Genomic DNA, 57,671 nt, shown 5'->3' with positions numbered 1-57,671 from the left:
ACGAGGACCCGGTGCGCTGCCTCGACGCCGACGCGAGCAAGCGGATGGTCGCCGAGATCGACCAGGCCCACAAGGACGGCGACACCCTCGGCGGCGTCGTCGAGGTGCTGGCCTACGGGGTGCCCGTCGGCCTCGGCTCGCACGTCCACTGGGACCGCCGGCTCGACGCCCGGCTCGCCGCCGCGCTCATGGGCATCCAGGCCATCAAGGGCGTCGAGGTCGGCGACGGCTTCGACCTCGCCCGTGTCCCCGGCTCGCAGGCGCACGACGAGATCGTGCCCGGCCCCGACGGCATCCGCCGCAGCTCCGGCCGCTCCGGCGGCACCGAGGGCGGCATGAGCACCGGCGAACTGCTCCGCGTACGCGCCGCGATGAAGCCCATCGCGACGGTGCCGCGCGCGCTCGCCACCGTCGACGTCACCACCGGTGAGCCCGCGCAGGCCCACCACCAGCGCTCCGACGTGTGCGCGGTGCCCGCCGCCGGCATCGTCGCCGAGGCCATGGTCGCGCTGGTGCTCGCCGACGCCGTCGCCGAGAAGTTCGGCGGCGACTCCGTCGCGCAGGTGCGCCGCAACGTCCAGGACTACCTCGACCACCTGGTCGTCCGGTGACGGCGCCGGCCGCGGGTGCGGCCGGGCCGCCCGTCGTCGTCCTGGTCGGCCCGCCCGGCGCGGGCAAGTCCACCGCGGGCCGCATCCTCGCCGAGCGGCTCGGCGTCGGCTACCGCGACACCGACGCCGACATCGAGGCGACCGCGGGCAAGCCGATCCCGGACATCTTCATCGACCACGGCGAGCCGCACTTCCGTGAGCTGGAGAGCGCCGCCGTCCGTGACGCGCTGGCCGGCCACGGCGGAGTCCTCGCGCTCGGCGGCGGCGCGATCATGGACGCCGGCACCCGCGCGCTGCTCGACGGCCTGGCGGTGGTCTTCCTCGACGTCGGCCTGCACTCCGCCGTGCACCGCGTCGGCCTCGACGCCCCGCGCCCGCTGCTCGCGGTCAACCCGCGGCAGCGCTGGCGGGAGCTGATGGAGGCGCGCCGCCCGCTCTACACCGAAGTCGCCAGAGCCGTCGTCCCCACCGACGACCGCACCCCCGAGGACGTGGCCGACGCCGTCCTCGACGTACTCCAGCTGAAGGACGCATGAGCGACACGCCCGAGACCCCGGTCCGCATCACCGTCGCCGGGACCGCCGGCACCGACCCGTACGACGTGCTCATCGGCCACCAGCTGCTCGGCGAACTCCCCGGCCTCATCGGCGACAGGGCTCGGCGGGTGGCCGTCCTGCACCCCGAGGCGCTGGCCGGTACCGGTGAGGCCGTCCGCGACGACCTCGCCGAGCAGGGCTACGAGGCCGTCGCCGTCCAGGTGCCCAACGCCGAGGAGGCCAAGACCGCCGAGGTCGCCGCCTACTGCTGGAAGGCCCTCGGCCAGTCCGGGTTCACCCGCACCGACGTCATCGTCGGCGTCGGCGGCGGTGCCACCACCGACCTCGCCGGATTCGTCGCCGCGAGCTGGCTGCGCGGGGTGCGCTGGATCGCCGTGCCCACCACGGTGCTCGGCATGGTCGACGCGGCCGTCGGCGGCAAGACCGGCATCAACACCGCCGAGGGCAAGAACCTCGTCGGCGCCTTCCACCCGCCCGCCGGTGTCCTGTGCGACCTCGCCGCCCTCGACTCGCTGCCCGCCAACGACTACGTCAGCGGCCTCGCCGAGATCATCAAGGCCGGTTTCATCGCCGACCCCGTCATCCTCGACCTGATCGAGGCCGACCCCGAGGGTGCCCGCAGCCCCGGCTACGCCCACACCGCCGAGCTGATCGAACGCGCCATCCGCGTCAAGGCCCACGTCGTCTCCAGCGACCTCAAGGAATCCGGCCTGCGGGAGATCCTCAACTACGGCCACACGCTCGCCCACGCCATCGAGAAGAACGAGCGCTACCGCTGGCGGCACGGCGCCGCCGTCTCCGTCGGCATGGTCTTCGCCGCCGAACTCGGCCGCCTCGCCGGACGCCTCGACGACGCCACCGCCGACCGGCACAGCGCCGTCCTCGGCGCGGTCGGCCTGCCCCTCACCTACCGCGGCGACCAGTGGCCGAAGCTGCTGGAGACCATGAAGGTCGACAAGAAGTCCCGCGGTGACCTGCTGCGCTTCATCGTCCTCGACGGCCTGGCCAAACCGACCGTCCTCGAAGGCCCCGACCCGGCGATCCTGCTCGCCGCCTACGGGGAGGTGTCCGCGTGACCCGCCCCGTCCTCGTCCTCAACGGCCCCAACCTCGGCCGCCTCGGCTCCCGCGAGCCCGACGTCTACGGCTCCACCTCCTACGCCGGCCTCGTCGAGCGCTGCACCGCCTTCGGGACGAAGCTCGGCTTCGCCGTCGAGGTCCGCGAGACCAACGACGAGGGCGAGCTGATCCGCTGGCTGCACGAGGCCGCCGACGGACAGGTGCCCGTCGTCCTCAACCCCGGTGCGTTCACGCACTACTCGTACGGCCTGCGCGACGCCGCGGCCCAGCGCACGGCGCCGCTCGTCGAGGTCCACATCTCCAACCCCTACGCGCGGGAGGCGTTCCGCCACGAGTCGGTGATCGCCCCGGTGGCCACGGGCACGATCGCCGGCTTCGGCCTCACCTCCTACCTCCTGGCCCTCCAGGCCCTCGCCGACCTCCCTACTGCGTAGGGCGTCGCCCCCAGGGGCGCGGGGAACTGCGCGCTCAGCCCCCACCGGGGCGCGGGTAGTCACCGGCCCAAGGGGGCAGTTGCTGTCGTTCCCGGACCACCGGCAGGTGGTGGGTTGCCCGCGCAGTTCTCCCCCAGGCTCCGCCTGGGAGGTGCCCCCACGCGCCCCTGGGCGTACCGCCCTGCGCAGAGGGCAGCCCCCGAAGCCCGCCCGGCAAGGGCAGGGCAACCGGGAAGGTTTCCCGGGCGTTCACCAAACGACGCACGGGAACGGTACCGTTCCATGTCAACCCGCGCGGCAGCGCACACCGCACGAGATGGAGTCGGCCGACATGCAGCACGCTGTGGGGGCGCCGCAGCCCGGCGGAGGCCCGACGCCCCCGGCCGTAAGCGTCACCGGGCACTTCCCGCTGCCCGCGGCCGCCCCGGTGCAGGCGCCCGTGCCGGACGCCAACGGTTCGCTGGGGGGCGCCGCCCACGGCCCGGTGGCCGTCCTGCTGATCGGCGCCGCGGGCGCCGGGAAGACGACCATCGCCCGGCACTGGGCGGACAACCGCGGTGCCCCGACCGCGCACATCAGCCTCGACGACGTGCGCGAGTGGGTACGGGCCGGGTTCGCCGACCCGCAGGCGGGGTGGAACGAGCACTCCGAGGCGCAGTACCGGCTCGCCCGCCGCACGTGCGGTTTCGCCGCGCGGAACTTCCTGGCCAACGGGGTGTCCTGCATCATCGACGACGCCGTCTTCCCCGACCGCCCGGCGGTGGGCCTGGGCGGCTGGAAGCGGCACGTCGGGCCCGGACTCGTCCCCGTGGTGCTCCTGCCGGGCCTGGACATCGTCCTGACCCGCAACGCCGAGCGCTCCGGCAACCGCCGGCTCTCCGACGAGGAGGTCGCCCGTATCCACGGCCGGATGGCCGGCTGGTACGGGTCGGGTCTGCCGATCATCGACAACTCCCACCTCGACGTCGAGGCCGCCGCCGCGGCCCTGGACCGCGTCGTGCTGCGCAGCCTGCAGGGCCCTCCCACCTGGTGAGGCCGTGCCCCGCGGGGGCACACCGGGCCCGCCTCCGCAAGGCGGCGGAAAAGGGGCGAGGGCCGACACGTCGACTTAAGCTCGCCGCATGGCGGAGGTGCATGGGACCCGGCGGGACCGGCTGCGCGAGCGATGCGCCGCGGCAGGCGCGGCCGCCGCGCTGATCACCCGACCGGCGAACGTCCGGTATCTGACCGGCTGCGCGCCGCCCGGCTCCGCACTGCTGGTCGGGCCGGGCGCCGAGGACACCCTCGTCCACCTGCGGCCGCCGCCGGACGACGAGGGCGCGGGCCGCGACCCGCGGGGCGCGGGGGAGCAGCCCCCGGAGGACCTGCGGGCGACCGTGCTGCCCTCGCCGGACGGCGACGCCGCCGTGGCCGCGGCCACGCTCGCACGCGAGCAGCACGCGGGGTCGCTCGCCGTCGAGGAGCACCACCTGACCGTGGCGCGGCACCGCGCCATCCGCTCGGTCGCGAACGGCATGCCGATGTCCGACCTCGGCGGGGCCGTGGAGCAGCTGCGGCTGGTCAAGGACGAGCACGAGATCGCCGCGCTGCGGATCGCCGCGGAGATCGCCGACCAGGCGCTCGGCGAGCTGCTGGAGTCGATCCTGGTGGGCCGCACCGAGCGGCACCTCGCGCTGGAGCTGGAGCGGCGGCTGGTCGACCACGGGGCCGACAGCGCGGCCTTCCCCACCTCCGTGGGCACCGGCCCGAACAGCGGCACGGCCCGGCACGTCCCGACGGACCGGCGGGTCGAGGAGGGCGACTTCCTCACCGTGCGGCTCGGCGCGTGCTACCGCGGGTACCGCTGCGAGGTGGGCCGTACGTTCGTGATCGGCACGGCGCCCGCGGGCTGGCAGATCGACCTGTACGACCTGGTCTTCAACGCCCAGCGGGCCGCGCGGGAGGCGCTGGCACCGGGTGTGGCCTGCCGGGACGTGGACCGGGTGGCCCGGCAGCCGCTGGTCGCGGCGGGGCACGGGGACGGTGTCGCGCAGTGGTCCGGGCACGGCGTGGGCCTGGAAATCGACGAGGACCCTCAGTTGTCACCTGCGGCCATGGGTAAACTGGACGCTTGCGTGCCGGTCACCGTCGAGCCGGGGGTCCACCTTCCGGGCCGCGGCGGGGTCCGCATCGACGACACACTCGTCGTACGCCCCGCGGCGGACGGCGGGCCCGAGCTACTCACCATCACGACCAAGGAACTCCTCGCCCTGTGACGGGCAGGGGGTGTCCGCGGTCCCCGAAGCAGCACATTCAGGAGATCCGCAACCGTGGCCACCACGAACGACCTCAAGAACGGCCTCGTGCTCAAGCTGGACGGCGGTCAGCTCTGGACCGTAGTCGAGTTCCAGCACGTCAAGCCCGGCAAGGGCCCCGCCTTCGTGCGCACCAAGCTGAAGCACGTGCTCTCCGGGAAGGTCGTCGACAAGACCTTCAACGCGGGTGTGAAGGTCGAGACCGCCAACGTCGACAAGCGCGGCATGCAGTTCTCCTACAAGGACGGCACCGACTTCGTCTTCATGGACACCGAGACCTTCGACCAGATCACCATCACCCCCGAGGTCGTCGGCGACGCCGCCAACTACCTGCTGGAGGGTTTCGAGGCCACCGTGGCGATGTACGAGGGCGCGCCCCTGTACGTCGAGCTGCCCGCGGCCGTCGAGCTGGTCATCGAGTACACCGAGCCGGGTGTCCAGGGCGACCGCTCGACGGGCGGCTCCAAGCCGGCGCGGCTGGAGACCGGCTACGAGATCGGTGTCCCGCTCTTCATCACCACGGGTGAGAAGGTCAAGGTCGACACCCGTACGGGCGACTACCTCGGCCGGGTGAACAGCTAACCGTGGCCGCACGGAACAAGGCCCGCAAGCGCGCCTTCCAGATCCTCTTCGAGGCCGACCAGCGGGGCGCCGACCCGGTGACCGTCATGGCGGACTGGATCCGGCTCGCCCGGACCGACGACCGGCAGCCGCAGGTCACCGAGTACACGATGCAGCTGGTCGAGGGGTACGCGGCGCACGCCGGGCCGATCGACGAGCTGCTGTCGCGGCACGCCGTGGGCTGGACGCTGGACCGGATGCCGGTCGTCGATCGCAATGTGCTGCGGCTCGGCGCCTACGAGCTGATCTGGGAGGACGACGTCCCGGACGCGGTGGTGCTGGACGAGGCGGTGGAGCTCGCCAAGGAGTTCTCCACGGACGAGTCGCCGTCCTTCGTCAACGGCCTGCTCGGCAAGCTCATGGAGCTCAAGCCGACCCTGCCGCGCTAGACCGCGGGGCTCGCGCGCCCCTGACGCACACCCTGACCAGGCCCGACAGCAGAAGGTGAACATTATTCTGCTTCGGGCCTGGTGCATGCCGCACACCGTGGCCTAGATTCCCGCGCATGGACGAAGCGGCGGGCCCCGGCGGCGACGACACGATCCTGGCCCACCTGGAGCGGCTGCGCGCGGCCGACCTGCCCGTGCGCGGCGGCCGCACCATGGCCTACGTCTACGACGCCGGGCTCGCCGGACTCGACGAGCTGGCGGCGCGGGCGCACACCGCGTTCGCGGGCGTCAACGGACTGGACATGACCGTCTTCCCCAGCGTCGTCGCGCTGGAGAACGACATCGTCCGGCAGACCGCCGACCTGCTCGGCGGCGGCCCCGCCACCGCCGGCACCTTCACCAGCGGCGGCACCGAGAGCTGCCTGCTCGCCGTGCTGACCGCCCGCGAGCACGCCGCCCGCACCCGCGGGGTCACCGCCCCCGAGATCGTGCTGCCGCAGACCGCGCACGCCGCCTTCCACAAGGCCGCCGCGCTCTTCGGGCTCACCCCCGTCACCGTCCCCGTCGATCCCGCGACCTTCCGGGCCGACCCGCACGCCACGGCCGCCGCGCTGACCGAGCGCACCGCCCTGGTCGTCGTGTCCGCGCCCTCGTACGCGCACGGGGTGATCGACCCGGTGCCCGCCGTCGCGGCCGCCGCCGCCGAGCGCGGCATCCTCTGCCACGTCGACGCCTGCATCGGCGGCTGGTACCTCGGCCACCGGCGGCTCGCCGCCGGTATCGCCCCGCCGCCGCCCTTCGACCTGGCCGTACCCGGTGTCACCTCGCTCTCGGTCGACCTGCACAAGTACGGCTACACCCCCAAGGGCGCCTCCGTCCTGCTCTTCCGCGACGCCGAGCTGCGCCGCCACGGCTGGTTCGCGCACGCCTCCTGGCCCGGCTACCCGGTCGTCAACGCCACCCTCCAGGGCACCAAGTCCGCCGGGCCGCTCGCCGCCGCCTGGGCGGTGCTGCGGAAGGTCGGCACCGCCGGTTACGCGGACCTGGCCCGCCGGGTGCACGAGGCGGCCGCCCGGCTCACCGAGGGCATCGGGCGCATCGAGGGCCTGCGCGTCCTCGGCACCCCCGACGCCTCGCTCGTCGCGGTGGCCGCCGCCGAGGAGGGGCTCGACCCCTTCGTCGTCGCCGACGAGATGCGGCTGCGCGGCTGGTACCTCCAGCCGCAGCCCGCCTTCGGCCCGTCCCCGGCGAACGTGCACCTGACCGTGACGGCGGCGGTCGCCGACCCGGCGCGGATCGACGAACTGCTCGCCGAACTGGCCGCCGCGACCGCGCGGGCCCGCGCCCTGGGCCCCGCGACCGCCGACCCGGCGATCGCCGCGGCCGCGGCCGGACTCGACCCCGCCGCCCTCGGACCGGACGAGGTCGCCTTCGCCCTCGACGTCGCCGGGGTCGGCACGGACGGCGCCCTGCCGGAGCGGATGGCCCCGGTGCTCGCCGTACTCCAGGCACTGCCCGCCCCGCTGACGGAACGTCTGCTGCCCGAGGTCGTCGCACGGTTGTACACCGCCTGAGCCGCGCCCCGCGGAAAACCCGGTGCCCGCGGTGCCTCCCGCGCGTTACGCTCACGCCCGGAATCGCGCGCAGTCCGCCACGAGGAAGCGCGCCCGCCGACGAACGAGGGGAGACGGCCGTGCGTACCGCCGCTGTCGTCCCCGCGCCGCGGCACCGGGTGATCCTGGTGTCTTCGTGTCTCCGGAGCCGGCTGCGCGGCCGGCCCCGGACCCCCTGACGCACCCGCACGCCCTCCGCCGCCAGGCGACCCGTGGGCCCGGTGCGCCCGGGGAATCGCGCCCGCCCGATTCCCGGATCACCCGAAAGGCCCAGGGCCGTGCGCAGCACCCGCACCCGTACCCGTCAGACCGCCAACCCCCTCGCGACCGTCCGCAACATCGGCATCCTCGCCCACGTGGACGCAGGCAAGACCACCGTCACCGAGCGGGTCCTGTACCTCACCGGCGCCACCCACAAACGCGGCGAGGTCCACGACGGCACCACCGTCACCGACTTCGACCCGCAGGAGCGCGACCGCGGCATCACCATCTTCGCGGCCGCCGTCTCCTGCGACTGGGACGGCCACCGGATCAACCTGATCGACACACCCGGCCACGTCGACTTCGCCGACGAGGTCGAACGCTCGCTGCGCGTCCTGGACGGCGCGGTCGCCGTCTTCGACGCGGTCGCCGGCGTCGAGCCGCAGAGCGAGTCGGTGTGGCGGCAGGCCGACCGGCACGGCGTCCCCCGCATCGCCTTCGTCAACAAGCTGGACCGGGCCGGCGCCGACCTCGACGCCGCGGCCGACTCCATCCGGCGGCGGCTGCACACCGTACCGCTCGTCGTACAGCTGCCCATCGGACGCGAGGACGGCTTCACCGGCGTCGTCGACCTGGTGGCGATGCGGGCACTGGTCTGGGCGGACGGCGCCGCCGCGTACACCGAGGGCGAGGTGCCGCAGGAGCTGCGCGACGAGGCCGTACGCCGCCGCAGGCTGCTGGAGGAGACGGTGGCGGAGCTGCACCCGGCCGCGCTGGAGGAGTTCTGCGCCGGGCGGACACTGAGCCCGCAGGCGCTGACCGCGGTCTTGCGCGACCTCACCCGCGGCGGCGAGGCCGTCGTCGTGCTGTGCGGCTCGGCCTACCGCAACCGCGGTGTCGAACCGCTGCTGGACGCCGTCACCGCCTACCTGCCCTCGCCGCTGGACGTCCCGGCGGTACGCGGCCGGGCGGCGGACGGGCCCGCGGAACGGCCCGCCGATCCGGCGGCGCCCTTCGCGGGGCTGGTGTTCAAGGTCAACGCGACCGCCACCGGGCGGCTCACGTTCCTGCGGATCTACTCGGGCACGCTGCGGAAGGGGGACACGGTGCTGGACGCGGGCACCCGGCGCACCGAACGCGTCGGCCGCATCCTGCGGGTGCAGGCCGACCGGCACGCCGAGGCGGAGCAGGCCGTCGCCGGCGACATCGTCGCCGTCGTCGGTCCCAAGGCCGCACGCCCCGGCGCGACGCTGTGCGCGCCCGGCGCGCCGCTGGTCCTGGAACCCCCGGCGGTGGCCGCCCCGGTCGTCTCCGTCGCGGTCGAGGCCGCGCTGTCCGCCGACACCGAACGGCTCGTCGGCGCGCTCGCCCGGCTCGCCGAGGAGGACCCGTCGCTGACGGTCCGCACCGACGCGGAGACCGGCCAGCTCGTGCTGGCCGGCATGGGCGAGCTGCACCTGGAGGTCGCGGTCGAGAAAGTGCGCATCGACCACGGCATCCGGGTCACGGTCGGCCGCCCGCAGGTCTCCTACCGGGAGACCGTGACGCGCGGGGTGACCGGGCACGTCCACCGGCACGTCAAGCAGGACGGCGGCGCCGGGCAGTACGCGCACGTGGTGATCGACGTCCACCCGCACGAAGGTGCTCCGCAGGGCGGGGGAGAGGAGGGGTTCGTGTTCGCGTCCACCGTCACCGGCGGGCGGGTGCCGCGCGAGTACGTACGCGCTGTCGCGGACGGGTGCCGGGACGCGCTCGCCGAGGGCCCCCTCGGCGGGCACCCCGTCACCGGCCTGCGGGTCGTCCTCACGGACGGGGCCACGCACCCCAAGGACTCCTCCGAGCTCGCGTTCCGCACCGCCGGTCGCGACGCCCTGCGCGGGGCGCTGCGGGCGTGCGGGATGGGGGTGCTGGAGCCCGTCGTCGAGGTCACGGTGACCTCGCCGGACGACTGCGTCGGGGCGGTGCTCGGTGATCTTGCCGCGCGGCGGGGGCGGGTGGCGGGCCAGCGGTCCGTCGGCGGGGCGACGGAAGTGACCGCGACGGTGCCGTTGGCGCGGCTCTTCGGCTACGCGGGGTCGCTGCGCGGGCGTACGCAGGGCCGTGCGACCTTCACGAGCCGCTCCGCGGGGTACGTGGCGGTCTGACCCGCGCGTGGGGGTGGTCCGGGGTGCGCCGCCCCGGGCTGCCCCTTGCGGTGCGGTGTGCGACCTTGCGGTGGGTGGGGGGTTGCTCGCGCCGTTCCTCGCGCCCCTTTGCGCGGCGCGCCGGTGGGCGGGTCGGGGGCCGCCACGGGGCACCTCCTCGGAATGCGCCTTCGCCCTCACCGTAGTTGGTGAGCCCCTCCCAGCGCATTCCTGCGGGGGCACCCCGCACCGTCCCCCTCCAGGCCGGTTCAGCGGCTGCCTGCCGGCGGGGGTGAGGGTTCCCTTGCGGGGGCCCGGCCGCGGGCGAGGGCACCCGTTTTCAGGGGCCCGGCTGCGGGGTGGAGGGCACCCGTTTTTAGGGGCGCAGCTGCGGGGCGACGGCACCCGTTTTTTAGGGGCGCGGGGAACTGCGCGACAAGCCCCCACCGGCGGACAGGCGATGTGCCACCGCAAGTGGCTGCCACCCAGGCGCGGGGGGCGGGGCGGAGCCCCGGGGAGGGGGGACCGCCCCGCGGCGGGACGTTTCTGCTCAGGGCAGGGCGTCAGCCCTCTTCGTGTTGGACCGCGCGGCGCGCATCCGCGTCGAGGACGCCCCAGCCGATGAGCTGCTCGGTCAGGACCGAGGGCGACTGGTCGTAGATCACGGCGAGCGTGCGCAGGTCGTCCTGCCGGATCGACAGCACCTTGCCGTTGTAGTCGCCGCGCTGGCTCTGGATCGTCGCGGCGTACCGCTGGAGCGGGCCGGCCTTCTCCGGCGGGACCTGGGACAGCCGCTCCAGGTCGAGGACCAGCTTCGGCGGCGGCTCGGCCGCGCCGCCGGGAGTCGAGCCCGGCAGCAGTTCCTGGACCGGCACGCCGTAGAAGTCGGCGAGTTCGGCGAGGCGCTGGACGGTCACGGCACGGTCGCCGCGCTCGTACGAGCCGACGACCACTGCCTTCCAGCGGCCCTGGGACTTCTCCTCGACACCGTGCAGCGACAGTCCCTGCTGGGTGCGGATGGCGCGGAGCTTCGCGCCGAGCTGTTTGGCGTAATCGCTGGACATATGGCTCCCCGGACGGAATCTCGGTGACTCACTGTGAGGTTACGCAGCGTAATCCGCGCTCGTCAAGCCGAATAGGTCCGACCGGTCTCTGACCTGGGCGGTCCGGGTCACCTGATACGGTGATGGGCGTACCCCCGACGTCCTTTAACGCCCGTCCCGTGAGGCGGGGAAGGAGGTCCCCGACCCATGGTCGAGAACCACACGGCCGCTTCGGCCGACGAAGCTATTACCGCCGGTATCGCCGATCCCCGGCAGGACCGCCCGGTCCTTGAGGCACCCGACATCGCCCGGGTCCTCACCCGTATCGCCCACGAGATCGTCGAACGCGCCAAGGGCGCCGACGATGTGGTGCTCCTCGGCATTCCCACCCGCGGTGTGTTCCTGGCCCGCCGGCTGGCCGCCAAGCTCGCCGAGATCACCGGCCGCGAGACCGCGGTGGGCTCCCTCGACACCACCATGTACCGCGACGACCTGCGGCTGCGCCCGCCGCGCGCGCTGGCCACGACGGAGATCCCGGGTGACGGGATCGACGGCAGGCTCGTCGTCCTGGTGGACGACGTGCTCTTCTCCGGCCGCACCATCCGCGCCGCCCTCGACGCGCTGGGCGACATCGGCCGCCCGCGGGCCGTCCAGCTCGCCGTGCTGGTCGACCGGGGCCACCGCGAGCTGCCGATCCGCGCCGACTACGTCGGCAAGAACCTCCCGACCTCGCAGCGCGAGACCGTCAGGGTGCTGCTCACCGAGCAGGACGGGCGCGACAGCGTCCTGCTCGGCCAGCGCGACCCGGCACCGCGCAGCGGCACGGCAGCGGACGAGTAGCGCCGTACCGACGGGACCCCCACGCCGGGGTCCCGCGCCGCCGCATGCCCGAAGGCCGCACCGCCATGCCCCCGCACACCCGGAGACGAGTCACCATGAAGCGCCACCTGATCTCGGCCGCCGACCTCACCCGTGACGACGCCCTGCTGATCCTCGACACCGCCGAGGAGATGGCCCGCGTCGCCGACCGGCCGATCAAGAAGCTGCCCACCCTGCGCGGCCGCACCGTCGTCAACCTGTTCTTCGAGGACTCGACGCGCACCCGCATCTCCTTCGAGGCGGCGGCCAAGCGGCTGTCCGCCGACGTCATCAACTTCTCCGCCAAGGGCTCCTCGGTCTCCAAGGGCGAGTCCCTCAAGGACACCGCGCTGACGCTGGAGGCGATGGGCGCCGACGCCGTCGTCGTACGGCACCACTCCTCGGGCGCCCCGCACAACCTGGCCACCTCCGGCTGGATCAACGCCTCGGTGGTCAACGCCGGTGACGGCACGCACGAGCACCCCACGCAGGCGCTGCTGGACGCCTTCACGATGCGCCGCCACCTGTCCGGGGTGGGCCGCGACCTGGCCGGCCGCCGGATCACGATCGTCGGCGACATCCTGCACAGCCGTGTCGCCCGCTCCAACGTCCAGCTGCTGGCCACCCTCGGCGCCGGGGTCACCCTGGTCGCGCCGCCCACGCTGCTGCCGATCGGCGTGGAGACCTGGCCGTGCGAGGTCTCCTACGACCTGGACGCGGTCCTCGCGAAGTCCGACGCGGTCATGATGCTGCGGGTGCAGCGCGAGCGGATGAACGCCGCGTACTTCCCGACCGAGCGCGAGTACGCCCGCCGCTACGGCCTGGACGGCCGCCGGATGGCCGCGCTGCCCGAGCACGCCATCGTCATGCACCCCGGCCCGATGAACCGCGGCATGGAGATCACCGCCGAGGTCGCCGACTCGCCGCGCTGCACCGCGGTCGAGCAGGTCGCCAATGGCGTCAGCACCCGGATGGCGGTGCTGTACCTGCTGCTGGGCGGCTCCGAGCCGGCCCTCAGCACCGAACGACCCGCACCCGGCACGGAGCCGGGCACCGCCGCCCGCACCGAGGAGAGCAAGTGACCATGAGCGACACCACCCTGATCCGCGGCGCGAAGGTCCTCGGCGGCGCCGCGCAGGACGTGCTGATCACCGGCGAGACGGTGACCGCCGTCGGCGAGGGCCTGGCCGTCCCCGAGGGCGCGACGGTCGTCGAGGCGGCCGGGCACGTCCTGCTGCCCGGCCTGGTCGATCTGCACACCCACCTGCGCGAGCCCGGCCGGGAGGACTCCGAGACGGTGCTGACCGGCACCCGGGCGGCCGCGGCCGGCGGCTACACCGCCGTGCACGCCATGGCGAACACCTTCCCCGTCGCCGACACCGCGGGCGTCGTCGAGCAGGTCTGGCGGCTCGGCCGGGAGTCCGGCTACTGCGACGTCCAGCCGGTCGGCGCGGTCACCGTGGGCCTGGAGGGCAAGCAGCTCGCCGAGCTGGGCGCGATGGCCGACTCCGCCGCGCAGGTCCGGGTCTTCTCCGACGACGGCAAGTGCGTGGACGACGCGGTGATCATGCGCCGCGCGCTGGAGTACGTGAAGGCCTTCGACGGGGTCGTCGCCCAGCACGCCCAGGAGCCGCGGCTCACCGAGGGCGCCCAGATGAACGAGGGCACCGTCTCCGGCGAGCTGGGCCTGACCGGCTGGCCCGCGGTCGCCGAGGAGTCGATCATCGCCCGCGACGTGCTGCTGGCCGCGCACGTCGGCTCCCGCGTGCACATCTGCCACCTGTCCACGGCCGGGTCGGTGGAGATCGTGCGCTGGGCCAAGTCCAAGGGCTGGAACGTCACCGCCGAGGTCACCCCGCACCACCTGCTGCTGACCGACGAGCTGGTCCGCTCCTACGACCCGGTCTACAAGGTCAACCCGCCGCTGCGCACCGAGGCCGACGTTCTGGCGCTGCGCGAGGCGCTCGCGGACGGCACGATCGACTGCGTCGCCACCGACCACGCCCCGCACCCGCACGAGGACAAGGACTGCGAGTGGGCCGCCGCCGCCATGGGCATGGTCGGCCTGGAGACCGCGCTGTCCGTGGTGCAGCACACCATGGTCGACACCGGCCTGCTCGACTGGACCGGCGTCGCCGACCGGATGTCCGCCCGCCCCGCCGCCATCGGCCGGCTCGCCGGGCACGGCCGCCCGGTCGCCCCCGGCGAGCCCGCCAACCTGGTGCTGGTCGATCCCGCATACCGTGGGACCGTCAACCCCGCGGGCTTCGCCTCGCGCAGCCGCAACACCCCGTACGCGGGCCGTGAGCTGCCGGGCCGGGTCGTCGCCACCTTCCTGCGGGGCCGTGCGACGGTCAGGGACGGGAAGCTCGTATGACACCACTGGATCGGCTCACCCTCGCGGCCGCGCAGGCCGGGGACAAGCACTCGGCGAAGGTCACCCACTGGGGCGACCGGATCGGCTGGGTCGTGGGCCTGGCCCTGGTCGTCGGCCTCGTCTACTGGCTGATGCGGCAGGGCTGGCAGTGGCGCCGCACCCTCCAGGGCGGCCTGCCCGCCCTCCCGCAGCCCCCCGAGACCACCGGCGGGGTACTGCTCCAGGACGAGGGCCGCTACCACGGCAGCACCACCGCCGGGCAGTGGCTGGACCGCATCGTCGCGCACGGCCTGGGCGTCCGCAGCCGCGCCGGGCTCACCCTCACCGACCAGGGCCTGGACGTCGACCGCACCGGCGCACCCGGCTTCTTCGTCCCCACCGCCGCCCTGCGCGGCGCCCGGCTCGACAAGGGCATCGCCGGCAAGGTGCTCACCGAGGGCGGCCTGCTGGTCGTCACCTGGGAGCACGGCGGCACCCTCATCGACTCCGGCTTCCGCCTCGACAGCTCCGCGCGGCACCCCGCGTGGGCCGAGCGGATCACCGACCTCAGCGGCGACAGCGCTGTCGCCTTCACCGGCACCCGGCCGGAATCCGAGCAGCACCAGAAGGAAGGCGCGACATGACGACCTCCACCCGGGCGGCGCGCACGCCCGCCGTACTCGTCCTGGAGGACGGCCGCACCTTCCGCGGCCGCGCCTACGGCGCGGTGGGGGAGACCTTCGGCGAGGCGGTCTTCTCCACCGGCATGACCGGCTACCAGGAGACCCTGACCGACCCCTCCTACCACCGGCAGGTGGTCGTCATGACCGCCCCGCACGTCGGCAACACCGGCGTCAACGACGAGGACCCCGAGTCCCGCCGCATCTGGGTGTCCGGCTACGTCGTCCGCGACCCCGCCCGCCGCCCGTCCAACTGGCGCTCGGTGCGCTCGCTGGACGAGGAACTCGCCGCGCAGGGCGTCGTCGGCATCAGCGGCATCGACACCCGCGCCCTGACCCGGCACCTGCGCGAGCGCGGCGCCATGCGCGTCGGCATCTTCTCCGGCAACGCGGTGGCCGACGACGGCACCCTGCTGGCGAAGGTCCGCCAGGCGCCCGAGATGACCGGCGCCGACCTGGCCGGCGAGGTCGCCACCGAGCAGCCGTACGTCGTGCCCGCGATCGGCGCCAAGCGCTTCACCGTCGCCGCCCTCGACCTCGGCATCAAGGGCATGACCCCGCACCGGATGGCCGAGCGCGGCATCGAGGTGCACGTGCTGCCCGCGAACGCGACCGCCGAGGACGTGTACGCGGTCGCGCCCGACGGCGTCTTCCTGTCCAACGGCCCCGGCGACCCGGCCACCGCCGATCTCACCGTCGTCAAGGCGGTCCTGGAGCGCGGCACCCCGCTGTTCGGCATCTGCTTCGGCAACCAGCTGCTCGGCCGCGCCCTCGGCTTCGGCACGTACAAGCTCAAGTACGGCCACCGCGGCATCAACCAGCCGGTGCAGGACCGCGCCACCGGCAAGGTCGAGGTCACCGCGCACAACCACGGCTTCGCCGTCGACGCCCCCCTCGACGAGGTCAGCCAGACCCCGTACGGGCGCGCCGAGGTCAGCCACGTCTGCCTCAACGACCAGGTGGTGGAAGGCCTGCGGCTGCTCGACCGGCCCGCCTTCTCCGTCCAGTACCACCCCGAGGCCGCGGCCGGCCCGCACGACGCCGCGTACCTGTTCGACCGCTTCGTCAAGCTCATGGAGGCCCAGCGTGCCTAAGCGCACCGACATCCGGTCCGTTCTGGTCATCGGCTCGGGTCCGATCGTCATCGGCCAGGCCGCGGAGTTCGACTACTCCGGCACCCAGGCCTGCCGCGTCCTCAAGGCCGAGGGCCTGCGCGTCATCCTGGTCAACTCCAACCCGGCCACGATCATGACCGACCCGGAGATCGCCGACGCCACCTACGTCGAGCCGATCACCCCGGAGTACGTCGAGAAGATCATCGCCAAGGAGCGCCCCGACGCGCTGCTGCCCACCCTCGGCGGCCAGACCGCGCTCAACACCGCGATCGCGCTGCACGAGAACGGCACCCTCACCGAGTACGGCGTCGAGCTGATCGGCGCCAACGTCGAGGCCATCCACAAGGGCGAGGACCGCGACCAGTTCAAGCGCGTCGTCGAGGCGGTCCGCGGCAAGATCGGCCACGGCGAGTCCGCCCGCTCGGTCATCTGCCACTCCATGGACGACGTCCTCGCCGGCGTCGACACCCTCGGCGGCTACCCCGTCGTCGTCCGCCCCTCCTTCACCATGGGCGGCGCCGGCTCCGGCTTCGCGCACGACGAGGAGGAGCTGCGCCGCATCGCCGGCCAGGGCCTGACCCTGTCGCCGACGACCGAGGTGCTGCTGGAGGAGTCCATCCTCGGCTGGAAGGAGTACGAGCTGGAGCTGATGCGCGACAAGCACGACAACGTCGTGGTCGTCTGCTCCATCGAGAACTTCGACCCGATGGGCGTGCACACCGGCGACTCCATCACCGTCGCGCCCGCCATGACGCTCACCGACCGCGAGTACCAGATCCTGCGCGACGTCGGCATCGCCGTGATCCGCGAGGTCGGCGTCGACACCGGCGGCTGCAACATCCAGTTCGCGGTCAACCCCGAGGACGGCCGGGTCATCGTCATCGAGATGAACCCCCGGGTCTCCCGCTCCTCCGCGCTGGCGTCCAAGGCCACCGGCTTCCCGATCGCCAAGATCGCCGCCCGCCTCGCCGTCGGCTACACCCTCGACGAGATCCCCAACGACATCACCGAGAAGACCCCGGCGTCCTTCGAGCCCACGCTCGACTACGTCGTGGTCAAGGTGCCGCGCTTCGCCTTCGAGAAGTTCCCCGCCGCCGACTCCACCCTCACCACCACCATGAAGTCGGTCGGCGAGGCCATGGCCATCGGCCGCAACTTCACCGAGGCCCTCAACAAGGCGCTGCGCTCGCTGGAGAAGAAGGGCTCGCAGTTCGACTTCGCGACCCCCGCCGACCCGGCCGCCAAGGCCGGGCTGCTGGAGCTCGCCGCCGTCCCCACCGACGGCCGGATCAACACCGTCATGGCCGCGATCCGGGCCGGCGCCACCCCCGAGGAAGTCTTCGCGTCCACGAGGATCGACCCGTGGTTCGTCGACCAGCTCTTCCTCATCCACGAGTACGCCGAGGAGCTGGCCGCCGCCGACCGCCTCGACCCCGACCTGCTCGCCGAGGCCAAGCGGCACGGCTTCTCCGACGCCCAGATCGCCGGCATCCGCGACCTGCGCGAGGAGACCGTCCGCGAGGTGCGGCACGCGCTCGGCATCCGCCCGGTCTACAAGACCGTCGACACCTGCGCCGCCGAGTTCGCCGCCGCCACGCCGTACTTCTACTCCTCCTACGACGAGGAGACCGAGGTCGCGCCGCGGAGCAAGCCCGCGGTCATCATCCTGGGCTCCGGGCCCAACCGCATCGGCCAGGGCATCGAGTTCGACTACTCCTGCGTGCACGCCTCCTTCGCGCTGCACGACGCCGGGTACGAGACGGTCATGGTCAACTGCAACCCGGAGACCGTCTCCACCGACTACGACACCTCCGACCGGCTCTACTTCGAGCCGCTCACCCTGGAGGACGTCCTGGAGATCGTGCACGCCGAGACGCAGGCGGGCCCGGTCGCCGGTGTCATCGTCCAGCTCGGCGGCCAGACCCCGCTGGGCCTCGCCCAGGCCCTCAAGGACAACGGCGTGCCGGTCGTCGGCACCTCGCCCGAGGCCATCCACCTCGCCGAGGACCGCGGCGCCTTCGGCCGCGTCCTCGCCGACGCCGGTCTGCCCGCGCCCAAGCACGGCACCGCCACGTCCTTCCCCGGCGCCAAGGCCATCGCCGACGAGATCGGCTACCCGGTCCTCGTCCGGCCGTCCTACGTGCTCGGCGGGCGCGGCATGGAGATCGTCTACGACGAGACGCGGCTCGCCGCGTACATCGCCGAGTCCACCGAGATCAGCCACGACCGCCCGGTCCTCGTCGACCGCTTCCTCGACGACGCCATCGAGATCGACGTGGACGCGCTCTACGACGGCCACGAGCTCTACCTCGGCGGCGTCATGGAGCACATCGAGGAAGCCGGCATCCACTCCGGCGACTCCGCGTGCGCGCTGCCCCCGATCACGCTCGGCGGCCACGACATCAAGCGGCTGCGCGCCTCCACCGAGGCCATCGCCCGCGGCGTCGGGGTGCGCGGCCTGATCAACATCCAGTTCGCGCTCGCCGGGGACATCCTCTACGTCCTGGAGGCCAACCCGCGCGCCTCCCGCACCGTCCCCTTCACCTCCAAGGCCACCGCGGTGCCGCTCGCCAAGGCCGCCGCCCGTATCTCGCTCGGCGCGACCGTCGCCGAACTGCGCGCCGAGGGCCTGCTGCCCGCCACCGGCGACGGCGGGGAACTGCCGCTGGACGCGCCGATCTCCGTCAAGGAGGCCGTGCTGCCCTGGAGCCGCTTCCGCGACCCGCAGGGCCGCGGCGTCGACACCATCCTCGGCCCGGAGATGCGCTCCACCGGCGAGGTCATGGGCATCGACGCGGTCTTCGGCACCGCCTACGCCAAGTCCCAGGCCGGTGCGTACGGGGCCCTGCCCAGCAAGGGCCGCGCCTTTGTCTCGGTCGCCAACCGCGACAAGCGCGCCCTGATCTTCCCGGCCCGTGCGCTCATCGAGCACGGCTTCGAGCTGCTCGCCACCTCCGGCACCGCGGAGGTGCTGCGCCGCAACGGCATCCACGCGAAGGTCGTGCGCAAGCAGAGCGAGGGCGTCGGGCCCGAGGGCGAGCCCACGATCGTCACCCTCATCCACGAGGGCGAGGTGGACCTCATCGTGAACACCCCGTTCGGCACCGGGGGCCGTCTCGACGGGTACGACATCCGCACGGCCGCGGTGTCGCGGGGCATCCCCTGCCTCACGACGGTCCAGGCGCTCGCCGCGGCGGTCCAGGGCATCGACGCGCTGACCCGCGGGGAGATCGGGGTGGGCTCCCTCCAGGAGCACGCCGCCCGCCTGGCGGCCAGCCGCGCCTAGCCGCGCCTAACCGCGCGGGGCGGGCGGGTGGGGGGCGCCCGGGAGGTGCCCCCCACACGCCCCCTGGCGGGGCGCACCGAACCGTACGACGAGAAAGCGACGCATGTACGAGTTGCTCTTCCGGATGCTCTTCCGGCGGATGGACGCCGAGAAGGCGCATCACCTGGCCTTCGGGTGGATCCGGGCCGCGGCCCGGATCCCCGGGGTCCGCGCGCTGGCCGCCCGTGTGCTGGCCCCGCGGTACCCGGCCCTGCGGACCACCGCGTTCGGGCGGACGATGCCGGGCCCGTTCGGGCTGGCCGCCGGCTTCGACAAGAACGCGGTGGCCGTCGACGGCATGGCGATGCTCGGGTTCGACCACGTCGAGATCGGTACGGTCACCGCGCGCCCGCAGCCCGGCAATCCGCAGCCGCGGCTCTTCCGGCTGGTGCCGGACCGCGCGCTGATCAACCGGATGGGGTTCAACAACGACGGCTCCGCCGCCGTCGCGGCCCGGCTCGCGGCGCGGCGGGCCGTCTTCCCGGTCACCGTGGGCGTCAACATCGGCAAGACCAAGGTCGTCCCCGAGGGTGAGGCCGTACAGGATTACGTGACCTCCGCCGAGCGGCTGGCCCGGCACGCCGACTATCTGGTTGTCAATGTGTCCTCGCCGAACACGCCGGGGCTGCGCAACCTTCAGGCCACCGAGGCGCTGCGGCCGCTGCTGACCGGGGTGCGGGAGGCTGCCGACCGGGCGGTGCCCGAGCGGCGGGTGCCGCTGCTGGTCAAGATCGCGCCGGACCTCGCCGACGAGGACGTGGACGCGGTCGCCGACCTGGCCGTCGAGCTGGGTCTGGACGGCATCATCGCCACCAACACCACGATCGCCCGCGAGAGCCTGGGCCTGACCGGCGACCCCGCGATCGCGGCCGAGACCGGCGGGCTGTCCGGGGCGCCGCTGCGGGACCGCTCGCTGGAGGTGCTGCGGCGGCTGTACGCGCGGGTCGGCGACCGGATCACGCTGATCGGCGTCGGCGGTGTCGCGGACGCCGAGGACGCGTGGCGGCGCATCCTCGCCGGTGCGACGCTCGTGCAGGGCTACAGCGCCTTCATCTACCGCGGGCCGTTCTGGATGCGCTCGGTCCACAAGGGGCTGGCCGCCCGGCTGGCCGCGAGCCCGTACGCCACCCTCGCCGACGCGGTCGGCGCCGACAGCAGGAAGGCCACCTCGTGAGCACCGAGCAGGAACCCTTCGGCGCGCGGCTGCGCCGGGCCATGGACACCCGCGGGCAGCTGTGCGTCGGGATCGACCCGCACGCCGCGCTGCTCGCCGAGTGGGGCGTCGGCGACGACGTCGCGGGGCTGGAGCGCTTCGCGATGACCACGGTCGAGGCGCTGGGGGAGCAGGTCGCGGTGTTCAAGCCGCAGTCGGCGTTCTTCGAGCGCTTCGGCTCGCGCGGGGTCGCGGTGCTGGAGCGGGCCGTCGCGGCGGCCCGGCAGGCGGGCGCCCTGGTGCTGATGGACGCCAAGCGGGGCGACATCGGCTCGACCATGGCCGCGTACGCCGCCACCTACCTGGACCCGGCCTCGCCGCTGTTCAGCGACGCGGTCACGGTCAGCCCCTACCTGGGCTTCGGCTCGCTGCGGCCCGCGCTGGACGCGGCCAGGGCGGCGGGCTCGGGCGTCTTCGTGCTGGCGCTGACCTCGAACCCGGAGGGCGCCGAGGTGCAGCGCGCGACGGCGGCGGACGGGCGGCCGGTCGCCCAGGTGATGCTGGACGCCATCGCCGAGGAGAACGACGGGACGGCGCCGCTCGGCTCGGTCGGCGCGGTGGTCGGCGCGACGCTGGGCCGGGCGGGGGTGAACCTCGCGGTGAACGGGCCGCTGCTGGCGCCGGGCGTCGGCGCGCAGGGGGCGACCCCGGCCGACCTCCCGGAGGTCTTCGGCACGGCGCTGGGCAACGTGCTGCCGAGCGTGAGCCGCGGGGTGCTGCGGCACGGACCGGACGCGGCGGCGCTGCGCGGAGCCGTCCAGTGGTACACCGACGAGGTCCGTACGGCCTTCGCGGCGGCCTGAGGGTCCCCGCGGCGCCCCGGCGCGGCGGCCGGCTCCGCCAGACGGGTCACCAAGCGGGGCAATAGTGCGGTAATACCTGCGGGTAATACGGTCGAATATCGAACAGAAAAAGGGCCGGATTCAACCACCTGTGACTTTGCGCCCGCAAGCTGTTCCGCTTTGTCCCAAATATCCCCTCGGATCAAGGCTGACCAGGACTTTTCGACTGTTCTCGCTGACTTGAGCCGTCCGGACCGCTAGTCTCCGACAGGAGCGCGCAGTTCACTCGCGCAGCTCCTCACCCCCGCACCAGTGCGGGGGGAGCGTGTATCCACACGGTCCATATCCGATTGCTCTACTTCCGAGGTGACGTAGGCGTGGCTCTTCCGCCCCTTACCCCTGAACAGCGCGCTGCCGCGCTCGAAAAGGCCGCCGCGGCTCGCCGGGAGCGCGCCGAGGTCAAGAACCGACTGAAGCACTCCGGCGCGTCCCTGCACGAGGTCATCAAGCAAGGCCAGGAGAACGACGTCATCGGCAAGATGAAGGTCTCCGCCCTGCTCGAGTCCCTTCCCGGTGTCGGGAAAGTGCGCGCCAAGCAGATCATGGAGCGGCTCGGTATCTCCGAGAGCCGCCGGGTGCGCGGTCTTGGCTCGAACCAGATCGCTTCCCTGGAGCGGGAGTTCGGCGGCACCGCCGCCTGATGTCCCGGGTCCTTCGGGAACCAGGGATAATCGCTCCATGAGCTCTGCTGTCTCCCGGGGGGCCGCCGGCCCCCTCGCTCCGCAGGGGGCCACCGCGGCCCCCCCGGTCAGACGTCCGCGACTGACCGTGCTCTCCGGCCCCTCCGGGGTCGGCAAGAGCACGGTCGTCGCCCACCTGCGCACCGTGCACCCCGAGGTGTGGCTCTCGGTGTCGGCGACGACCAGAAAGCCCCGCCCCGGTGAACGGGACGGTGTGCAGTATTTCTTCGTCGACGACGACGAGTTCGACAAACTCGTCGCGAACGGCGAACTGCTGGAGTGGGCCGAATTCGCCGGTCACCGCTACGGCACCCCGAGGCAGGCGGTACTCGACCGGCTCGCCGCCGGTGACCCCGTGCTGCTGGAGATCGACCTCCAGGGCGCCCGACTGGTGCGCGAGTCGATGCCGGAGGCCGATCTGGTCTTCCTCGCCCCGCCCAGCTGGGACGAGCTGGTCCGCCGGCTCACCGGCCGGGGCACCGAGTCGCCCGAGGTGATCGAGCGCCGACTGGCCGCGGCCCGGGTCGAGCTGGCCGCCGAGTCCGAGTTCGACCGCACCCTTGTCAACACCTCCGTCGAGGATGTAGCGCGTGAGCTGCTAGCCTTGATGCACATCGACTGAGTGGCATCTTTGTCCCGCGCGCCGGACCCCGGTCCGGCTTCCGCGCCCGCCACCCGGTCCGCACCGTCCACTCGTTCCCGTCAGTAGGGGTAGGTAGAGCGTGTCCTCTTCCATCACCACGCCCGAGGGCATCATCAACCCGCCGATCGACGAACTGCTCGAGGCGACCGACTCCAAGTACAGCCTGGTGATCTACGCGGCCAAGCGCGCCCGCCAGATCAACGCGTACTACTCCCAGCTCGGCGAGGGCCTGCTGGAGTACGTCGGCCCCCTGGTGGACACGCACGTCCACGAGAAGCCGCTGTCGATCGCGCTGCGCGAGATCAACGCGGGTCTGCTGACCTCCGAGGCCGTCGAGGCCCCGGCCACCTGAGCAGCCGCACCGCGCATCACGCGTACACAACCGCATGACCACAGGCCCGGCGGCGCGACCGCCGGGCCTGTGGTGTGTCATGGGAGCAGCGGCACCGGCACCGGCGGGGGCCGGTGAGGGCGCGACGGCAGACGGGAGAGACGCATGGAGCGGCAGGCGGACGGTACGGCGGGCGGCAGGCCCCGGGTCGTGCTCGGGGTCGGCGGCGGCATCGCGGCGTACAAGTCCTGCGAGCTGCTGCGGCGGCTCACCGAGTCGGGGCACGACGTCACCGTGGTGCCCACCGAGTCGGCGCTGAACTTCGTCGGCGAGGCCACCTGGTCCGCGCTGTCCGGCCACCCGGTCGCCACCGGCGTGTGGACCGGCGTCCACGAGGTGCCGCACGTCAGGATCGGCCAGCACGCCGACCTGGTGGTCGTCGCCCCGGCCACCGCCGACCTGCTCGCACGGGCCGCCCACGGCCTGGCCGACGACCTGCTCACCAACACCCTGCTCACCGCGCGCTGCCCGGTCGTCTTCGTCCCCGCCATGCACACCGAGATGTGGGAGCACCCCGCGACCCAGGAGAACGTCGCGACGCTGCGCCGCCGCGGCGCCGTGGTCGTCGAGCCCGCGGTAGGCCGCCTCACCGGTGTCGACACCGGCAAGGGGCGGCTGCCCGAGCCCGCGGAGATCTTCGAGGTCTGCCGCCGGGTGCTCGCCCGCGGTGGCCTCACCCGGGACCTGGCCGGCCGCCATGTGGTCGTCAGCGCCGGCGGCACCCGCGAGGCGCTGGACCCCGTCCGCTTCCTCGGCAACCGCTCCTCCGGCAAGCAGGGCTACGCGCTCGCCCGGACCGCGGTCGCGCGCGGCGCCCGGGTCACACTGGTCGCCGCCAACACCGCGCTGCCCGATCCGGCGGGCGCCGACGTGGTGCCGGTCGGCAGCGCCGAGCAGCTGCGCGAGGCGGTGCTCGCCGCGTCCCGGGACGCCGACGCGGTCGTGATGGCCGCGGCTGTCGCGGACTTCCGTCCGTCTCATTACGCGGATATGAAGATCAAGAAGCGGGACGGCCAGGGGCCCGAGCCGATCCGGCTCACCGAGAACCCCGACGTCCTCGCGGGCCTGTCCGCGGACCGTCCGCACCCCGGACTCGTCGTCGTCGGCTTCGCCGCGGAGACCGACGACGTCCTCGCCAACGGGCGCAGGAAACTCGCCCGCAAGGGCTGTGACCTGCTGGTCGTCAACGAGGTGGGGGAGGGCACGGCCTTCGGCACCGACCACAACGCCGCCGTCGTGCTGGGTGCCGACGGCAGCGAGACGGAGGTGCCGTACGGCCCGAAGGAGGTGCTCGCCGACACGGTCTGGGATCTTGTGTCCGTCCGGTTCGGCGGCACCACCCGAACGGGCTGACGCCCCCCGACCAGGCCATCGCGCGGAAATCCCCCGAACGGGCGTAACGAAACGGGCGGAAATCCCACGAAATGCCTCCGTGGCGGGACTGATCGTCATACCGCCACGAGAAGTGACGCAGGTCATGCCGCATCCAAGGAACGAGATGTCGTGTCCGCTCGGGCGGCGCGAACGATAAACTTGCCGCCGGAGTGCCGGGCGCAGCCCCGCGCACTCCACCAAGAATCAGCCAGCAGCCGCTGCAACCCCAGGGAGCGATGTGTCCCGCCGCCTCTTCACCTCCGAGTCCGTCACCGAGGGCCACCCGGACAAGATCGCTGATCAGATCAGCGACACCATTCTCGACGCCCTGCTGACCGCCGACCCCACCTCGCGCGTCGCGGTCGAGACGCTGATCACCACCGGCCAGGTGCACATCGCGGGAGAGGTGACGACGACCGCGTACGTGGACATCGCCACCCTCGTCCGCAGCAGGATCCTCGACATCGGCTACGACTCCTCCAAGAAGGGCTTCGACGGCGCATCCTGCGGCGTGTCGGTGTCCATCGGAGCGCAGTCCCCGGACATCGCCCAGGGTGTCGACACCGCCTACGAGGCCCGTGTCGAGGGCGCCGCGAACGAGGACGACCTCGACAAGCAGGGCGCGGGCGACCAGGGCCTGATGTTCGGCTACGCCTCGGACGAGACCCCCGAGCTGATGCCGCTGCCCATCACCCTCGCGCACCGCCTCTCCCGGCGGCTGACCGAGGTCCGCAAGAACGGGACCATCCCCTACCTGCGCCCCGACGGCAAGACCCAGGTCACCATCGAGTACGACGGCGACAAGGCCGTCCGCCTCGACACCGTCGTGGTCTCCTCGCAGCACGCCTCCGACATCGACCTGGAGTCGCTGCTCGCGCCCGACATCCGCGAGTTCGTCGTCGAGGTCGAGCTCAAGGCGCTCATCGAGGACGGCATCAAGCTCGACACCGAGGGCTACAAGCTGCTCGTCAACCCCACCGGGCGGTTCGAGATCGGCGGCCCGATGGGCGACGCGGGCCTGACCGGCCGCAAGATCATCATCGACACGTACGGGGGCATGGCCCGCCACGGCGGCGGCGCCTTCTCCGGCAAGGACCCGTCCAAGGTCGACCGCTCCGCCGCGTACGCGATGCGGTGGGTCGCCAAGAACGTCGTCGCCGCCGGGCTCGCGGCGCGCTGCGAGGTCCAGGTCGCCTACGCGATCGGCAAGGCCGAGCCCGTCGGGCTCTTCGTCGAGACCTTCGGCACGGAGAACGTCGACGTCGAGAAGATCGAGCAGGCGATCTCGCAGGTCTTCGACCTGCGGCCGGCCGCGATCATCCGCGACCTCGACCTGCTGCGGCCGATCTACGCGGCCACCGCCGCGTACGGGCACTTCGGGCGTGAGCTGCCCGACTTCACGTGGGAGCGGACGGATCGCGTGGAGGCGCTGCGCGCCGCCGCGGGCATCTGAGACAGCTCCCGGCCCCTCGCGGAGGACGGCCCCCCGCCGTCCCCTGCGGGGGGCTTTGCCTTGCACTTGTTTCCCGTGGGAGGCGCCCCGGGCTGCCCCTTGCGGTGCTCTGCGCGACCGTCCGCCGGTGGGTGGCTGGTCGCGCAGTTCCCCGCGCCCCTTGCGCCCTGGGGTGCCTGTTGCGGTGCTTTGTGCGATCGTCTGCCGGTGGGTGGCTGGTCGCGCAGTTCTCCCCCAGGCTCCGCCCGGGAGGTGCCCCCACGCGCCCCTGGTGTTTCCCCTGCGCGGCATGGGTCAGCACCCTGCTGTTCGGGGCTTTGCCCGGGAGTGACTGCCTTTGCGGGCGAGGGCATCCGTTTTTCAGGGGCGCGGGGAACTGCGCGGCCAGCCCCCACCGGGCGGGAAGATGGCATGCCACGCCAAGTGGCAGTCACCTGGGGGCGCGGGGAACTGCGCGGCCAGCCCCCACCGGGCGGAAGGTGGCATGCCACGCCAGGTGGCAGTCACCTGTGTGCTCAGCCCCCGACAGGGGAAGATCGCGGCGCCCACCGCAGTGGGCAGGTCGGGGCGTACTGTCGGAGGCGTCTGGCAGGATTGCCGGGTGAGTGACCAGGACAAACCGGCGGAGCAACTCGCCCTCATCCGGGACGCCGCCCGCAGGGCGAAGCCGCGGACGTGGCGCGGTGCGGCCCTCGCCGAAGGGCTGCCGGTCGCCCGCGTGCTGGTCGACAAGGGACTTCTGCACCTGGACCAGTTCTTCGACTACGCCGTGCCCGCCGCGATGGACGCGGACGCGCAGCCCGGCGTACGGGTCCGCGTCCGCTTCGGGGCCCGCGTCGTCAAGGGGCGGCGCGAAGGCGGCACCCTGCACGACGGCTTCATCGTCGAGCGCCGCGCCGAGAGCGACTACGCCGGGCCGCTCGCCCCGCTGGCCCAGGTGCTCTCCACCGAGCGGGTCCTCACCCCGCGGCTGCTCACCTTGTGCCGTCAGGTCGCCGACCGCTACGCCGGTGTGCTCGCCGACGTCGTCCAGCTCGCCGTGCCGCCCCGGATGGCCCGCGCGGAACGGGATCAGTCGCCCGAGCCGCCGCCCCGCCCCCCGGCCCCCGAACCCGGCAGCTGGGCGCGGTACGCCACCGGGCCCGGCTACCTCCAGGCGCTCGCCCGCGGCGACACCCCGCGGGCGGTCTGGCTCGCGCTCCCCGGCCCGCACTGGCCCGCCGAACTCGCCCGCGCCATGGCCGCGACCCTCGCGTCCGGCCGCGGCGCCCTCGCCGTGCTGCCCGACGGCCGTGCCGTCGCCCGCGCCGACGCCGCCCTCACCGAACTGCTCGGCGAGGGCCACCACGTCATGCTCACCGCCGACGCCGGTCCCGAGGAGCGCTACCGGAACTGGCTCGCCGTCAGCCGCGGCGCGGTCCGTGCCGTCGTCGGCACCCGCGCCGCCATGTTCGCCCCGGTCGCCGATCTCGGCCTCGTCGCCGTGTGGGACGACGGCGACTCCAGCCACTCCGAGCCGCGCGCGCCCTACCCGCATGCCCGGGACGTCCTGCTGCTGCGCGCCACCGAGGAGCGCACCGCCTTCCTGCTCGGCGGCCTGACCGGCACCGTCGAGGGCGCCCAGCTCGTCGACAGCGGCTGGGCGCTGCCGCTGGCCGCCGCCCGCGACCAGGTACGGGCCGCGGCCCCGCTCATCCGTACGATCGGCGACGCCGACGAGGCCCGCGACGCCGCCGCCCGCGCCGCCCGGCTGCCCTCGCTCGCCTGGCAGGTCACCCGGGACGCGCTGGCCCGCGGCCCGGTCCTCGTGCAGGTGCCGCGGCGCGGCTACGTCCCCCGGCTGGCCTGCGGCTCCTGCCGTGCCGCTGCCCGCTGCGCCGCCTGCTCCGGGCCGCTGGAGCTGCGCGAGCAGGGCGGCACACCCGCGTGCGGCTGGTGCGGGCGCCCCGCCGCGGACTGGCACTGCCCCGAATGCGGCGGCTTCCGGCTGCGCGCCCAGGTCGTCGGCGCCCGCCGCACCGCGGAGGAGCTGGGCCGCGCCTTCCCCCGGGTGCCGGTGCGGACGTCGGGCCGCGACACCGTGCTGCCCTCCGTCGGCGCCGCGCCCGCGCTCGTCATCGCCACGCCGGGCGCCGAGCCCGTCGCCGAGGGGCCCGGCTACGCGGCCGGTCTGCTGCTCGACGGCTGGGCCCTCCTCGGGCGGCCCGACCTGCGGGCCGGTGAGGAGGCGCTGCGGCGCTGGGCCGCGGCGGCGGCGCTGGTGCGTTCTGCGGGGGAGGGCGGCACGGTCGTCGTCCTCGCCGAGCCGACGCTGCGCCCCGTCCAGGCGCTGGTCCGGTGGGATCCCGCCGGGCACGCCGTGCGGGAGCTGGCGGAACGGGCGGAGCTGCGGTTTCCGCCGGTGGCGCGGATGGCGTCGGTCTCCGGCCCGGCCGGTGCGGTCGCGGAGCTGCTCGCGGTGCTGCGGCTTCCGCCGGGGGCGGACCAGTTGGGGCCGGTGCCGGAGCCGTCGGGCGGGGAGAGGGTGCTGTTGCGGGTGCCGCCGGGGAGCGGGGGCGCGCTGGCGCTGGCGCTGCGGGAGGCGCGGGTTGCGCGGGCCGCGCGGGGTGGGGGGGAGCCGGTCGCTGTCCGCCTCGACCCGGCGGACATCGGGTAGTTCTCGTTCGTCCGCCCGCCCACCGTTGTTCGGCCGTCTGCCGGTGCCACGGGTGGGCGGTCGGGTGTCGCCCCGGGGCAGCTCCTCGGAATGCGCGTCCGACCTCATGACCTGGGCGGCAGCCCCTGAACGCGCATATCTGCGGCGGCACCCCGGACCGTCCCCCTCCGGGAGCGTCGGCGGCGTCCCGCCCGGTGGGGGACGAGGAAAGACGGGGGACTGCCCGCTCGCCCCCTGACGGCGAGCGCGGCCCACACGCGGGCGTGCACGTGCCTCCCGCCGGGGAGACCCCGCGGGGCGCCGCACCCGCCAGCGGGAATGGCGGGCGCCCGACGCCGTATCCGTAGCCTCGCGCAGCTAACCGTTGCGGGGGCTGGGGAGGAGGGGGTCCGGGAGGGGGGCGTCCTCCGGGAGCGGGGGCGGGACGGGCGGGCGGCGCCCTCCGTAGCGGCGGTGGACCGCCTGTTTGGTCACCCCCAGGGCGGAGCCCACCGCGTCCCAGGAGAAGCCGAGGGAGCGGTCGAACTCGACCGCCGCGGTCACGAGGGTCTCGACGCTGTCCCGGAGCTCCTGCGCGAGCCGCACCGTGGGGGCGGGCGCGCGGCCGTAGACGACGAAGCCGGCGGTGGGGCCGCCGCGCCGCGGGCGGTAGACGTTGCCCAGCTGGGCGGTGAGCGTCCGCAGCGCGTCCGCCTGGCGGCGGACCCTTTCGATGTCCCGCACCAGCAGGTGCAGACTGGCCCGCGCCTGGGCGTCAGGGGTTGCGTGGTCGGGCATCAACAGGCCTCTCCAACCGACGGTGACGGGTCGAACTCTCTTGACCAACGCGCCACCGGCCTCGGGAGTCACGCCCTGGGGGCGTGCGGTGGGTCGCGCACCCCCGGGGATCTAGAATTGGCAGCCGTTCCCCGTCCGGCAGGAGAGGCCCCACGTGACCGTCAAGCCCATCCGCCTGTTCGGCGATCCGGTGCTGCGTGAGGTGGCGCGTCCGGTGACGGACTTCGACGCCGAACTGCGCGCCCTGGTGCGGGATCTGACCGAGACGATGCAGGCCGCGCCCGGCGCCGGGCTCGCGGCGCCGCAACTGGGCGTGCCGCTACGGGTGTTCACCTACTTCGTGGACGGCGAGCTGGGGCATCTGGTCAATCCGGAGCTGACGCTGGGCGAGGAGGTGCAGGACGGTCCGGAGGGCTGCCTGTCGATCCCGGGGCTCACGTACGACTGCCGGCGGGCGCTGGAAGTGGTGGCCCGGGGGCTGGACATGTACGGCGAGCCGCTGGAGATCCGCGGGACGCAGCGGCTGGCGCGGTGCATCCAGCACGAGACCGACCACCTGGACGGCATCCTGTTCGTCGACCGGCTGGACGCCGAGCAGCAGGCGGCGGCGATGCGGGCGATCCGTGAGGCCGAGTGGGCGGGGGAGATCCCGCCCGAGGTCAGGGTGTCGCCGCACGACACCTTCGGCCGCGGCCGGTAACCGAGAGAGGCACACCCGCACGATGAAGCTCGTCTTCGCCGGCACCCCCGAGGTCGCCGTCCCCGCGCTCGACGCCCTGATCGCCGCCGGGCGGCACGAGGTCGCCGCCGTCGTGACCCGGCCGGACGCGGTCGCCGGGCGCGGCCGCAAGCTCGTGGCCAGCCCGGTCGCGCAGCGCGCCGAGGAGGCCGGGATCGAGGTGCTCAAGCCCGGCAGGCCGCGCGAGCCCGAGTTCCTGGAGCGGCTGCGGGAGATCGCCCCGGACTGCTGCCCGGTCGTCGCGTACGGGGCGCTGCTGCCCCGGGTCGCGCTGGACGTGCCCCGGCACGGCTGGGTCAACCTGCACTTCTCGCTGCTGCCCGCGTGGCGCGGCGCCGCCCCCGTGCAGCACGCGGTGATGGCCGGGGACGAGATGACCGGGGCCTCCACCTTCCTGATCGAGGAGGGCCTGGACTCCGGGCCGGTCTACGGGGTCGTGACGGAGGCCGTGCGGCCGAAGGACACCAGCGGCGACCTGCTGGGACGGCTCGCGGTCAGCGGCGCCGGGCTGCTGGTCGCCACGATGGACGGCATCGAGGACGGCTCCCTCGTCGCGCGCGAGCAGCCCGACGACGGGGTCACCCTCGCGCCGAAGCTCACCGTCGAGAACGCCGAGGTCGACTGGTCCGCGCCCGCCCTGCGGGTCGATCGCCTGGTACGCGGCTGCACCCCGGCCCCGGGCGCGTGGACGCTGATCGGCGGCGAGCGGCTCAAGCTCGGCCCCGTCACGCCCGCGCCCGACCGCACCGACCTCGCGCCCGGCGAGCTGGCCGTCGCGAAGAACGCCGTGCATGTCGGGACGGGCAGCCACGCGGTCCTGCTGGGCGAGGTGCAGGCGCAGGGCAAGAAGCGGATGCCCGCCGCCGACTGGGCCCGCGGCGTCCAGCCGCCCGCCGGCACGGTCCTCGGCCGCTGACCGTACGGCGTAGGCTTACCGGGTTCGACGACAATCGTGACGAAACAGAGCGCAGTGAACGGCAGACACCAGCAGCGTCGCCCCCAGGGCACCCCCCACCGGCGCCCGCAGCGCGACCCCGTGCGGGTCCTCGCGTTCGAGGCGCTGCGCGCCGTCGACGAACGGGACGCGTACGCCAACCTGGTCCTGCCCGGACTGCTGCGCACCGCCGAGCGCGAGGCCGCCGCCCAGGACCGCTCCTTCGACCGGCGGGACGCGGCGCTGGCCACCGAGCTGGTCTACGGCACGCTGCGCAACCAGGGCACCTACGACGCGGTCATCGCCGCGTGCGTCGACCGGCCGCTGCGCGAGGTCGATCCGCCGGTGCTCGACGTGCTCTCGCTCGGCGCGCACCAGCTGCTCGCGACCCGCATCCCGCCGCACGCCGCGGTCTCCGCGACCGTCGACCTGGCCCGCGTGGTGCTGGGCGAGGGCCGCGCCCGGTTCGTCAACGCGGTGCTGCGCAAGGTCGCCGCGCACGACCTCGACGGCTGGCTGGAGCGTGTCGCGCCGCGTTACGAGGACGACGCCGAGGGGCACCTCGCCGTCGTCCACTCGCACCCGCGGTGGATCGTCTCCGCCCTGTGGGACGCGCTCGGCGGCGGCCGGACCGGCGTCGAGGAACTGCTCGCCGCCGACAACGCCCGGCCCGAGGTCACCCTCGTCGCCCGCCCCGGCCGTACCACCGCCGCGGACGTCGCCGCCTCCATGCCGGACGGCGCCACCGAACCCGGCCGCTGGTCGCCCTACGCCCTGCGGCTCGCCGAGGGCGGCGACCCCGCCGCGGTGCCGGCCGTGGCCGAGGGCCTGGCCGGCGTCCAGGACGAGGGCAGCCAGCTCGTCGCCGCCGCCCTCGCCGCGGTGCCCGTCGAGGGCCGTGACGAGCGCTGGCTCGACGGCTGCGCGGGCCCCGGCGGCAAGGCCGCGCTGCTCGCCGGGCTCGCCGCGGGGCGCGGGGCACGGCTCGTCGCCGTCGAGAAGCAGCCGCACCGCGCCCGGCTCGTCGGCCGCTCGCTGGCCGGCAACCCCGGGCCGTACCAGGTCCTCGTCGCCGACGGCACCCGCCCGGTGTGGGCGCCCGGCTCCTTCGACCGGGTCCTCGTCGATGTCCCCTGCACCGGGCTGGGCGCCCTGCGCCGCCGCCCCGAGGCCCGCTGGCGGCGCCGCGCGGAGGACGTCCGCGGTTTTGGGCCGCTCCAGCGGGGCCTCCTCACGGAGGCGGTCGCCGCGACGCGCGTCGGCGGTGTCGTCGGGTACGCCACGTGCTCGCCGCATCTCGCGGAGACGCGGGAGGTCGTCGAGGACGTCCTCGCCCGCACCCCGGGCCTCGAACTCCTCGACGCCCGTCCCTACCTCCCGGGCGTCCCGGACCTCGGGCCCGGCCCGACCGTCCAGCTCTGGCCGCACCTGCACGGCACGGACGCGATGTTCCTGGCACTCCTGCGCCGCACTTCCTGACCCTGCCCCTGTGGGGTGCGAGCCTTACGCAGCAGGGGTCCGCCCCAGGCGGGAGGGGAGCCACGTACGGTCGCCCAGGTCGAGCGCGATCGCGGACACCAGGACCGAGCGGACCACGAACGTGTCCAGCAGGACGCCGAAGGCCACCGCGAAGCCGATCTCCGCGAAGGCGACGACCGGCAGCGTGCCGAGGACCGCGAACGTACCGGCGAGGACGAGGCCCGCGGAGGTGATGACGCCGCCGGTGGCGGCGAGGCCGGTCAGGACGCCCTGCCGGGTGCCCAGCGCCGCGCTCTCCTCGCGGATGCGGGTCATCAGGAAGATGTTGTAGTCGATGCCGAGCGCGACCAGGAAGACGAAGACGAACAGCGGGAAGGCGGTGTCCTCGCCCGCGTAGTCGAAGACGTGCGCGAAGACCAGCGAGCTGACGCCGAGCGCGGCGGTGAAGGACAGCACGACGGTCGCGATGAGCACCAGGGGTGCGACGAGCGCGCGCAGCAGCACCGCGAGGATGAGCAGCACGACCAGCAGGATCAGCGGGATGAGCAGGACGTTGTCGCGGCTGGAGGCGCGCGCGGTGTCCTGCTGGATCGCGGTGCTGCCGCCGACCTTCGCGTCGGCGCCGGGGATCGCGTGCAGGACGTCGCGGGCGTGGTCGACGGTGCGGCGGGCGGCGTCGGTGTCGGGCTTCTGGGTGAGGGTGGCCTCCAGGTAGACCAGGCCGTTCTTCTGCGGGGTGACGCCCGGTGGGGTGCCGACGCTCGCGGGCAGGACGCCGGGCAGCGAGCGCAGCGCCGAGGTGACCTGGGGGGCGGCGCCCGCGCGGGCGATGACGACCATGGGCTGGCCGCTGCCCGCGGGGAAGTAGCGGTCCTGGAGGTGCTGGCCGACGACCGAGTCCGGGGTGTCGGTGAAGCTGTCGGCCTGGGCCAGCCCGTCCGCGTTGATGGAGAACAGGCCGAAGCCGAGGGCGCCGAGGATCACGACGGTGGTGCTCCACACCAGGCGGGGGCGGCGGCTGATGCGCTGTCCGATGCGTGCCCAGAGTCCGGTCGCGGTCGGCTCGGGGGTGCCGACGTGCGGGATCGCGGGCCAGAAGACCCAGCGGCCGGCGATCACCAGCAGCGCGGGGAAGAGCGTGATCATCGAGGTGAGGGCGACGGCCACGCCGATCGCGGCGACCGGGCCGAGGCCCGAGGTGGAGTTCATGTCGGCGGCGAGCAGGCACAGCATGCTCAGGGCGACGGTCGCGGCGCTGGCGACGACGGCGGGCCCGGCGCGGTGCAGGGCGAGGGCCATCGCCTCGTGGCGGTCCTCGTGGTGGCGCAGCTCCTCGCGGTAGCGGGCCACGAGCAGCAGCGCGTAGTCCGTACCGGCGCCGAAGACCAGCACCGTCAGGATGCCGGCGCTCTGGGCGTTGACGACGAGCCCCGCGTGCCGGGCCAGCAGGTAGACGAGGGCCTCGGTGGTGAAGAGCGCGGCGATGACGGAGATCACCGGGAGCAGCAGCAGGGTCAGGCTGCGGTAGGTGACGAGCAGGATCACCACGACGACGGCGAGGGCCGCGAAGAGCAGGGTGCCGTCGATCCCGGCGAAGGCCTTGTTGGAGTCGGCGGCGAAGCCCCCGGGCCCGGTGATGTGGACCTGGAGCCCGTCGGTGCCGCGGGAGGCGGTGGCCCGCAGGTCGTTCACCGCGTCCTCGACGGACGTCCAGCCCTTCTCCTCCAGCACGATCGGCACGACGACCTGGGCGGCCCGCGGGTCCTGGCGGCGGTCGAGCTGCGGGCCGACGGTGCGCGAGCCGATGATGCCGTGCGCGGTCATGGCGCGGACGGCGTCGGTGTCGCGGCCGATGACGGCGACGTCGGCCGGGGTGAGACCGCCGGGGCGGGTGTAGACGATGACGGCGGGGGCGGACTCGGGCACGAACTGCTTCTGCAGCTGGAGCACCTTCGTGGACTCCGCGTTGCCGGGCAGCCAGCTCGCCGCGTCGTTCTTCTCCGCGCCCATGAGCTTGGTGGCCAGCGGGGCGAGGGCGACGAGGACGACCACCCACAGGGCCAGCACGACCCATTTGCTGCGCCGTCCGGTGACCAGGTGCGCCAGCCGTCCTGCCGTGCCCGCCATCCGCGTGACCCCCACGATCCGCTCGGAGGTGGCCCCGTGACACCCCGGCAGGTACGCGGGGCGGGCCGGTCCCAGCATGGCACCGGTGTTCGGGCCGCGCCCGTCGGCCGCGGCGGACGCGGGTCCCGCGCGGCCCGGCCCGTACCGGGTTTCCGCAGGCCGCGGCGATCTGGTTTGCTGGGGGCCATGAGCGTGCAGATCAGCCCCAGCATCCTGTCCGCGGACTTCGCCCGGCTGGCCGACGAGGCCAGGGCGGTCGAGGGTGCCGACTGGCTCCATGTGGACGTCATGGACAACCATTTCGTGCCGAACCTGACGCTGGGTCTGCCGGTGGTGGAGTCGCTGCACAAGGCGACCGGGACGCCGCTGGACTGCCATCTGATGATCGAGGACCCGGACCGCTGGGCGCCCGCGTACGTCGAGGCCGGCGCCTCGTCGGTGACCTTCCACGTCGAGGCCGCGGCCGCGCCCGTCCGCATCGCCCGGGAGATCCGCGCCAAGGGCGCCCGCGCGTCGATGGCACTGCGTCCGGCGACCCCGATCGAGCCGTACGAGGACCTGCTGCCGGAACTCGACATGCTGCTGGTCATGACCGTGGAGCCGGGCTTCGGCGGGCAGAGGTTCCTGGACATCATGCTGCCGAAGATCCGCCGCACCCGGCAGCTGATCGACCGGCACGGTCTGGAGATGTGGCTCCAGGTGGACGGCGGGGTGTCCGCCGAGACCATCGAGCGCTGCGCGGAGGCGGGCGCCGACAACTTCGTGGCGGGCAACGCGGTGTACGGCGCCGCCGACCCGGCGGCGGCGGTCCGGGCCCTGCGGGAGCAGGCCGCCTCGGCGCACCGGCACTGATCCTCCGTCCGCCGGGTGCTACGCGCCCGTAACCCCCGGCGTCTGCGAGGATGGCGGAGAAGCCGGACCGGCCGGGCGACTGGGGAGAGACGGACGTGAGCACAGGCCGCGCGCACGCGCGCATGGGCCCAGGGGAGATGGTCCAGGCGGCGGCGATGGCACGTCGCTTCTACCTGGAGGGCAAGTCCAAGATCCAGATCGCCGAGGAGTTCGGCGTGAGCCGCTTCAAGGTGGCCAGGGTCCTGGAGACCGCGCTGGAGCGTGAGCTGGTGCGGATCGAGATCCGGGTCCCGGCCGAACTGGACGCCGAACGCTCCGACGCGCTGCGCGCGCACTACGGGCTGCGGCACGCGGTCGTCGTGCAGACCCCGCCGGACCAGGCCGACGCCCCCGACCCGGAGAACCTGGGCGCGGTCGCCGCCGGGCTGCTCGGCGAGCTGGTCACCGACGGCGACGTGCTGGGCCTGGCCTGGGGCCGCTCCATCATCACCATGGCCAACGCCATCGACCGGCTCGCCCCCTGCACCGTCGTCCAGCTCACCGGTGTCTACGACGTCGGCACCGCCGAGCGCGGCTCGGTCGAGGCGGTGCGCACCGCGGCCGCCGTCTCCGGCGGCGAGGCGCACCCGCTGTACGCGCCGATGGTGCTCGGCGACCCGGCCACCGCCGCCGCGCTGCGCGGCCAGAGCGGTATCGCCGCCGTCATGGGCCACTACGACAAGGTGACCGTCGCGGTGGTGTCCGTCGGCTCGTGGGAGGCGGGGGTCTCCACGGTCCACGACGCGCTCACCGACGAGGAGCGCGAGCACTACGCCGGGCTCGGGGTGGCCGCCGAGATGTCCTCGCACCTCTTCGACGCGGCCGGCCGCCGGGTGGGCCGCGACCTGGGGGAGCGCTGCATCACGATCGACGCCGACCGGCTGCGCCGCATCCCCGAGGTGGTGGCCATCGCGGGCGGTACGCGCAAGGCCGCCGCGATCGACGCGGTGCTGCGCTCCGGCCTGGTCACCAGCCTGGTCACGGACATCGCCGCCGCCGACCGGCTGCTGGCCGACACCCGCGCCCCGGAGCGCCCGGCGCTGGAGCGGGCAGACCCCGACGACCACTGACGGCCGCTGACGCGCACAGACGGCCCGGCGCGCCGCTGCCGCGCGCCCCGGCGTCCGCTGTGGCAGCATCGGCGCATGCTCGTGCTCGACCTGACCGGCGTCGCCGACCGGCAGGCGTTCATGGACCGGTGCACCGCCGACCTGGCCCTGCCGGAGTGGTTCGGCCGTACCTGGGACTCGCTCGCCGACTGCCTCACCGACCTGTCGTGGTGGCCCGCCGGACCGGACGGGCGGCGGCTGGACGTCCGCGGCTGGTCCGGTTTCGCGGCGGCGCTGCCGCGCGAGTGGCGGATCGTCCGGGACATCCTGCGGGACGCCGAGCTGTTCTGGCGGGGCACCGACACCGAGCTGCGGGTGGTCCTGGAGGAAGACACGAAGGGCCCCGGTCAAGAGCCGGATGTTCCTCCGTAGGCACCGCCGACCTCCGCATGCAAATATGAAGTACGTGCGTTTCCTCAATGATGTTCAGCCTCCGTACGACCTTACGTACGACGACGTTTTCATGGTGCCGAGCCGCAGCGCGGTGGGCTCCCGGCAGGGTGTGGACCTTCGGGCCCCCGACGGGACCGGCACCACGATTCCGCTGGTGGTCGCCAACATGACCGCCGTCGCCGGCCGCCGGATGGCCGAGACGATGGCCCGCCGCGGCGGGCTCGCCGTCATCCCGCAGGACATTCCGATCGATGTCGTCGCCGACGTGGTCGGCTACGTCAAGCGGCGCCACCTGGTGCTGGACACCCCGATCACCCTGGCCCCCGGCCAGACCGTCGCCGACGCGCTGTCGCTGCTGCCCAAGCGGGCGCACGGCGCAGGCGTGGTCGTCGAGGACGGCCGCCCGGTCGGTGTCGTCACCGAGTCCGACCTGACGGGCGTGGACCGCTTCACCCAGCTGTCCGAGGTGATGTCCGCCGACCTGCTGGTGCTCGACGCCGGCATAGACCCGCGGGACGCCTTCAACCGGCTGGAGGACGCCCACCGCAAGCTCGCCCCCGCCGTCGACGCCGACGGCCGGCTCGCCGGCATCCTCACCCGTACGGCCGCGCTGCGCGCCACGCTCTACCAGCCCGCCGTCGACGCCGAGGGGCGGCTGCGGATCGCCGCGGCGGTCGGCATCAACGGGGACGTGGCGGGCAAGGCGGCGCAGCTGCTCGAGGCAGGGGTGGACACCCTCGTGGTGGACACCGCGCACGGCCACCAGGAGTCGATGCTCGCCGCGGTCCGCGCGGTCCGGGCGCTCGACCCGGGGGTGCCGGTCGTCGCGGGCAACGTGGTGTCCGCCGAGGGCACCCGCGACCTCATCGAGGCGGGCGCCGACATCGTCAAGGTCGGCGTCGGACCCGGCGCGATGTGCACCACCCGGATGATGACCGGGGTGGGCCGCCCGCAGTTCTCCGCCGTCCTGGAGTGCGTCGCCGAGGCGCGCCGGCACGGCAGGCACGTCTGGGCGGACGGCGGCGTACGGCACCCGCGGGACGTCGCGATGGCGCTCGCGGCCGGTGCTTCCAACGTCATGATCGGCTCGTGGTTCGCGGGGACGTACGAGTCGCCCGGCGACCTCCAGCAGGCCGCGGACGGGCGGCTCTACAAGGAGTCCTTCGGCATGGCCTCGGCCCGCGCGGTCCGCAACCGCACCGCCGAGGAGTCGGCGTACGACCGGGCGCGCAAGGGGCTCTTCGAGGAGGGTATCTCCACCTCGCGGATGTACCTGGACCCGGTGCGGCCCGGCGTGGAGGACCTGGTCGACTCGATCATCGCCGGGGTCCGCAGCGCGTGCACGTACGCGGGCGCGGGCTCGCTCGCGGAGTTCGAGCGCAACGCGATCGTCGGCATCCAGAGCGCCGCGGGATACGCCGAGGGCAAGCCCTTGCACGCCAGCTGGCAGTAGCCGGCGGTAGCGTCGGGCCTCGTGCCGCTCAACGAACTCGACGAACGCATCGTCCACGCGCTGGCCGCCGACGCCCGCCGCACCTACGCCGACATCGGCGCCGAGGTGGGCCTGTCGGCCCCCGCCGTCAAGCGCCGGGTGGACCGGCTGCGGGCGGCGGGGGCCATCACCGGCTTCACCGTGCGGGTCGATCCGGCCGCGCTCGGCTGGCAGACCGAGGCCCTCGTGGAGCTGTACTGCCGCCACAACACCTCGCCGGACGACATCCGGCGCGGGCTGTCCCGCTACCCGGAGGTGGCGTCCGCCTCGACCGTGACCGGCGAGGCGGACGCGGTGGTGCAGGTCTTCGCCGCCGACGTGCGGCACTTCGAGCAGGTGCTGGAGCGCATCGCCGGTGAGCCCTTCGTGACCAGGACCAAGTCGGTGCTGGTGCTCTCGCCGCTGCTGCGCCGCTACGGGGCGGGCAGTCCCGGCTGATCGCGCCCGGTGTCGCGGGCCGCCGCACGACACATCGGGCAAAATGTCTGGTTCGTTAGGTTTTGCCGGATCCTCCCGGGTAATCCGTTCAGTGACCGTTCCCAGGTCACGGCAGCCCGTAGGAGGCGACATGATCACGCGCGAACAGATACCCCAGGTGGTGGGCCATCCGGTCCATGACGCCGAGGGCAAGAAGGTCGGCGACGCCAAGCACATGTACCTGGACGACAACACCGGAGCCCCCGAGTGGGTGACGGTCAAGACCGGGTTCTTCGGCAGCAACGAGACCTTCGTGCCGACCCGTTCCGCGCGGCTTGTCCAGGACCACCTGGAGGTGCCGTACGCGCGGGAGAAGATCAAGGGCGCGCCGAACGTCGACGTCGACTCCGGCGGCCACCTGTCGGTGGAGGAGGAGCAGCACCTCTACCGCTACTACGGCATCGAGCGCAGCGGCGACAAGAGCGAGTCCGCCGACACCTCGGGCAAGAAGGCCGCCGCCGCGGGCGGGGCCGCCGGGGCGGCAGGCGCCGCGGCGGGCACGAAGCGCTCCGCGCGGGACACCGGGGCCGACACCCCGGGCGGGACGGACGAGAAGTCCGCCGCCGCGGGGGCGGGCGCGGGCGCCGGGGCCGGCATGGGCACCTCCGGGATGCCCGGCCGCACGGGCGCACCCGAGCGCGGCACCGCCGCCGGAGCGGAGAACGAGGCCCTGACCCGCTCCGAGGAGGAGATGCACGTCAAGGTCGAACGCCACGCCTCGGGCAAGGCCAGGCTGCGCAAGTTCGTCGAGGTCGAGGAGGTCGAGCAGACCGTCCCCGTACGCCACGAGGAGGTCAAGGTCGAGCGCGAACCGCTGAGCGCCACCGACCGCGAGGCCCTGCGCTCCGGTCGCGAGATCAGCGAGGCCGAGAGCTACGTGACCCTGCACGAGGAGAGCCCCGTCGTCGAGACGGAGGTCGTCCCCAAGGAACGGGTGCGGATGCGGGTCGAGGAGCACGTGGAGCAGAAGAAGGTCCACGGGCGGGTGCGGAAGGAAAGGATCGAGGCGGACATGGAGTCCCCCTCGGACCCCCTCCCGGGTGACACCCCCTGACCGCCCCTTCTCGGCGGTCCCCCGCCCGGTCTCCGGCCCCCCGGAGACCGGGCGCCTTCTTGCGCGCGGGGCCCGGGGCCCAGGGGCGCGGGCCCCACGCAACGGATCACCGGCGGCGGCGGGAAACGCGCAACGGATCGGGCGGCAGCGCGCAAGGGATGGGTCTTGAGCGCGCCGCACCCCGTACGTAGCGTCGAGTCGTACGGGGTGACCTGCGGAAAAGAAGGAGTACGGGGTGCGGATCGCGCTGGCTCAGGGGGTGGCGCCCGGCGGGGCCGCGTTCGAGGCGACGGCGCGCGAGGCCGCGCGCGGCGGGGCGCGGCTCATGGTCGCGCCCGAGCTGTCGTGGACCGGCTACGTGCTGGGCCCGCGGGCGGCCGAGCTCGCGGAGGGCGCGGACGGGCCCGCCGCCGCGTGCGCGGCCCGGGTCGCGGCGGAGTACGGGCTCGCCGTGGTGTACGGCTGGCCCGAGCGCGACGGCGACACGGTCCGCAACACCGTCCGGCTCGTCGGGCCGGACGGCACCGTACGGGCCACGTACCGCAAGGCGCATCTGTACGGCGAGGGCGAGCGTGCCGCCTTCGCGCCCGGCGCCGAGCCGGTCGTGCAGGCCGAGCTGGACGGCCTCGTGATCGGCCTGCTCGTCTGCTACGACGTGGAATTCCCCGAGGCGGTGCGCGCGCACGCGCTGGCCGGCACCGACGTGCTGGCGGTGCCCACCGCGCTGATGCGGCCGTACGAGGCGGTGCCGCGGCTGCTCGTACCGGCGCGGGCGTACGAGAACGGGCTGTTCGTCGCCTACGCCAACCGCTGCGGCCCGGAGGGCGGCTACGACTTCGCCGGGCTGAGCTGCCTGGCCGGGCCCGACGGCGAGGTCGCCGCGCGGGCCGGGGCGGGTCCCGGCGTGCTGTTCGGCGACGCCGATCCCGCGCGGATCGCCGAGGCGCGCGCGGCCACGCCGTACCTCGACGACCGCCGGCCCGACCTCTACCCCACCCTCACCGCCAGGAGCCCCCGCACATGACGTCCGTGCCCACCGCCGTCCACGACGAGCAGCACATCGAGGCGCAGACCCAGCCGCCCGTGACGATGTCCGGCCCCGACTTCCCCTTCCCCTACGACGACTTCCTCGCCCATCCGGCGGGGCTGGGCGCGGTGCCGCCGGCCGAGCACGGCACGGAGGTCGCGATCGTCGGCGGCGGGCTGTCCGGGATCGTGGCCGCGTACGAGCTGCTGACCATGGGCCTGCGGCCGGTGGTCTACGAGGCGGACGGGATCGGCGGGCGGCTGCGTACCGTCGGCTTCGACGGCTGCGACCCGGAACTGACCGCGGAGATGGGCGCGATGCGCTTCCCACCGTCCTCCACCGCCTTCTGGCACTACGCGGACCTGGTCGGCCTGCGGAGCTCGCCCTTCCCCAACCCGCTGGCGCCCGCGACCCCGTCGACCGTCGTCGATCTCAAGGGCGAGACGCACTACGCCACGTCGCTCGACGACCTGCCCGAGGTCTACCACCAGGTGATGCACGCCTGGAACGCCTGCCTGGAGGAGGGCGCCGACTTCTCCTCGATGCAGCGCGCGCTGCGCGAGCGGGACGTCCCGGAGATCCGCCGGATATGGTCCGCGCTGGTGGAGCGGCTGGACAACCAGACCTTCTACGGCTTCCTGTGCGACTCGCCCGCCTTCCGGTCCTTCCGGCACCGGGAGATCTTCGGGCAGGTCGGCTTCGGCACCGGCGGCTGGGACACCGACTTCCCCAACTCGATCCTGGAGATCCTGCGGGTCGTCTACACCGGCGCCGACGACGACCACCGCAGCATCGACGGCGGCAGCCGGCAACTGCCGCTGCGGCTGTGGGAGAAGGCCCCCGACAAGGCCGTGCACTGGCCCCGCGGCACCTCGCTGGCCTCGCTGCACGACGGCGGCGCCCCGCGCCCGGCCGTCACCGGGCTGCACCGCACCGCGGGCAACCGGATCACGGTCACCGACACCACCGGCGACATCCGCTCGTACAAGGCGGTGGTCTTCACCGCGCAGAGCTGGATGCTGCTGTCGAAGATCGCCTGCGACGACGCGCTCTTCCCGATCGACCACTGGACCGCGATCGAACGCACCCACTACATGGCGTCCAGCAAGCTCTTCGTGCCCGTGGACCGGCCCTTCTGGCGGGACAGGGACCCGCGCACCGGGCGGGACGTGATGTCGATGACGCTCACCGACCGGATGACCCGCGGCACCTATCTGCTGGAGCAGGGGCCGGACCGGCCGGCCGCGATCTGCCTGTCGTACACCTGGAGCGACGACAGCCTCAAATGGCTGCCGCTGAGCGCCCACGAGCGGATGGAGGTCATGCTCGGCTCGCTCGCCGAGATCTACCCGGGCGTCGACATCAGGAAGCACGTCATCGGCAACCCGGTGACCGTCTCGTGGGAGAACGAGCCGTACTTCATGGGCGCCTTCAAGGCGAACCTGCCCGGCCACTACCGCTACCAGCGGCGGCTGTTCACGCACTTCGTGCAGGACGCGCTGCCCGCCGACCGGCGCGGGCTGTTCCTCGCGGGCGACGACATCTCGTGGACCGCCGGGTGGGCCGAGGGCGCGGTGCAGACCGCGCTCAACGCGGTGTGGGGCGTCATGCGCCACCTCGGCGGCGCCACCGACCCGCTCAACCCCGGGCCCGGCGACCGCTACGACGAGCTGGCGCCGGTACTGCTGCCCGAGGACTGACCCCCGCACCCGGCCGGGGTCAGCAGCAGCCGGCCGACCAGCCCCACGCCCGCGTCCAGCCGGCTCACGCACTCGTCGTACGCGGCGGGCGAGCCGCGCAGCGCCCACAGCAGCCGGGCCGCCGCCCAGGCCGCGTCCCGGGCGCGGGCCAGCGACCAGGACCCCACCAGGTGGGTGAGCGGGTCGGCGGCCTCCAGCAGGTCTGGGCCGGGCATCAGCTCCTCGCGGACGCGCTCCTCGATGCCGGTGAGCACCTCGCCGATCCGGTCGAAGTCCGCTTCGAGCGCGGCGATCCCGAGCCCCGTCGCGCGGCAGGTGTCCAGCACCGCGAGGGCCAGGTCGTGCCCGACGTGGGCGTTGATGCCGGCCAGCGCGAACTGCAGCGGCCGCACCCCCGGGTGGGCGCGCAGCGTGAACAGCGGGCGCCAGCACGCGGGCGGGCGGCGGCCCGCCGCGTCGTCCTCGACCGCCGCCAGGAAGCGCCCGGCGAACCGCACCGCGAGCCGGGCCGCGACCACCCGGTCGGTGAAGTCGCCGCCCGCGAGCCGCCGTTCGACCTCCTCGGTCACGGAGGCGTAGACCCGGGTGAAGACGGCGACGCCGTCCCCGTACGGCAGGCCCGCGTCGGTGGCCCGCATCCGCTCCAGCACGGCGGCTACGTCGGTCGTCATGCGCCCAGTCTGTCCGCGCCCGCCCGGCAACTCCCGTACGCCGCACCGCGGCACCGGTCCGCGCCACCCGTGCGGGTGCGTGTCAGAGCGCGCCCGCGTCGCGGGCCGTCCACACCGAGGGGAAGAGCGGGCGGTAGCCCAGCTCGTCGCGGATGCGGACGGTGGAGACGACGCCCTCCCACGGGTCCTCCAGCGGGCGGTCGGTACTGCCCTCGGGGACCGGGACACCGTTCAGCCAGTGCAGTTCGGCCGCGGAGACCGGGGCGTCGTCGGCGACGTTGTAGATCCGGCCCGCCACCCCGGGCGCGTACAGCACCCGCAGGACGCCCTGCGCCACGTCGGCGTGGTGCACCGTCTGGAGCCGCATGTGCGCCGCCCAGCCGCCCGCCCAGCGCAGCGAGTCCGCCAGGTGCGGATCGCCCTCGCCGTAGACGAAGGCGAGCCGCGCCACCCGCACGTCCAGGCCGCGCTCGCGGTGCAGCGCCAGCAGCCGGTCCTCGGCCTCCTTCTTCGCCGCCGGGTAGGCGCCCCACATGCGCCCGCCGGGGACCGGGACGTCGTCCTCGACCGACGGCCTGCCGTGCCCGGTGCCGTACACCAGATTGGTGCTGACCTGGACGAAGCGGGTCACGCCCGCGGCGGCCGCGGCCTCGCCGAGCGCGACGGCCGCGTCCCGGCAGACCGCCATGCACTCGTCGTCCGGCACCCCGCGGAAGGCCGCGGCGACGTTGACGACCGCGTCGGCGCCCTCCAGCGCCCTGGCGACGTCCGCGGGCTCGCGCAGGTCGCCCGCCAGCACCTCGGCCCCCGCGCGGGCCAGCGGCTCGGCCCGCGCCTCGTCGCGGACCAGCACGCGTACGGTGTCGTCCGGGCCGGTGCGCTGCAGCAGCCGCGGGACGAAGCGGCGGCCGACCTGGCCGGTGGCCCCGGTGACCAGAATCCTCATGGTGTCCTCCTGGGATCGGTGCGGTGCGCGGCGGACGGGACGCGTCCGCCGGCGCCCTCCACCCTGCGGCGGCCCCGTCCGGGCCGGGAGAGACCTGCCGATCCAGGGAGTGGCACTCCCTGGATAGCCCGCCCCGCCGGCCGCATGCTGGAGGGGTGGACCGACCAGAACTCGCCGACTTCCTGCGCCGCAGCCGCGCCCGCCTGGCACCCGTGGACGTGGGCCTGAACGGCGGCGCACGCCGCCGCACCCCGGGACTGCGCCGGGAGGAGGTCGCCCAGCTGGCGTGCATGTCGGTGGACTACTACACCCGGCTGGAGCAGTCCCGCGGCCCGCATCCGTCCCGGCAGATGCTCACCACGCTGGCCCGCGCGCTGCGGCTGACCGCCGACGAGCGCGACCACCTCTTCCACGTGTGCGGGCAGGAGCCGCCGCGGGACACCGCCGGCAGCGGGCACGTGCGCCCCGGCCTGCTGCTGGTCCTGGACCGGCTGCACGACACGCCCGCCCAGGTCGTCAGCGACATCGGCGACGTCCTCGCGCAGAACGCGATGTCGGTCGCCCTCAGCGGTGACGTGTCGGCCCGGCCGCCCGCGATGCGCAACATGATGCGGCGGATGTTCACCGACCCGTCCGCCGCCGCGATCTTCCCCGCGGAGGACCGCGAGCACCACGCCCGCGCGAGCGTGGCCAACCTGCGCGCGGTGCTCGCCGCCCGGCCCGACGACCCGCGCGCCGCCGCACTGGTGGCCGAACTGCGGGCGGTGAGCGCGGAGTTCTCCCGGCTGTGGGACGAGCACCAGGTCGCGGTGCGCCGCTCGGACGCCAAGCGCTTCGTGCACCCGGTGGTGGGGGAGCTGACACTGGACTGCGAGGTGCTGCTGAGCGCCGGGCACGACCAGCAGCTCATCGTCTACACCGCGCGGCCGGGCAGCGAGTCGTACGAGCGGCTACAGCTCCTGCGGGTGGTCGGACTGCAGGATCTGACGGCCCGCTGATCGTACTGCTGTTCCCCCGCGTGCGGGCCTGACGGCAGCTCAACTGCCGTGCGGGACACGGCAGGTGAATGCGCGCCTGTGCCATGGCGTAATCCCGCGGAATGAATTGCCCGTTGCGGGCTCCCTTCCGAGCGGCAGGCGCCGGTAACGTGGGCTTCGGTTCGGCGGGCGCGATTCCCCCGTGCGCGTCCGCCGAACCACTGACCGGCCGCTGCGTGAGCGCTCCGCACCGCAGGCCCCCTTCGCGACGTGTGCGCCGACCGTATGAACCCCGCGGTCCGGCGGCCCTTCCGCGCCCGTGCCGCCCGTGCCGTGCCGCTTACGTTGAGGGCGCAAGCGGCGGCGGGCGGCGGCGAGGAGCGGGCACATGGTGCGCGGAGTGGGCTGGACGGTGCACGGCGACGGCCGCAGCCCGCGCCCCGGCGAGGTGGTCCGGCCCGGCGAACGCCTCAGCTGGGGCCGCACGGTGGGGCTGGGCGCGCAGCACGTCGTCGCGATGTTCGGCGCGACGTTCGTGGCCCCCGTCCTGATGGGCCTCGACCCCAACCTGGCCGTGCTGATGTCGGGCGTGGCCACCGTGCTGTTCCTGCTCGCGACCGCCGGACGCGTCCCCAGCTACCTCGGCAGCAGCCTGGCCTTCGTCGGCGTGGCCGCGACCATCCGAGCGCAGGGCGGCGACAGCGCGACCCTCACCGGGGCGCTGCTCGTCGTCGGGGCGGTGCTGTGCGCGTGCGGGCTCGCGGTGCGCGCGCTCGGGCCGGGCGTCGTGCACGCGGTGCTGCCGCCGCCGGTGACGGGCGCGGTGGTGCTGCTCATCGGCTTCAACCTCGCGCCGGTCGCGGCCGGCACGTACTGGCCGCAGGACCAGTGGACCGCGCTGCTGACCCTGCTGTTCACCGGTTTCGCGCTGGTGGGGCTGCGCGGCTTCGCGGGACGGATCGCGATCTTCCTCGGGCTGCTGTTCGGCTACGGGATCTCGTGGCTGTTCGACCGCGTCTTCGGCCGGATCGGCGTGCACCACACGGCCACCGGGCACACCGGCGGCCACTGGCGGCTGGACCTGCACGAGGTCGGCCACGCCGCGTGGTTCGGCTGGCCGAGCACCCACGCGCCCTCCTTCGACGGCTCCGCGGTGCTCGTCGCACTGCCCGTGGTGATCGCGCTCATCGCGGAGAACGCCGGGCACGTCAAGGCCGTCGGCGAGATGACCGGCGACCGGCTGGACTCCGTACTCGGCACCGCGATCGCCGCCGACGGCGGCACCACCGTGCTCTCCAGCGCCTTCGGCGGCCCGGCCACCACCACCTACGCCGAGAACATCGGCGTCATGGCCGCGACCCGGGTCTACTCCACCGCCGCCTACTGGGCGGCCGCGGGCTTCGCGATCCTCTTCGGCCTGTGCCCCAAGTTCGGCGCCGTGATCGCGGCGATCCCCGGCGGGGTGCTCGGCGGCATCACCGTCATCCTCTACGGCATGATCGGCCTGCTCGGCGCGCGCATCTGGGTGGAGAACCGGGTCGACCTGGCCAACCCCGTCAACCTGGTGCCGATCGCGGGCGGTGTCGTCGCGGGCATCGGCAACGTCACCCTGAAGATCACCGACACCTTCTCGCTGAGCGGCATCGCGCTCGGCACCGTCCTGGTGCTCGTCGGCTACCACGTGGCGCGCCTGGTCGCGCCCGCGTACCTGCGCACGGGCTCCTTCGGCGCGGGCGGCGGACCGGACGGCGGACCGGACGCCGGTTCCGGCGGGGGATCCGGCGGCGAAGGCGCCGGGGGAGCGGATACGCCGGGGGGCGGATGACACCGGACCGGCTCCCACTCCGGTCGGGGCCCCCGCCCCCCGGCGGGCTCTGGGGTGCTACTCGGCTGCCACGGGGGCCGGTTCGGGCGTGCCGCCCGCGACCTTGCGGCTCGCCCCGTGCGTCCCGACGACGCCCGCGCCGAACACCAGGCCCAGCGTCAGGACCGTGACCAGGCCGAAGGAGACGGTCAGCGACGACGCCCCGGCGATGCCGCCGATCGCGGCGGGCGCCACCAGGCCCGAGGTGTACGTGACGGTCGCGACGCCCGCGATCGTCCGGGCCGGGTTGGACCCGCTGCGCCCGGCGGCCGCGAAGCACAGCGGCACCACGACCGAGATGCCCACGCCGATGAGCGCGAAGCCCGCGATGCCCGGGGCCGGGGAGTGGGCGAACACCACCAGCAGGCCGCCCGCGGTGGCGATCACGCCGCCCACCCGGATCGCCAGGACTGCGCCGAGCCGGCGGACCGCGATGTCGCCCAGCAGCCGGGCGGTGGCCATCGTGCAGGAGAAGGCGGTGTAGGCGAGCGCGGCTATCGCGGGCGAGGCGTGCGCGATGTCGCGCAGGAAGACCGCGCACCAGTCGGCGGTGCCGCCCTCGGCGAAGACGCCGCAGAACCCGATCGCGCCGATCACCAGCGCGGACTTCGGCGGCAGCGCGAAGCGCGGCGGCGCGTCCTCGTCCGCCGCCGGGTGCAGGTCGGGCACCTGCGAGGACAGCAGCAGCGCCACGGCCACCAGCACCGCGGCGACCACCCCGAGGTGGATCCGCCCGTCCAGCCGGGCGTGCGCGGCCGGCACGCCGACGGCGGCGCCGACCAGGGTGCCGACGCTCCACATGCCGTGCAGGCCGGACATGATCGACTTGCCCTTGTGCTCCTCGACGGCGACGCCGACCGCGTTCATCACGACGTCGGCCATGCCGGCGCTCGCGCCGAACGCCAGCAGCGCCAGGCACAGGAACGGCAGCCCGGGGGCCAGCGGCGGCAGCACCAGGACCGCGCACCACAGGGCGAGCAGCATCCGCAGCGCGGCGCGTGAGCCCAGCCGGTGCATCAGCCGCCCGGCCAGCGGCATCATCAGCACCGAGCCGATCGCCGGGCACACCAGCGCGATGCCCAGTTCGCCCGCGCTGAGCCCCAGATGGTCCTTGATCCACGGGATGCGGGTGGCGAAGGTGCCCTGGACGGCGCCGTGCACCGCGAAGACCGTGGCGATGGCCAGGTGGGAGCGGCGTACCCGGGCGGGTGTCCAGCTGGTGTCGGGGGCGCTCGTCGTCATGGTGCGTAAACTATCAGGAAGCCTGCCTGAAAGTTAAGTCCCGGGCAGCCACCGGTCTGGAAGGATCGCCCGCATGACCGCCACCCGCGCGCACCCCGCCAGGAACGCGTCACCGCGTACGGCCAGAGCCATCAACGACCGGCTCGCCCTGCGCCTGCTCCAGCAGGAAGGGCCGCTCACCGCCGCGCAGTTGAAGGAGCTCACCGGGCTCTCCCGGCCCAGCGTCGCCGACCTCGTCGAGCGCCTCCAGGAGTCCGGCCTGATCGAGGTCGTCGGGGAGTCGGGCGCCGCGCGCCGCGGCCCGAACGCGCGCGTCTACGGCATCGTCGCAAACCGCGCCCATGTCGCCGGGCTCGACGTGCGGGTGGACAGCGTCGGCGTGGAGATCGCCGACCTCCTCGGCCACACCGTCACCCGGGCCGCGCTGACCGTCGCCCCGGACGCCGACCCGGCCGCCACCGTCGAACGCGGCGTGCACCTGCTGCTCGGCGCGGCCGGCGGCACCGCCCTGCACACCGTCGCCTGCGGCGCGCCCGGCCTGGTCAACCCGGTCACCGGGCGGCTCGCCGTCACCGGCGAACTGCCCGCCTGGCACGGCGACCTCGTCGACGAGGTCCGCCGCAGGAGCGGGGTGCCGGTGCTGCTGGAGAACGAGGTCAACCTCGCCGCGGTCGCCGAGCAGCGGGTGCGCGGCGGCGCCCCCGACGAGACGTTCGTCCTGCTGTGGATCGGCGGCGGAGTCGGCGCCGCCCTCGTACTCGACGGGCGGCTGCGGCGCGGCTTCTCCGGCGGCGCGGGCGAGGTCGGCTTCCTGCCGGTGTCCACCTCCGGGCGGCTGCCCACCGCCACCAACTGCGACGACGGCTTCCACGGGCTCACCGGCAGCCGCGCGGTGTGCGCGCTGGCCGCCGAGCACGGCATCCGCACCGCCGCCCCCGCCGACGCCGCGGCCGCCGCGGACGCGGTGCGCACCGGGACCCCCGGCTTCCTCGACGAGCTGGCCGCCCGGATCGCGGTGGGCGCCTCCGCGATCTGCGCGGTCCTCGACCCCGGGCTGCTGGTGCTGGCGGGCGAGGTGGGGGCGGCCGGCGGCCAGGACCTCGCCGACCGCGTCGGCGACCGGCTGGCCCGCCTCTCCCCGCTGCGGACCACGGTGGTGCCCACCGCGATCCCGTCCGGCCCCATCCTGCGCGGCGCGGTCATCACGGCGATGGACTCGGCCCAGGAGGCGGTCTTCGCCCCCGCGGGCTGAGATCCCGCGGGCTGAGATCCCGAGGGGCGAGATCCGGTACGGGGCCGGGCCGCGGCGGCGTTCCGGTGCTGATCCCCGCCACGGCGCGGAGCCGTACCGGTGCGGGAACGGAGGAACGCCCTGGTGACGGCTGTGGCGGCGCGGGCGGGTGGGGCGGCGCGCCCGCGCGCGCCGGGCGGCCGCAGTGGCGGAGCACACACCCGCCGGGGGAGGAGTGCGGTGAAACGCCCTGGAGCCGTGCCGGTCCGGCGTGGCAGACTGGGGGACGTACTTAGTGACGTACGCGCACTCCGGGGTCGGTGTAATTCCGAACCGGCGGTTACAGTCCGCGACCCGACCGCATCCAGCGGCCGGTTGACCAGGTGAAATTCCTGGACCGACGGTGAAAGTCCGGATGGGAGGCAGTGCGCGGCGGGCGTTCACGACGGTGCGCCGCCACGGCGGCAGGTCGGGTCGATCTGCCGGTGCCGCAAGGTGGGGTGTCGGGTGTGTACGCGCGTCGAAGCCCCGGAGTTCCGTGCCCGATGCGGCAGGAGGACCCGGTGGCCACCACCACGGAAACCGACGCGATGCGCCGAGCCGTCGCGCTCTCCGCACGCGCCCTCGGCGCGACCGCCCCCAACCCCGTCGTCGGCTGTGTGATCCTCGACGCCGCCGGCAGGCCCGTCGGCGAGGGCTGGCACCGCAGGGCGGGCGGCCCGCACGCCGAGATCCACGCGCTGGAGGCGGCCGGGCCCGCGGCCCGCGGCGGCACCGCCGTCGTCACCCTCGAACCCTGCAACCACACCGGCCGGACCGGCCCCTGCGCCGTGGCGCTCGTCGAGGCCGGGGTCGCCCGTGTCGTCTACGCCGTGGCCGACCCCAGTCCCGCCGCGTCCGGCGGCGCCGCGACCCTGCGGGCCGCGGGAATCGACGTCGAGGGCGGGCTGCTCGCCGCCGAGGCCGAGGCCGTCAACACCGCGTGGCTCACCTCGGTGCGCCGCGGCCGCCCGTACGTGCTGTGGAAGTACGCGGCCACGCTGGACGGCCGGATCGCCGCCGCGGACGGCAGCAGCCGGTGGATCACCTCCGCGGAGTCCCGCGCCGACGTGCACCGGCTGCGCGCGCGGGCCGACGCGGTCGTCGTCGGCTCCGGCACCCTGCTCGCCGACGACCCGCACCTCGCGGTGCGCGGTGTCGAGGGCGCGGTGCAGCCGCTGCGGGTCGTCGTCGACACCCGGGCGCGCATCCGTCCCGGCGCGCGGGTCCTGGACGACGCGGCGCCCACGCTCGTCGCCGTCGCCAAGGACGCCGACACCGCCCACCTCGACGCCCTCGACGGGCCCGAGACCGTCCGCCTGCCGTACGGGCCCGGCCCCACCCGCGGGCTGGACGTCACCGCGCTGCTCGCCGAACTGCACGCCCGCGGCGTCCGCTCCGTCCTGCTGGAGGGCGGGCCGACGCTCGCCGGGGCCTTCGTGGCCGCCGGGGCCGTGGACACCGTCGTCGGCTATCTCGCGCCCGCCCTGCTGGGCGCGGGGCCGGGCGCTCTCGGCCCGGCAGGAATCAGCACCCTCGCGCAGGCGTTGCGGCTCGACGTGACCGACGTCGCCCGCCTCGGGCCCGACCTGCGTATCACCGCCGTCCCCACTGCTGCACAGGAGAAGTGACGTGTTCACCGGAATCGTCGAAGAACTGGGTGAGATCACCGCGGTCGAGGAGCAGTCCGACGCCGCCCGCTTCACCGTCCGCGGACCCGTCGTCACCGAGGGGGCGAAGCACGGCGACTCGATCGCCGTCAACGGGGTGTGCCTGACCGTCGTGGACCTCGGCGACGGCAGCTTCACCGCCGACGTCATGGACGAGACGCTCAAGCGCTCCAGCCTCGGCGCCCTGCGCCCCGGCTCCCGCGTCAACCTGGAGCGCCCGATGGCGCTCGGCGGCCGCCTTGGCGGACACCTGGTGCAGGGGCACGTGGACGGCACGGGCACGGTGCTGGAGCGCACCCCGGGCGAGCACTGGGAGATCGTGAAGATCTCGCTGCCCGCCGACCTGGCCCGCTACGTCGTCGAGAAGGGCTCGATCACCGTGGACGGCATCAGCCTGACCGTCGTGGACGCCGCCGCCGACCACTTCACCGTCAGCCTCATCCCGACCACCCTGGAGCTGACGACGCTCGGTGTGAAGCAGCCCGGCGACCCGGTCAACCTGGAGGTCGACGTCATCGCCAAGTACGTCGAGCGCATGCTCGGCGCGACCGGCTCCGGGGCCGCCGGAGATGTGCGATGAGCGCGCTGCACTGGCTCGACGCCGAGGCGTTCACCGCCTTCGACCAGCACGTCATGTGGTCCGACATGATCGGCAACCTGCTGGGCCTGGCCGCGCTCGCGCTCGGCTGGCGGCGGGCGATGCTGACCTGGCCCGTCCAGCTGCTGTCCGGTGTGGTGCTGGTCGCCGCGTTCTGGTCGGCGCACCTGGGCGGCGGGGTCGGCAAGCAGTTCGTCGTCATCACCGTCGCGGTGTGGGGCTGGTACCGCTGGCGCGGCGGCCGTACCGACGACGCCGGGCGGGTCGCGATCCGCTTCGCGACCTGGCGGGAGCGCGCCGTGCTGGTCGTCGCCACGGGAGCCGGTACCGCCGCGGTCGCCGGGCTCTTCCTGGCCTACCCGTCGCTGTCGTGGAACCCGTGGCCGGACGCGTACATCTTCACCGGCACGCTCGCCGCGATGTACGCCCAGGCGCGCGGCTGGGTCGAGTTCTGGTTCGCGTGGCTGGCCGTCGACGTGGTCGGCGTGCCGCTCAACTTCCACAGCGGCCTGCCCTTCTCGGGGCTGGTCTACATCGTCTACTTCGTCCTGGTCATCGCCGGGATGTACGCCTGGTGGCAGCAGACCCGCCGGCCCGACGCCGGGGCCCGGGTCCGCCCGAGCAGCACCGTCGCGGAAGGAGTGACGGCATGAGCGCCGTGACCGCACTGCAGGACGACTGGTACGACGACGAGGACCTGCGCCTGGACCCGGTGGAGCGGGCCATCGCCGACATCGCCGCGGGCCGGCCGATCGTCGTCGTCGACGACGAGAACCGGGAGAACGAGGGCGATCTGATCGTCGCCGCGGAGAAGATCACCCCGGAGATCGTGGCCTTCATGATGACCGAGTGCCGCGGGCTGATCTGCGTCCCGCTGGAGGCGCCCGACCTGGACCGGCTGGAGCTGCCGCAGATGGTGGACTCCAACACCGAGTCCATGCGGACCGCCTTCACCGTCTCCGTCGACGCCGGGCCCGAGCACGGCGTGACCACCGGCATCTCGGCCGCCGACCGCGCCACCACCATCCGGCTGCTGGCCGAGTCCACCAGCGTGCCCGGCGACTTCGTCCGCCCCGGCCACGTCTTCCCGCTGCGCGCCCGCAGCGGCGGCGTGCTCACCCGCCCCGGCCACACCGAGGCCGGAGTGGACCTCGCCCGGCTCGCCGGACTGCGCCCGGCCGCGGCGATCGTGGAGATCGCCCGCGAGGACGGCACCATGGCCCGGCTGCCCGACCTGGTGCCCTTCGCCCGCAAGCACGGCCTGGCCATCATCTCCATCGAGGACCTGATCGCCTACCGCCGCTCCGCCGAGCCGACCGTGCGCCGCGAGGCGTCCACGACGCTGCCCACCGCGTACGGCGACTTCCGCGCGTACGGCTACCGCAGCACCGCCGACGGTGTCGAGCACATCGCGCTGGTCGCCGGGGACATCGGCGAGGGCGACGACGGCACCGACGTGCTGGTGCGCGTCCACTCCGAGTGCCTGACCGGCGACGTCTTCGGCTCGCAGCGCTGCGACTGCGGCCCGCAGCTCCAGGCGGCACTGCGCCGGATCGCCGAGGAGGGCCGCGGCGTGGTGCTGTACCTGCGCGGGCACGAGGGCCGCGGCATCGGCCTGCTGTCCAAGCTGCGCGCGTACGAGCTGCAGGAGCGCGGCCGCGACACCCTGGACGCCAACCTCGAACTCGGCCTGCCCGCCGACGCGCGCGACTACGGCGCCGCCGCCCAGGTGCTGGCCGACCTCGGGGTGCGCTCGCTGCGGCTGATCACCAACAACCCCGCCAAGACCGGCGCGCTGGTCCGGCACGGCCTCGACGTCCTGGGACGCGAGCCGATGCCGGTCGGGGCCGGGGAGCACAATCTGCGGTACCTGCGGACCAAGCGCGACCGGATGGGGCACGACCTGCCCTGGCTGGACACCGTGGCCCGCCCCCGCACCGTCGAGGCCGGCAACGGCACTGAGCACCGAGGAGACAAGTGAGCGGCAAGGGCGCCCCCGAGCTGACCGTCAAGAACTGCGGCGACCTGAGGGTGGCGGTGATCGCGGCCCAGTGGCACCAGCAGGTCATGGACGGCCTCGTGGACGGGGCGATGCGCGCCCTGCACGACCTCGGCATCGAGGAGCCGACGCTGCTGCGCGTGCCGGGCAGCTTCGAACTGCCCGTCGTCGCCAAGGCGACGGCCGCCCGCGGCTACGACGCGGTCGTCGCCCTCGGGGTCATCATCCGCGGCGGCACCCCGCACTTCGAGTACGTCTCGCAGGGCGTCACCGCCGGGCTCACCCAGGTCACCGTGGACACCGGCGTACCGGTCGGCTTCGGCGTGCTGACCTGCGACACCGAGGAGCAGGCGCTGGACCGCGCCGGACTTCCCGGGTCGAACGAGGACAAGGGCCATGAAGCGGTCACCGCCGCGGTGGCCACCGCGACCGTGATCCGTTCACTATCCGAGCCGTGGCGCTGACCGGTCCGCGCTTCCCCGTACGCTAGGGACCACCATGGCCAACAAGACATTCGAGCAGCTCTTCACCGAGCTGCAGCACAAGGCCGCCACGGCCGACCCCAGCACGTCCCGGACCGCCGAGCTGGTCGGCAAGGGCGTGCACGCGATCGGCAAGAAGGTGGTCGAGGAGGCCGCCGAGGTGTGGATGGCAGCGGAGTACGAGGGCGCTGCCGCCACCGCCGAGGAGATCTCCCAACTGCTGTACCACGTCCAGGTGATGATGGTCGCCCGCGGCATCTCGCTGGACGACGTGTACGCGCATCTGTGAGCCGTGCGGCCCGCGCCACCCGCGCGCGGGCCGCACGCGCACGCCCGCGTACCCGCACGTACCCCTTGTCCCACCCCGCCCTGACACCGCTCCGAGCGAAGGAACCCCACCCCATGCTGCGCATCGCCGTCCCCAACAAGGGCTCGCTGTCCGGACCCGCGGCGGCCATGCTCCATGAGGCCGGCTACCGGCAGCGCAAGGAGTCCAAGGAGCTGGTGCTGTTCGACAGCGCCAACGACGTGGAGTTCTTCTACCTGCGCCCGCGCGACATCGCCATCTACGTCGCCTCCGGCCGCCTCGACATCGGCATCACCGGCCGCGACCTGCTGCTGGACTCCGGCGCCAGCGCCGAGGAGATCCTCCAGCTCGGCTTCGCCCGCTCCACCTTCCGCTACGCCGCCCGCCCCGGCACCGCGGCCGGCGTCGCCGACCTCGGCGGCATGACCGTCGCCACCTCCTACGAGGGCGTCGTCGAGAAGCACCTCGCCGACAACGGCGTCGCCGCCACCGTCGTCCACCTCGACGGCGCCGTGGAGACCGCGATCCAGCTCGGCGTCGCCCAGGTCATCGCGGACGTCGTGGAGACCGGCACCTCGCTGCGCAACGCGGGCCTGGAGACCTTCGGCGAGCCGATCATGGCCTCCGAGGCGGTCGTCGTCCGCCCGGTCGGCGCGCCCGCCGGCGACCCCAAGGTGCAGAAGTTCCTGCGCCGGCTCCAGGGCGTCCTGGTCGCCCGGCGCTACGTGATGATGGACTACGACATCCGCGCCGAGCACGTCGACCAGGCCGTGGCCCTCACCCCGGGCCTGGAGTCGCCGACCGTCTCCCCGCTGCACCACGAGGGCTGGGTCGCGGTGCGGGCGATGGTCCCCACCACCGACGCCCAGCGGATCATGGACGAGCTGTACGACCTCGGCGCCCGCGCGATCCTGACCACCGGCATCCACGCCGCCCGGCTGTGACCGCCCCCGACGGCGGCGGCGCGGGCCACGGACGGCCGCCCGCCCCCGCCGCCGCCGCCGTCGAGCGGCTCCCGCTCACCTTCCGGCCGCTGCTCACCCGTGTGGTCCTGCTCACGGTCGGCGTGCTGCTGCTCGCCACGCTGAGCACCCTCGCGGTGCTCATGCCGTCCGAGGGCGCCTCGCCGTGGACCACCGGCGACCGGGTCAGCATCGCCGTCGTCGGGGTCCTCGCACTGGGCGTCCTCATGCTGCTCAGCCGCCCCAAGGCGGTCGCCGACCGGGCCGGGCTCACCGTCGTCAACGTGATCGTCAGCCGCCGCCTGGCCTGGGCGGAGATCCTCGGCGTACGGCTGCGTCCGGGCGACGCCTGGGTGCACCTGGACCTCGCCGACGGCACCACGCTGGCCGTCATGGGCATCCAGCCCGGTATCGCCCGCCGGCAGGCCCTCGTCGACGCCCGGCTGCTGCGCGAACTGGTCACCGCGCTCGGTGAGGCACCTGTCGACAGGCGTGACGCACGGTGAAGCGGGCGTCCGGCCTGCGGTGAAGCCGTCGTGAAGGCGCCGTCCGCCGTCCTTCGCGGTCGGCGGACCGTTGACTACTCTTGACCTGGGCCGTGCGTCACGCGCGGCCCGCCGACCTGCCCGCCCTACCGAGGAGTGACACCCACACCCCGATGGACGCACCGTCCGGTAGTACCAGCGCCGCCCCTCCCGCACGAAAACCCGGAGCGGCGGCCTCATGAGCACGTCCCTGCTGCTGCTCGCAGCGGCCTTCGTCCTGATCATCGCCAACGGCTTCTTCGTCGCCGCCGAATTCGGCCTGGTGACCGTGGAGCGCCCGGCCGCCGAACGCGCCGCGGCCGAGGGCGACCGGCGCGCGGCCGGCGTCGTCGCCGCCCTGCGCAAACTGTCCTTCCAGCTGTCCGGCACCCAGCTCGGCATCACCATCACCTCGCTGGTCGTCGGCATGCTCGCCGAACCCGCCCTCGCCGACCTGCTCACCGGCCCCATCCGGGCCGCCGGCATCCCGCACGGCGCCGCTGCCGGCATCGCCGTCGTCGCCGGCATGCTGGCCGCCGCCGCGGTGCAGATGGTGATCGGCGAGCTGGTCCCCAAGAACTGGGCGGTCTCCCGGCCGCTCGCCGTCGCCCGGATGGTCGCCGGGCCGCAGCGGGCCTTCTCCCGCGCCTTCCGGCCGGTCATCGAGCTGCTCAACGGCGCCGCCAACCGCCTGGTGCGGATGCTCGGCGTGGAGCCCGCCGACGAGCTGGCCTCCGCCCGCACCCCCACCGAGCTGGTCTCGCTGGCCCGGCACTCCGCGCGGGCCGGCGCGCTCGAACAGGACACCGCCGACCTGTTCGTCCGCACCCTGTCCCTCGGCGACCTCATCGCGGAGCACGTGATGACCCCGCGCGTGCGGGTGAGCGCCCTGGAGGACACCGCGACCGCCGCGGACGTGCTCAACCTCACCCGCGCCACCGGCCTGTCCCGCTTCCCCGTCTACCGCGACCGGCTCGACGACATCGTCGGCATGGTGCACCTCAAGGACGCCCTCGCGGTGCCCGCCGAGCTGCGCGACCGCACCGCCGTCAGCCGCATCGCGGTCGTCCCGCTGCTGGTGCCCGAGACGCTCGCCGCGCAGCCGCTGCTGGAACTGCTGCGCAGCCAGCAGCCCATCGCCGTGGTCGTCGACGAGTACGGCGGCACCGCCGGGGTCGTCACCCTGGAGGACATCGTCGAGGAACTCGTCGGCGAGGTCCGCGACGAGCACGACGCCGTCGACCTGCCCGAACTGGCGCAGGCTCCGCCGGAGGACGGCCGCCCCGCGTGGGACGCCGACGGCGGCTGCCGCGTCGACACGCTCGCCAGGATCGGCCTGGAAGCGCCCGAGGGCCCCTACGAGACCGTCGCCGGGCTGGTCGCCGACCTGCTCGGACGGATCCCCGCGG

General features: G+C 74.0%; 53 protein-coding genes and 1 riboswitch (2 of these 54 cut by a window edge). Of the genes, 47 read left to right on the top strand and 6 right to left on the bottom strand.

What is annotated here, in order from left to right:
• The 10 genes from aroC to fusA all read left to right on the top strand — a co-directional run.
• On the top strand, window positions 1-611 hold the 3' portion of the coding sequence (gene aroC, locus ACWERV_RS11875; RefSeq protein ID WP_398180304.1) for a chorismate synthase. It extends 574 nt beyond the left edge of the window; 611 of the gene's 1,185 nt are visible here — the last part of the coding sequence; its start codon lies beyond the left edge, outside the window; it ends in the stop codon at window positions 609-611.
• A complete protein-coding gene (locus ACWERV_RS11870; RefSeq protein ID WP_398180301.1) occupies window positions 608-1,147 on the top strand; it encodes a shikimate kinase in 540 nt (179 codons plus the stop codon). The genes aroC and ACWERV_RS11870 overlap by 4 nt, the downstream gene beginning before the upstream one ends.
• A complete protein-coding gene (aroB, locus tag ACWERV_RS11865; RefSeq protein ID WP_398180297.1) occupies window positions 1,144-2,244 on the top strand; it encodes a 3-dehydroquinate synthase in 1,101 nt (366 codons plus the stop codon). The genes ACWERV_RS11870 and aroB overlap by 4 nt, the downstream gene beginning before the upstream one ends.
• On the top strand, window positions 2,241-2,681 hold the full coding sequence (gene aroQ / locus ACWERV_RS11860; RefSeq protein WP_398180294.1) for a type II 3-dehydroquinate dehydratase: 441 nt from the start codon (window positions 2,241-2,243) through the stop codon (window positions 2,679-2,681). Before aroB ends, aroQ begins: the two co-directional genes overlap by 4 nt.
• A gap of 331 nt (window positions 2,682-3,012) precedes the next feature.
• Complete coding sequence (locus tag ACWERV_RS11855) at window positions 3,013-3,714, top strand: AAA family ATPase (protein WP_452931746.1); 702 nt, start codon at window positions 3,013-3,015, stop codon at window positions 3,712-3,714.
• An 88-nt stretch (window positions 3,715-3,802) separates the two neighbouring features.
• Entirely contained in the window at window positions 3,803-4,936 is a 1,134-nt protein-coding gene (locus ACWERV_RS11850; RefSeq protein WP_398180291.1) for a M24 family metallopeptidase, read from the top strand.
• A gap of 54 nt (window positions 4,937-4,990) precedes the next feature.
• Entirely contained in the window at window positions 4,991-5,557 is a 567-nt protein-coding gene (gene efp / locus ACWERV_RS11845; protein WP_398180288.1) for an elongation factor P, read from the top strand.
• A 2-nt stretch (window positions 5,558-5,559) separates the two neighbouring features.
• Window positions 5,560-5,985, top strand: a complete 426-nt coding sequence (gene nusB, locus ACWERV_RS11840) for a transcription antitermination factor NusB (protein WP_398180285.1) — start codon at window positions 5,560-5,562, stop codon at window positions 5,983-5,985.
• 116 nt (window positions 5,986-6,101) lie between these two features.
• The gene (locus ACWERV_RS11835) at window positions 6,102-7,559 is read left to right on the top strand and encodes a pyridoxal phosphate-dependent decarboxylase family protein (RefSeq protein ID WP_452931741.1); all 1,458 of its coding nucleotides are present in this window, start codon (window positions 6,102-6,104) and stop codon (window positions 7,557-7,559) included.
• 317 nt (window positions 7,560-7,876) lie between these two features.
• Window positions 7,877-9,943, top strand: coding sequence for an elongation factor G (gene fusA / locus ACWERV_RS11830; RefSeq protein ID WP_452931738.1), 2,067 nt, complete (start codon window positions 7,877-7,879; stop codon window positions 9,941-9,943).
• Between the two features lie 542 nt (window positions 9,944-10,485).
• Here the strand turns inward: fusA and bldD are convergent.
• Window positions 10,486-10,986, bottom strand: coding sequence for a transcriptional regulator BldD (bldD, locus tag ACWERV_RS11825; RefSeq protein WP_031515395.1), 501 nt, complete (start codon window positions 10,984-10,986; stop codon window positions 10,486-10,488).
• A 186-nt stretch (window positions 10,987-11,172) separates the two neighbouring features.
• Here bldD and pyrR point away from each other — a divergent pair, with 186 nt between their 5' ends.
• The 14 genes from pyrR to ACWERV_RS11755 all read left to right on the top strand — a co-directional run bounded on the left by pyrR (window position 11,173) and on the right by ACWERV_RS11755 (window position 28,551).
• On the top strand, window positions 11,173-11,805 hold the full coding sequence (gene pyrR / locus ACWERV_RS11820) for a bifunctional pyr operon transcriptional regulator/uracil phosphoribosyltransferase PyrR (RefSeq protein ID WP_398180275.1): 633 nt from the start codon (window positions 11,173-11,175) through the stop codon (window positions 11,803-11,805).
• A gap of 95 nt (window positions 11,806-11,900) precedes the next feature.
• Window positions 11,901-12,905, top strand: a complete 1,005-nt coding sequence (locus ACWERV_RS11815; protein WP_398180271.1) for an aspartate carbamoyltransferase catalytic subunit — start codon at window positions 11,901-11,903, stop codon at window positions 12,903-12,905.
• Between the two features lie 2 nt (window positions 12,906-12,907).
• Entirely contained in the window at window positions 12,908-14,200 is a 1,293-nt protein-coding gene (locus ACWERV_RS11810) for a dihydroorotase (protein WP_452931734.1), read from the top strand.
• Window positions 14,197-14,823, top strand: coding sequence for a PH-like domain-containing protein (locus tag ACWERV_RS11805; protein ID WP_398180265.1), 627 nt, complete (start codon window positions 14,197-14,199; stop codon window positions 14,821-14,823). Before ACWERV_RS11810 ends, ACWERV_RS11805 begins: the two co-directional genes overlap by 4 nt.
• The gene (carA, locus tag ACWERV_RS11800; protein WP_398180262.1) at window positions 14,820-15,953 is read left to right on the top strand and encodes a glutamine-hydrolyzing carbamoyl-phosphate synthase small subunit; all 1,134 of its coding nucleotides are present in this window, start codon (window positions 14,820-14,822) and stop codon (window positions 15,951-15,953) included. Before ACWERV_RS11805 ends, carA begins: the two co-directional genes overlap by 4 nt.
• Window positions 15,946-19,260: a carbamoyl-phosphate synthase large subunit gene (carB, locus tag ACWERV_RS11795; RefSeq protein WP_452931730.1), complete on the top strand. Its 3,315-nt coding sequence runs from the start codon at window positions 15,946-15,948 to the stop codon at window positions 19,258-19,260. The genes carA and carB overlap by 8 nt, the downstream gene beginning before the upstream one ends.
• Window positions 19,261-19,363: 103 nt before the next feature.
• Window positions 19,364-20,473, top strand: a complete 1,110-nt coding sequence (locus ACWERV_RS11790; protein WP_452931728.1) for a quinone-dependent dihydroorotate dehydrogenase — start codon at window positions 19,364-19,366, stop codon at window positions 20,471-20,473.
• Entirely contained in the window at window positions 20,470-21,315 is an 846-nt protein-coding gene (gene pyrF, locus ACWERV_RS11785; protein WP_452931726.1) for an orotidine-5'-phosphate decarboxylase, read from the top strand. Before ACWERV_RS11790 ends, pyrF begins: the two co-directional genes overlap by 4 nt.
• 356 nt (window positions 21,316-21,671) lie before the next feature.
• A complete protein-coding gene (locus tag ACWERV_RS11780; RefSeq protein WP_031515413.1) occupies window positions 21,672-21,995 on the top strand; it encodes an integration host factor in 324 nt (107 codons plus the stop codon).
• 37 nt (window positions 21,996-22,032) lie between these two features.
• Entirely contained in the window at window positions 22,033-22,656 is a 624-nt protein-coding gene (gene gmk / locus ACWERV_RS11775) for a guanylate kinase (protein WP_398180250.1), read from the top strand.
• A gap of 100 nt (window positions 22,657-22,756) precedes the next feature.
• A complete protein-coding gene (gene rpoZ, locus ACWERV_RS11770; RefSeq protein WP_031515417.1) occupies window positions 22,757-23,029 on the top strand; it encodes a DNA-directed RNA polymerase subunit omega in 273 nt (90 codons plus the stop codon).
• Between the two features lie 144 nt (window positions 23,030-23,173).
• A complete protein-coding gene (gene coaBC, locus ACWERV_RS11765) occupies window positions 23,174-24,421 on the top strand; it encodes a bifunctional phosphopantothenoylcysteine decarboxylase/phosphopantothenate--cysteine ligase CoaBC (RefSeq protein ID WP_452931722.1) in 1,248 nt (415 codons plus the stop codon).
• Window positions 24,422-24,680: 259 nt separating this feature from the next.
• Window positions 24,681-25,895, top strand: a complete 1,215-nt coding sequence (gene metK, locus ACWERV_RS11760) for a methionine adenosyltransferase (protein ID WP_398180243.1) — start codon at window positions 24,681-24,683, stop codon at window positions 25,893-25,895.
• Between the two features lie 601 nt (window positions 25,896-26,496).
• Window positions 26,497-28,551 (top strand): primosomal protein N', encoded by a 2,055-nt coding sequence (locus tag ACWERV_RS11755; RefSeq protein WP_452931719.1) that lies wholly within the window; start codon window positions 26,497-26,499, stop codon window positions 28,549-28,551.
• Window positions 28,552-28,908: 357 nt separating this feature from the next.
• On the opposite strand, the gene ACWERV_RS11750 is transcribed toward ACWERV_RS11755, so the two are convergent.
• Complete coding sequence (locus ACWERV_RS11750; RefSeq protein ID WP_398449455.1) at window positions 28,909-29,328, bottom strand: hypothetical protein; 420 nt, start codon at window positions 29,326-29,328, stop codon at window positions 28,909-28,911.
• A gap of 154 nt (window positions 29,329-29,482) precedes the next feature.
• Between ACWERV_RS11750 and def the strand changes: the two genes are divergently transcribed.
• Genes def through ACWERV_RS11735 form a run of 3 tightly spaced genes read left to right on the top strand, consistent with a single transcriptional unit; the run spans window position 29,483 to window position 32,480 of the window.
• Window positions 29,483-30,028, top strand: a complete 546-nt coding sequence (def, locus tag ACWERV_RS11745) for a peptide deformylase (protein ID WP_452931716.1) — start codon at window positions 29,483-29,485, stop codon at window positions 30,026-30,028.
• A gap of 22 nt (window positions 30,029-30,050) precedes the next feature.
• Complete coding sequence (fmt, locus tag ACWERV_RS11740) at window positions 30,051-30,983, top strand: methionyl-tRNA formyltransferase (protein WP_452931713.1); 933 nt, start codon at window positions 30,051-30,053, stop codon at window positions 30,981-30,983.
• A 54-nt stretch (window positions 30,984-31,037) separates the two neighbouring features.
• Complete coding sequence (locus ACWERV_RS11735; protein WP_398180227.1) at window positions 31,038-32,480, top strand: RsmB/NOP family class I SAM-dependent RNA methyltransferase; 1,443 nt, start codon at window positions 31,038-31,040, stop codon at window positions 32,478-32,480.
• Window positions 32,481-32,504: 24 nt separating this feature from the next.
• Here ACWERV_RS11735 and ACWERV_RS11730 read toward each other — a convergent pair whose 3' ends face one another.
• On the bottom strand, window positions 32,505-34,607 hold the full coding sequence (locus tag ACWERV_RS11730; RefSeq protein ID WP_452931840.1) for an MMPL family transporter: 2,103 nt from the start codon (window positions 34,605-34,607) through the stop codon (window positions 32,505-32,507).
• Window positions 34,608-34,793: 186 nt separating this feature from the next.
• On the opposite strand from ACWERV_RS11730, the gene rpe reads away from it, so the two are divergent.
• The 8 genes from rpe to ACWERV_RS11690 all read left to right on the top strand — a co-directional run bounded on the left by rpe (window position 34,794) and on the right by ACWERV_RS11690 (window position 42,750).
• Entirely contained in the window at window positions 34,794-35,459 is a 666-nt protein-coding gene (gene rpe / locus ACWERV_RS11725) for a ribulose-phosphate 3-epimerase (protein ID WP_398180224.1), read from the top strand.
• A 95-nt stretch (window positions 35,460-35,554) separates the two neighbouring features.
• Window positions 35,555-36,568 (top strand): sugar-binding transcriptional regulator, encoded by a 1,014-nt coding sequence (locus ACWERV_RS11720; RefSeq protein ID WP_398180221.1) that lies wholly within the window; start codon window positions 35,555-35,557, stop codon window positions 36,566-36,568.
• Window positions 36,569-36,643: 75 nt separating this feature from the next.
• A complete protein-coding gene (locus ACWERV_RS11715; protein WP_398180218.1) occupies window positions 36,644-36,979 on the top strand; it encodes a barstar family protein in 336 nt (111 codons plus the stop codon).
• 25 nt (window positions 36,980-37,004) lie between these two features.
• Window positions 37,005-38,453 carry a GuaB1 family IMP dehydrogenase-related protein gene (locus tag ACWERV_RS11710; RefSeq protein WP_452931708.1) on the top strand — a complete coding sequence of 483 codons (1,449 nt, stop codon included), beginning with the start codon at window positions 37,005-37,007 and terminating at the stop codon, window positions 38,451-38,453.
• A gap of 21 nt (window positions 38,454-38,474) precedes the next feature.
• Complete coding sequence (locus tag ACWERV_RS11705) at window positions 38,475-38,930, top strand: Lrp/AsnC family transcriptional regulator (protein WP_031517638.1); 456 nt, start codon at window positions 38,475-38,477, stop codon at window positions 38,928-38,930.
• A 130-nt stretch (window positions 38,931-39,060) separates the two neighbouring features.
• Window positions 39,061-40,023 (top strand): PRC and DUF2382 domain-containing protein, encoded by a 963-nt coding sequence (locus ACWERV_RS11700; protein WP_452931706.1) that lies wholly within the window; start codon window positions 39,061-39,063, stop codon window positions 40,021-40,023.
• 235 nt (window positions 40,024-40,258) lie between these two features.
• Window positions 40,259-41,047, top strand: coding sequence for a carbon-nitrogen hydrolase family protein (locus ACWERV_RS11695; protein WP_452931703.1), 789 nt, complete (start codon window positions 40,259-40,261; stop codon window positions 41,045-41,047).
• Entirely contained in the window at window positions 41,044-42,750 is a 1,707-nt protein-coding gene (locus tag ACWERV_RS11690) for a flavin monoamine oxidase family protein (RefSeq protein ID WP_452931702.1), read from the top strand. Before ACWERV_RS11695 ends, ACWERV_RS11690 begins: the two co-directional genes overlap by 4 nt.
• Here the strand turns inward: ACWERV_RS11690 and ACWERV_RS11685 are convergent.
• Both ACWERV_RS11685 and ACWERV_RS11680 read right to left on the bottom strand, forming a co-directional pair.
• On the bottom strand, window positions 42,711-43,421 hold the full coding sequence (locus ACWERV_RS11685; protein WP_398180206.1) for a DUF5995 family protein: 711 nt from the start codon (window positions 43,419-43,421) through the stop codon (window positions 42,711-42,713). The genes ACWERV_RS11690 and ACWERV_RS11685 overlap by 40 nt on opposite strands.
• An 82-nt stretch (window positions 43,422-43,503) precedes the next feature.
• On the bottom strand, window positions 43,504-44,367 hold the full coding sequence (locus ACWERV_RS11680) for an NAD-dependent epimerase/dehydratase family protein (protein ID WP_452931698.1): 864 nt from the start codon (window positions 44,365-44,367) through the stop codon (window positions 43,504-43,506).
• A gap of 155 nt (window positions 44,368-44,522) precedes the next feature.
• Between ACWERV_RS11680 and ACWERV_RS11675 the strand changes: the two genes are divergently transcribed.
• Both ACWERV_RS11675 and ACWERV_RS11670 read left to right on the top strand, forming a co-directional pair.
• Complete coding sequence (locus ACWERV_RS11675; RefSeq protein WP_452931696.1) at window positions 44,523-45,365, top strand: helix-turn-helix transcriptional regulator; 843 nt, start codon at window positions 44,523-44,525, stop codon at window positions 45,363-45,365.
• Between the two features lie 367 nt (window positions 45,366-45,732).
• A complete protein-coding gene (locus ACWERV_RS11670; protein WP_452931693.1) occupies window positions 45,733-47,169 on the top strand; it encodes a uracil-xanthine permease family protein in 1,437 nt (478 codons plus the stop codon).
• Between the two features lie 57 nt (window positions 47,170-47,226).
• Here the strand turns inward: ACWERV_RS11670 and ACWERV_RS11665 are convergent, their stop codons facing one another.
• A complete protein-coding gene (locus tag ACWERV_RS11665; RefSeq protein WP_452931690.1) occupies window positions 47,227-48,450 on the bottom strand; it encodes an MFS transporter in 1,224 nt (407 codons plus the stop codon).
• Between the two features lie 73 nt (window positions 48,451-48,523).
• On the opposite strand from ACWERV_RS11665, the gene ACWERV_RS11660 reads away from it, so the two are divergent.
• The 10 genes from ACWERV_RS11660 to ACWERV_RS11615 all read left to right on the top strand — a co-directional run.
• On the top strand, window positions 48,524-49,702 hold the full coding sequence (locus tag ACWERV_RS11660) for an ROK family transcriptional regulator (RefSeq protein ID WP_452931687.1): 1,179 nt from the start codon (window positions 48,524-48,526) through the stop codon (window positions 49,700-49,702).
• Window positions 49,703-49,983: 281 nt separating this feature from the next.
• A riboswitch (FMN riboswitch) is annotated at window positions 49,984-50,114 on the top strand.
• Between the two features lie 130 nt (window positions 50,115-50,244).
• On the top strand, window positions 50,245-51,351 hold the full coding sequence (gene ribD, locus ACWERV_RS11655) for a bifunctional diaminohydroxyphosphoribosylaminopyrimidine deaminase/5-amino-6-(5-phosphoribosylamino)uracil reductase RibD (protein ID WP_452931685.1): 1,107 nt from the start codon (window positions 50,245-50,247) through the stop codon (window positions 51,349-51,351).
• 1 nt (window position 51,352) lies between these two features.
• On the top strand, window positions 51,353-51,970 hold the full coding sequence (locus tag ACWERV_RS11650) for a riboflavin synthase (protein WP_452931682.1): 618 nt from the start codon (window positions 51,353-51,355) through the stop codon (window positions 51,968-51,970).
• Window positions 51,967-52,641, top strand: coding sequence for a nicotinamide mononucleotide transporter family protein (locus ACWERV_RS11645; protein WP_452931679.1), 675 nt, complete (start codon window positions 51,967-51,969; stop codon window positions 52,639-52,641). Before ACWERV_RS11650 ends, ACWERV_RS11645 begins: the two co-directional genes overlap by 4 nt.
• Window positions 52,638-53,969 carry a bifunctional 3,4-dihydroxy-2-butanone-4-phosphate synthase/GTP cyclohydrolase II gene (locus tag ACWERV_RS11640; RefSeq protein WP_398180179.1) on the top strand — a complete coding sequence of 444 codons (1,332 nt, stop codon included), beginning with the start codon at window positions 52,638-52,640 and terminating at the stop codon, window positions 53,967-53,969. The genes ACWERV_RS11645 and ACWERV_RS11640 overlap by 4 nt, the downstream gene beginning before the upstream one ends.
• The gene (gene ribH, locus ACWERV_RS11635) at window positions 53,966-54,451 is read left to right on the top strand and encodes a 6,7-dimethyl-8-ribityllumazine synthase (protein ID WP_398180176.1); all 486 of its coding nucleotides are present in this window, start codon (window positions 53,966-53,968) and stop codon (window positions 54,449-54,451) included. The genes ACWERV_RS11640 and ribH overlap by 4 nt, the downstream gene beginning before the upstream one ends.
• Window positions 54,452-54,485: 34 nt before the next feature.
• Complete coding sequence (locus ACWERV_RS11630; protein ID WP_031517613.1) at window positions 54,486-54,758, top strand: phosphoribosyl-ATP diphosphatase; 273 nt, start codon at window positions 54,486-54,488, stop codon at window positions 54,756-54,758.
• A gap of 113 nt (window positions 54,759-54,871) precedes the next feature.
• Window positions 54,872-55,720: an ATP phosphoribosyltransferase gene (hisG, locus tag ACWERV_RS11625; RefSeq protein ID WP_398180173.1), complete on the top strand. Its 849-nt coding sequence runs from the start codon at window positions 54,872-54,874 to the stop codon at window positions 55,718-55,720.
• A complete protein-coding gene (locus tag ACWERV_RS11620) occupies window positions 55,717-56,244 on the top strand; it encodes a PH domain-containing protein (protein ID WP_452931675.1) in 528 nt (175 codons plus the stop codon). The genes hisG and ACWERV_RS11620 overlap by 4 nt, the downstream gene beginning before the upstream one ends.
• A gap of 217 nt (window positions 56,245-56,461) precedes the next feature.
• Window positions 56,462-57,671: the 5' portion of a hemolysin family protein gene (locus tag ACWERV_RS11615; protein WP_398180166.1), read on the top strand. Its footprint extends 140 nt past the window's final position; 1,210 of the gene's 1,350 nt are visible here — the first part of the coding sequence; its start codon is at window positions 56,462-56,464; its stop codon lies beyond the right edge, outside the window.

The organism is Streptomyces sp. NPDC004031, assembly GCF_053604375.1.
Note: the sequence above shows the minus strand (reverse complement) of the source record. Positions and strands in the feature narration are given on the sequence as shown.

Coding starts and splice junctions, on each gene's coding strand:
- aroB (WP_398180297.1), top strand. CDS start 1,144: ATGAGCGACACGCCCGAGACCCCGGTCCGCATCACCGTCGCCGGGACC.
- ACWERV_RS11855 (WP_452931746.1), top strand. CDS start 3,013: ATGCAGCACGCTGTGGGGGCGCCGCAGCCCGGCGGAGGCCCGACGCCC.
- ACWERV_RS11850 (WP_398180291.1), top strand. CDS start 3,803: ATGGCGGAGGTGCATGGGACCCGGCGGGACCGGCTGCGCGAGCGATGC.
- ACWERV_RS11835 (WP_452931741.1), top strand. CDS start 6,102: ATGGACGAAGCGGCGGGCCCCGGCGGCGACGACACGATCCTGGCCCAC.
- bldD (WP_031515395.1), bottom strand. CDS start 10,986: ATGTCCAGCGATTACGCCAAACAGCTCGGCGCGAAGCTCCGCGCCATC.
- pyrR (WP_398180275.1), top strand. CDS start 11,173: ATGGTCGAGAACCACACGGCCGCTTCGGCCGACGAAGCTATTACCGCC.
- ACWERV_RS11815 (WP_398180271.1), top strand. CDS start 11,901: ATGAAGCGCCACCTGATCTCGGCCGCCGACCTCACCCGTGACGACGCC.
- ACWERV_RS11810 (WP_452931734.1), top strand. CDS start 12,908: ATGAGCGACACCACCCTGATCCGCGGCGCGAAGGTCCTCGGCGGCGCC.
- ACWERV_RS11805 (WP_398180265.1), top strand. CDS start 14,197: ATGACACCACTGGATCGGCTCACCCTCGCGGCCGCGCAGGCCGGGGAC.
- carA (WP_398180262.1), top strand. CDS start 14,820: ATGACGACCTCCACCCGGGCGGCGCGCACGCCCGCCGTACTCGTCCTG.
- ACWERV_RS11790 (WP_452931728.1), top strand. CDS start 19,364: ATGTACGAGTTGCTCTTCCGGATGCTCTTCCGGCGGATGGACGCCGAG.
- gmk (WP_398180250.1), top strand. CDS start 22,033: ATGAGCTCTGCTGTCTCCCGGGGGGCCGCCGGCCCCCTCGCTCCGCAG.
- coaBC (WP_452931722.1), top strand. CDS start 23,174: ATGGAGCGGCAGGCGGACGGTACGGCGGGCGGCAGGCCCCGGGTCGTG.
- ACWERV_RS11750 (WP_398449455.1), bottom strand. CDS start 29,328: ATGCCCGACCACGCAACCCCTGACGCCCAGGCGCGGGCCAGTCTGCAC.
- fmt (WP_452931713.1), top strand. CDS start 30,051: ATGAAGCTCGTCTTCGCCGGCACCCCCGAGGTCGCCGTCCCCGCGCTC.
- ACWERV_RS11730 (WP_452931840.1), bottom strand. CDS start 34,607: ATGGCGGGCACGGCAGGACGGCTGGCGCACCTGGTCACCGGACGGCGC.
- rpe (WP_398180224.1), top strand. CDS start 34,794: ATGAGCGTGCAGATCAGCCCCAGCATCCTGTCCGCGGACTTCGCCCGG.
- ACWERV_RS11715 (WP_398180218.1), top strand. CDS start 36,644: ATGCTCGTGCTCGACCTGACCGGCGTCGCCGACCGGCAGGCGTTCATG.
- ACWERV_RS11710 (WP_452931708.1), top strand. CDS start 37,005: ATGAAGTACGTGCGTTTCCTCAATGATGTTCAGCCTCCGTACGACCTT.
- ACWERV_RS11700 (WP_452931706.1), top strand. CDS start 39,061: ATGATCACGCGCGAACAGATACCCCAGGTGGTGGGCCATCCGGTCCAT.
- ACWERV_RS11690 (WP_452931702.1), top strand. CDS start 41,044: ATGACGTCCGTGCCCACCGCCGTCCACGACGAGCAGCACATCGAGGCG.
- ACWERV_RS11685 (WP_398180206.1), bottom strand. CDS start 43,421: ATGACGACCGACGTAGCCGCCGTGCTGGAGCGGATGCGGGCCACCGAC.
- ACWERV_RS11680 (WP_452931698.1), bottom strand. CDS start 44,367: ATGAGGATTCTGGTCACCGGGGCCACCGGCCAGGTCGGCCGCCGCTTC.
- ACWERV_RS11670 (WP_452931693.1), top strand. CDS start 45,733: ATGGTGCGCGGAGTGGGCTGGACGGTGCACGGCGACGGCCGCAGCCCG.
- ACWERV_RS11665 (WP_452931690.1), bottom strand. CDS start 48,450: ATGACGACGAGCGCCCCCGACACCAGCTGGACACCCGCCCGGGTACGC.
- ACWERV_RS11660 (WP_452931687.1), top strand. CDS start 48,524: ATGACCGCCACCCGCGCGCACCCCGCCAGGAACGCGTCACCGCGTACG.
- ACWERV_RS11645 (WP_452931679.1), top strand. CDS start 51,967: ATGAGCGCGCTGCACTGGCTCGACGCCGAGGCGTTCACCGCCTTCGAC.
- ACWERV_RS11640 (WP_398180179.1), top strand. CDS start 52,638: ATGAGCGCCGTGACCGCACTGCAGGACGACTGGTACGACGACGAGGAC.
- ACWERV_RS11630 (WP_031517613.1), top strand. CDS start 54,486: ATGGCCAACAAGACATTCGAGCAGCTCTTCACCGAGCTGCAGCACAAG.
- hisG (WP_398180173.1), top strand. CDS start 54,872: ATGCTGCGCATCGCCGTCCCCAACAAGGGCTCGCTGTCCGGACCCGCG.